At 47.1% G+C, this 44271-nt stretch carries 29 protein-coding genes, 8 tRNA genes and 1 pseudogene; 10 read left to right on the top strand and 28 right to left on the bottom strand.

Annotated features, from left to right (window positions below):
- The coding region (locus ACQ5BJ_RS26045) for an amino acid adenylation domain-containing protein (RefSeq protein WP_430113425.1) at positions 1-9568 on the bottom strand (9568 nt) is incomplete at its 3' end.
- Between the two features lie 104 nt (positions 9569-9672).
- Here ACQ5BJ_RS26045 and ACQ5BJ_RS26040 point away from each other — a divergent pair.
- The gene (locus tag ACQ5BJ_RS26040) at positions 9673-9840 is read left to right on the top strand and encodes a hypothetical protein (protein ID WP_157266587.1); all 168 of its coding nucleotides are present in this window, start codon (positions 9673-9675) and stop codon (positions 9838-9840) included.
- Between the two features lie 416 nt (positions 9841-10256).
- Here the strand turns inward: ACQ5BJ_RS26040 and ectB are convergent, their stop codons facing one another.
- Positions 10257-11540: a diaminobutyrate--2-oxoglutarate transaminase gene (gene ectB, locus ACQ5BJ_RS26035; RefSeq protein ID WP_268593748.1), complete on the bottom strand. Its 1284-nt coding sequence runs from the start codon at positions 11538-11540 to the stop codon at positions 10257-10259.
- 773 nt (positions 11541-12313) lie between these two features.
- On the opposite strand from ectB, the gene ACQ5BJ_RS26030 reads away from it, so the two are divergent.
- Positions 12314-13660: a DJ-1/PfpI family protein gene (locus tag ACQ5BJ_RS26030; protein ID WP_430110990.1), complete on the top strand. Its 1347-nt coding sequence runs from the start codon at positions 12314-12316 to the stop codon at positions 13658-13660.
- 708 nt (positions 13661-14368) lie between these two features.
- On the opposite strand, the gene ACQ5BJ_RS26025 is transcribed toward ACQ5BJ_RS26030, so the two are convergent.
- The 17 genes from ACQ5BJ_RS26025 to ACQ5BJ_RS25945 form a co-directional block, all read right to left on the bottom strand.
- Positions 14369-14719: a helix-turn-helix domain-containing protein gene (locus ACQ5BJ_RS26025; RefSeq protein ID WP_430110992.1), complete on the bottom strand. Its 351-nt coding sequence runs from the start codon at positions 14717-14719 to the stop codon at positions 14369-14371.
- Between the two features lie 161 nt (positions 14720-14880).
- A complete protein-coding gene (gene glmS, locus ACQ5BJ_RS26020) occupies positions 14881-16716 on the bottom strand; it encodes a glutamine--fructose-6-phosphate transaminase (isomerizing) (protein WP_430110994.1) in 1836 nt (611 codons plus the stop codon).
- Positions 16717-17542: 826 nt separating this feature from the next.
- Positions 17543-18886: a phosphoglucosamine mutase gene (gene glmM, locus ACQ5BJ_RS26015; protein ID WP_430111064.1), complete on the bottom strand. Its 1344-nt coding sequence runs from the start codon at positions 18884-18886 to the stop codon at positions 17543-17545.
- Positions 18887-19026: 140 nt separating this feature from the next.
- Positions 19027-20469 carry a CdaR family protein gene (locus ACQ5BJ_RS26010; RefSeq protein WP_268622683.1) on the bottom strand — a complete coding sequence of 481 codons (1443 nt, stop codon included), beginning with the start codon at positions 20467-20469 and terminating at the stop codon, positions 19027-19029.
- Positions 20462-21286, bottom strand: a complete 825-nt coding sequence (cdaA, locus tag ACQ5BJ_RS26005; RefSeq protein ID WP_005544429.1) for a diadenylate cyclase CdaA — start codon at positions 21284-21286, stop codon at positions 20462-20464. The genes ACQ5BJ_RS26010 and cdaA overlap by 8 nt, the downstream gene beginning before the upstream one ends.
- Positions 21287-21475: 189 nt before the next feature.
- Positions 21476-22093 carry a zf-HC2 domain-containing protein gene (locus tag ACQ5BJ_RS26000; RefSeq protein WP_040735545.1) on the bottom strand — a complete coding sequence of 206 codons (618 nt, stop codon included), beginning with the start codon at positions 22091-22093 and terminating at the stop codon, positions 21476-21478.
- A 197-nt stretch (positions 22094-22290) separates the two neighbouring features.
- Positions 22291-22857 (bottom strand): RNA polymerase sigma factor SigW, encoded by a 567-nt coding sequence (gene sigW / locus ACQ5BJ_RS25995; protein WP_005544433.1) that lies wholly within the window; start codon positions 22855-22857, stop codon positions 22291-22293.
- Positions 22858-23229: 372 nt separating this feature from the next.
- Positions 23230-26019, bottom strand: coding sequence for a phosphoenolpyruvate carboxylase (ppc, locus tag ACQ5BJ_RS25990; RefSeq protein ID WP_005544434.1), 2790 nt, complete (start codon positions 26017-26019; stop codon positions 23230-23232).
- A gap of 613 nt (positions 26020-26632) precedes the next feature.
- Positions 26633-26706 (bottom strand) — tRNA-Gly (locus ACQ5BJ_RS25985).
- A gap of 9 nt (positions 26707-26715) precedes the next feature.
- Positions 26716-26792: transfer RNA gene (locus tag ACQ5BJ_RS25980), tRNA-Pro, on the bottom strand.
- A 15-nt stretch (positions 26793-26807) separates the two neighbouring features.
- Positions 26808-26884: transfer RNA gene (locus ACQ5BJ_RS25975), tRNA-Arg, on the bottom strand.
- A gap of 7 nt (positions 26885-26891) precedes the next feature.
- Positions 26892-26966: transfer RNA gene (locus ACQ5BJ_RS25970), tRNA-Gly, on the bottom strand.
- A 3-nt stretch (positions 26967-26969) separates the two neighbouring features.
- Positions 26970-27043, bottom strand: a tRNA-Gly gene (locus ACQ5BJ_RS25965).
- 9 nt (positions 27044-27052) lie between these two features.
- Positions 27053-27129: transfer RNA gene (locus ACQ5BJ_RS25960), tRNA-Pro, on the bottom strand.
- A gap of 15 nt (positions 27130-27144) precedes the next feature.
- Positions 27145-27221, bottom strand: a tRNA-Arg gene (locus ACQ5BJ_RS25955).
- 8 nt (positions 27222-27229) lie between these two features.
- Positions 27230-27304: transfer RNA gene (locus tag ACQ5BJ_RS25950), tRNA-Gly, on the bottom strand.
- Between the two features lie 341 nt (positions 27305-27645).
- Positions 27646-27843 (bottom strand): hypothetical protein, encoded by a 198-nt coding sequence (locus tag ACQ5BJ_RS25945; RefSeq protein ID WP_040735020.1) that lies wholly within the window; start codon positions 27841-27843, stop codon positions 27646-27648.
- Between the two features lie 67 nt (positions 27844-27910).
- Here ACQ5BJ_RS25945 and ACQ5BJ_RS25940 point away from each other — a divergent pair, with 67 nt between their 5' ends.
- The 3 genes from ACQ5BJ_RS25940 (at position 27911) to ACQ5BJ_RS25930 (ending at position 31479) form a co-directional block, all read left to right on the top strand.
- Positions 27911-29572 (top strand): thiamine pyrophosphate-binding protein, encoded by a 1662-nt coding sequence (locus ACQ5BJ_RS25940; protein ID WP_430110999.1) that lies wholly within the window; start codon positions 27911-27913, stop codon positions 29570-29572.
- Positions 29573-29586: 14 nt separating this feature from the next.
- Entirely contained in the window at positions 29587-30480 is an 894-nt protein-coding gene (locus tag ACQ5BJ_RS25935; RefSeq protein ID WP_430111002.1) for an SDR family oxidoreductase, read from the top strand.
- 561 nt (positions 30481-31041) lie between these two features.
- Positions 31042-31479: a hypothetical protein gene (locus tag ACQ5BJ_RS25930; RefSeq protein WP_262866459.1), complete on the top strand. Its 438-nt coding sequence runs from the start codon at positions 31042-31044 to the stop codon at positions 31477-31479.
- A 1603-nt stretch (positions 31480-33082) separates the two neighbouring features.
- On the opposite strand, the gene ACQ5BJ_RS25925 is transcribed toward ACQ5BJ_RS25930, so the two are convergent.
- Positions 33083-33304, bottom strand: coding sequence for a hypothetical protein (locus ACQ5BJ_RS25925; protein ID WP_430111004.1), 222 nt, complete (start codon positions 33302-33304; stop codon positions 33083-33085).
- 235 nt (positions 33305-33539) lie between these two features.
- On the opposite strand from ACQ5BJ_RS25925, the gene ACQ5BJ_RS25920 reads away from it, so the two are divergent.
- The gene (locus tag ACQ5BJ_RS25920) at positions 33540-35882 is read left to right on the top strand and encodes a hypothetical protein (protein ID WP_430111007.1); all 2343 of its coding nucleotides are present in this window, start codon (positions 33540-33542) and stop codon (positions 35880-35882) included.
- 456 nt (positions 35883-36338) lie between these two features.
- Here ACQ5BJ_RS25920 and ACQ5BJ_RS25915 read toward each other — a convergent pair whose 3' ends face one another.
- Positions 36339-36725 (bottom strand): hypothetical protein, encoded by a 387-nt coding sequence (locus tag ACQ5BJ_RS25915; RefSeq protein ID WP_430111009.1) that lies wholly within the window; start codon positions 36723-36725, stop codon positions 36339-36341.
- A 408-nt stretch (positions 36726-37133) separates the two neighbouring features.
- Here ACQ5BJ_RS25915 and ACQ5BJ_RS25910 point away from each other — a divergent pair, with 408 nt between their 5' ends.
- Both ACQ5BJ_RS25910 and ACQ5BJ_RS25905 read left to right on the top strand, forming a co-directional pair.
- The gene (locus ACQ5BJ_RS25910; protein WP_254912210.1) at positions 37134-37223 is read left to right on the top strand and encodes a putative holin-like toxin; all 90 of its coding nucleotides are present in this window, start codon (positions 37134-37136) and stop codon (positions 37221-37223) included.
- Positions 37224-37562: 339 nt separating this feature from the next.
- Complete coding sequence (locus tag ACQ5BJ_RS25905; protein WP_430111012.1) at positions 37563-38045, top strand: hypothetical protein; 483 nt, start codon at positions 37563-37565, stop codon at positions 38043-38045.
- 58 nt (positions 38046-38103) lie between these two features.
- On the opposite strand, the gene ACQ5BJ_RS25900 is transcribed toward ACQ5BJ_RS25905, so the two are convergent.
- From ACQ5BJ_RS25900 to ACQ5BJ_RS25885, 4 genes are all read right to left on the bottom strand, one after another.
- A complete protein-coding gene (locus tag ACQ5BJ_RS25900) occupies positions 38104-38643 on the bottom strand; it encodes a pyruvate kinase (protein ID WP_430111015.1) in 540 nt (179 codons plus the stop codon).
- Positions 38644-38721: 78 nt separating this feature from the next.
- Positions 38722-39408, bottom strand: a complete 687-nt coding sequence (locus ACQ5BJ_RS25895) for a hypothetical protein (RefSeq protein WP_430111017.1) — start codon at positions 39406-39408, stop codon at positions 38722-38724.
- Positions 39409-39657: 249 nt separating this feature from the next.
- Complete coding sequence (locus ACQ5BJ_RS25890; RefSeq protein ID WP_430111020.1) at positions 39658-39900, bottom strand: stalk domain-containing protein; 243 nt, start codon at positions 39898-39900, stop codon at positions 39658-39660.
- Positions 39878-40027, bottom strand: coding sequence for a hypothetical protein (locus tag ACQ5BJ_RS25885; RefSeq protein WP_430111023.1), 150 nt, complete (start codon positions 40025-40027; stop codon positions 39878-39880). Before ACQ5BJ_RS25885 ends, ACQ5BJ_RS25890 begins: the two co-directional genes overlap by 23 nt.
- A gap of 916 nt (positions 40028-40943) precedes the next feature.
- Between ACQ5BJ_RS25885 and ACQ5BJ_RS25880 the strand changes: the two genes are divergently transcribed.
- Positions 40944-41708 carry a hypothetical protein gene (locus ACQ5BJ_RS25880; RefSeq protein ID WP_430111025.1) on the top strand — a complete coding sequence of 255 codons (765 nt, stop codon included), beginning with the start codon at positions 40944-40946 and terminating at the stop codon, positions 41706-41708.
- Between the two features lie 252 nt (positions 41709-41960).
- On the opposite strand, the gene ACQ5BJ_RS25875 is transcribed toward ACQ5BJ_RS25880, so the two are convergent.
- The 3 genes from ACQ5BJ_RS25875 to ACQ5BJ_RS25865 form a co-directional block, all read right to left on the bottom strand.
- Positions 41961-42170 carry a hypothetical protein gene (locus ACQ5BJ_RS25875; RefSeq protein ID WP_430113424.1) on the bottom strand — a complete coding sequence of 70 codons (210 nt, stop codon included), beginning with the start codon at positions 42168-42170 and terminating at the stop codon, positions 41961-41963.
- A 158-nt stretch (positions 42171-42328) separates the two neighbouring features.
- Positions 42329-42718, bottom strand: a complete 390-nt coding sequence (locus ACQ5BJ_RS25870) for a hypothetical protein (RefSeq protein ID WP_005544446.1) — start codon at positions 42716-42718, stop codon at positions 42329-42331.
- A gap of 576 nt (positions 42719-43294) precedes the next feature.
- Complete coding sequence (locus tag ACQ5BJ_RS25865; protein ID WP_430111031.1) at positions 43295-43720, bottom strand: hypothetical protein; 426 nt, start codon at positions 43718-43720, stop codon at positions 43295-43297.
- Between the two features lie 330 nt (positions 43721-44050).
- Between ACQ5BJ_RS25865 and ACQ5BJ_RS25860 the strand changes: the two are divergent.
- Positions 44051-44271, top strand: a pseudogene (locus tag ACQ5BJ_RS25860) (IS4 family transposase); the annotation flags it as partial.

Genomic DNA, 44271 nt, shown 5'->3' with positions numbered 1-44271 from the left:
TCAGCGGCTCGTCGTAGAAACTGGAGTCGATCGCTGCTTCCGTCACGCCGTAGGCGTTGATGATCCGGAACAATGAGCCGAAGCGTTCCTGCAAGGTCCGGTAATCCGCCACGCTGCAGCTGTCCGAGCTCGTGATCAACATCTCCATCCCGCTCATATCCAGCCGCTGCTCGTGCACGTACTCCATGAACGGCACGATCAACGCCGGCGTCGATTCGAAGATGGTGACCCGCTCCCGCTCCATCCAGTAGTGCAGACGAGACGGATCGATCCGGTCGTCCTTCGGCACAATCACCATCGTGCCTCCGTTATACAGCGTCCGCGCGATATCGCCCACGAACACGTCAAACGAGAAGCTTGCGAGTTGCAGCAGCCGCACCGGGAACTGATCCAACCGGTATTCCCGCCGGTAGCCCGCCGCCGTGTTCACCAGGCTGCGGTGCTCGATCATCACGCCCTTCGGCTTGCCCGTCGTTCCCGACGTGTAGATCACGTACGCCAGATCCTCCGGACGAGCTTCATGGAAGCTGCCCATGTCAACATTCGGATGGCTCTCATCGCCGTCATCCACAGCATCCGTCAGCTTGCCGGAGCCAATGACGGAGCCAATCGCCGCATTCGCCCGCTCCTCGCTGTACGACGCTTCGTCGTCGAGGTACAGCACCGCCGCCAGCGCCCGCTCCTCTCCGCCAAGCCAGGCTTCGGCGCGCTCTCGCAGCGGCATTTGCGTCAACAGTACCTTCGCTCCGCTGTCTTCAAGCATGAACCGCAGGCGGTCCGCCGGATAATCCGGGTCGAGCGGCACATACGCCCCGCCCGCTTTCCAGACGGCCAGCACGGCCACCAGCAAGTCCACCGAACGCTCGGCGAGAATGCCGACGATCGTCTCCCGGCCGATGCCGCTTGCGCGCAGCGTGCCCGCCAAGCGGTTCGCCCGTTCGTTCAGCTCCGCATACGTCAGCCGGTCGTTCTCGTACACGACGGCCTCCGCTTCCGGCGTACGTTCCGCCTGTTCCTCGAACAGCCGGTGGAACGCGGCCGCAGGAGCCGCTCCCGGTTGCGCCGGGTTAAACGCGCCGAGAATTTGCTCTTTTTCCTCTGCCGTCAACAAGTTCAGCTCGGCGATCTTCGCATCCGGACGGCTTACGATCGCTGCAAGCAAATGTCCGAAATGAGTCGACAGCCGCCGGATCGTACTTTCTTTATAAAGAGCCGTTGCGAATTCAAAGCTGCACTCCAGGCCGCCGTTTTCTTCCGTAACATCTACACTCAGGTCGAACTTGGCCGTGCCGTATTCGCTAGGGTACGGGGACAATTTCAGCCCTTCCAGCTCAAACTCTTTATCCTCCAAGTTTTGCAGGGAGAACATCGTGTCAAACAGCGGGTTGCGGCTCAAATCCCGGCTGACCTGCACTTTATCGACGAGCTCTTCGAACGGATAATTCTGATGCTCGTAAGCGCCTAAGGTCGTTTCTTTCACTTCTTCCAGATACGACAGGAAGGTCTTCTCCGAAGCCGGATAATTGCGGAGCGCCAGCGTATTGACGAACATTCCGATCAAAGGCTGCGTGTCTCCGTGCGTTCTGCCCGCAATCGACGTTCCGACGATCAAATCGTCCTGACCTGTGTATTTATGCAAAAGCACGGTATATGCCGCAAGCAGCACCATATACAGCGTCGTTCCTCTTTGAGCGGCCAGTTGCTTTAAGCCTTCGTTCGTTGCCTCGTCCACGAAGGATGTCAGCGTTTGTCCCTCAAAGCTCTGCACGGCAGGACGCGGATAGTCCGTCGGCATTTCCAGAACCGGCAGCTCGCCCCGGTAACGATCCAGCCAGTAATCTTCCTCGCGTTTCAACTGCACTTTTTGCTCATCCGACTGCTGCCATACCGCATAGTCCTTGTATTGAATGCGCAAAGGCTCTAATGACTCGCCGCCGTACAGACGAACGAGTTCCTCGACTAACACGTCCAGCGAAACCCCGTCGGAGACGATATGGTGCATGTCGAACATCAGCAAATAACGTTCGGCTGCCAGCTCTACGAGCTCCGCCCGCAGCAGCGGAGGCTTCGCCAAGTCGAAAGGCCGGATGAAGGCCTGCACGACTTCAGGCGCTTCTTCCTCGCTCGCATGACGGTACTCGACGGCAAAGTCGACGCTCTCGTAAATGCGCTGTACTGCTTCGCCTTGTACGATCTCAAAGCCGGTTCGCAGCGTTTCGTGCCGTGCGATCAGTCCGCGGAAAGCCTTCTCCAGCAGGCTCCGGTCAATCGATCCTTCCAGCAGCAGCACGCCCGGCATGTTGTAGCTCTGATCGGCCCCTTCCAGCTGATTCAGGATAAACAGCCGCTTCTGAGCTGAGGAAAGCGGATAGTATGCTCTTGCGCCTGCCAGCGGAATCGACGAGAACGACTGCTCTCCGATCCGGGAGATGGCGAGAGCCATCTCTTCGATCGTCGAGTAGCGGAATACGTCGCGCAGCGGAAGTTCGACGTTCATTTCCTTCTGAATCTTGCTGACAAGGTTCGTCGCCCGCAAGGAGTGGCCTCCGAGCTCGAAGAAATTGTCCAGGACTCCAATGCCGGAGTAGCCCAGCACTTCCTCCCAGATCTTCACAAGCTGGGACTCCGTCCGGTTACGCGGCGCTACGTATTCGACGCCCGTTTGTATGCCGCCTTGCGGCTCCGGCAGCGCTTTGCGGTCCACTTTGCCGTTGGACGTCAGCGGCATGCGCTCCAGTTGCACGAAGTACGACGGGATCATGTACCCCGGAATTCCCTGGGCCAGCGAGGTTCTCATTTCACTGACCGTCAGCATTCGGTTCGCCACAAAGTAGGCGACAAGCGCCTTCTCGCCCCCGCCGTCCTGACGGGCGAGCACCACCGCTTCTTCCACGCCCTCGACGTTCAGAAGCTGCGTCTCGATTTCGTCCAGCTCGATCCGGTACCCGCGGATTTTGACCTGGTGGTCGATCCGGCCCAGGTATTCGATGTTGCCGTCCGGCAGCCAAGCCGCCAAGTCGCCCGAGCGGTACAGTTTCTCCCCCTCCGCAAACGGGGAATCAACGAACTTCTCCGCCGTCAGATCCGGACGGTTCAGGTATCCTCTCGCAAGGCCTTCCCCGGCCACGTACATTTCACCCGTTACGCCGATCGGCACAGGGCGGCGGTTTTCATCAAGGACGTACACCTTCAGCGTCGGGATCGGCTTGCCGATATTGCTCTTCGCCGCCTCAATCTCGACCCACGTTATTTCCTTATACGTCACGTGAACTGTCGTCTCGGTAATGCCGTACATATTGATCAGCTTCGTCTCCGGGTACTTCGTCTTGAAGCCCTTGAGCAGCAGCGGACTCAGCGCTTCGCCCCCGAAGATGACGTTGCGAATCCGCAGATCGTACGGATGGTCCGCCAAGACCTCACGCAGCAGCTGGTAGAAGTACGTTGGCGTCTGGTTCAAAATCGTGACCTGTTCGCGGCCCAGCAGTGCTAGGAACTCGGCCGGATTTTTCGCCGTGAGCGGCGGTACGATGACCAGCTTGCCTCCGTACAACAGCGCTCCGTACATTTCCCAGACGGAGAAATCGAAGCAGAACGAGTGGAACAGCGTCCACGTGTCGGACGGCCCGAAGTTGAACAGGTTCTTGTCGTTGAACAAAAGGCGCACGACGTTCTTATGCTCGATCAGCGTTCCTTTCGGTCTGCCGGTCGTTCCCGACGTGTAGATGACATAAGCCAGGTTGCTAGGCCCGGAAATCGGCTCCAGGTTCGAAGCGTCCAGCGCACCTTCGGAGTCCGGACCTCTGTCGCCCCAAACGAAATCGTCCAATTCGAGGCGCGTTCCTGCGAAGTCGGTCTTCTCGTGCAGATGCTTTTGAATCAGCAATAACGGCGAGCCCGAATCCTCGATCATGAAGCGGATGCGCTCCTCCGGGTAGTCGGGATCGACAGGCACGTAGGCTCCGCCCGCTTTAAGAATCGCCAGAATGCCGACGACCATATCGAGCGAGCGTTCGGCCAGAATCGCTACCAGTTGGTCCGCTTCTACTCCCGTCTCCCGCAGCTTCCGCGCAAGGCGGTTGGATCGCTCGTTCAGCTCGCGGTAGGTCAGCTGCCGTTCGTTCATGACGGCGGCCACGTTGTCCGGGTAAAGCTCCGCCTGCTCTTCGAACAATTGATTGAGCGTCTTCCGGCGCGGAAATTCCGTAGTGGTGTCGTTAAAACGTCCGAGAAGGTCGGCCTTTTCCGCCTCCGTCACAAGTTCCAGCTCACCCACGGTAATTTCCGGGTTATCCGTCACCTGCTCCAGCAGATGGACGAGATGCCCCTTGAGCCGTTCGATGGTGACTTTATCGAACACTTCGGCGTTAAAGTCGAACCGAATTTCGATCTCGGCTCCCGGCACCACGGTCACGTTGAAGTTATAGTTCGTCTGCTCCTCCATCTGAACGTCAGTGATCGTCAGGTCGCCATGCTGCTGGTCGCCCGCCTGCTCCATCTGCTCGTCCACCGGATAGTTCTCAAAAGCGATGATATGGTTGATCAGGTTTTGCTTTTGCATGCTGCGGGCTTGAATTTCATACAGCGGATAGTAATCATAACGCCCGGACTCCAGCGCCCGCTCTTGGAGCTTCGCCATCAGGTCGGCGAACACGGTGTCCCCTTCGCTCGTGACGCGGACCGGCACCGTATTGATGAACAGCCCGATCATGGACTCAATGCCCGGGATTTCCGCCGGTCTTCCGGCCACGACGCTGCCGAATACGGCATCGTTTGTTCCGTTATATTTTTGCAGCATCACGCCCCAAGCGGCTTGCAGCAGCGTATTGACCGTAACCAGACGCTCTTTCGCCACCCGGTCCATCCGCTCGCTCAAGTCCTTGCCCAGCTCGGCGGTGACGTGATCAGCCGTAAATCTGCCGTTCGGCTGCGCTTCCTTTTGCCCCGGGAGTACGGTTTGCCCTTCGTAACCTGCCAGGAACGCCGTCCAATAGCCGGATGCCGCCTGATCGTCCTGTTTCTCCAACCATTCGATATAAGCGCCATAATCCGATCCCTTATCTCCCACTGGCTGCTTGCCGGATGCCAAGGCCGAATACGTCTCAAACAGCTCCTGCGTCAGTTGCGGCAGGCACCAGCCGTCCATCAAAATATGCTGGAAACTCCACAGCACATGATAGCTCTGCTCTTCGGTGCGCAGGATCGTAACCCGAACGAGTGCGTCATGTTCCATGTCGAAGCCGCGAAGCTTGTCATCCTCGGCCTTTTTATCCAAATACGCTTGTTTCTCGTCCGACTGCAAGTGAAGCAGCTCTTCATATTCAAAACCGACCGGCTTGTCGCGGTATATGATTTGCAGCGGCTCGCCCGCTGGTCCTTTCACAAAATTCGCCCGCAGTACCAGATGACGTTTCGCAAGCTCCATCCAGCTCCTCTCGAAAAGCTGGACGTCAAGCGCTCCCCGCATCGTAAACCGCGTCTGCTCGAAGTAAGCGGCCGTTTGCCGGTCAAGCGCGCTGTGGAACCACATGCCCTTCTGCATCGGCGTAAGCGAGTAAATATTTTCGATTTCCCCGACATGGCCCGAGCGCTGGCCGATTTGCTCCAATTCCGCGATGGTCAAGCCTTTAAATTGCACATCGCTCGGCGTCAATTCGGTGTGTTCTTTGCCTGCGCAGTGGGTAATGAGCTCTCGGAGACTTTGCTCAAGCCGCTGAGCGAAGGCTTCCATCGTTTCCTTGCGATACTGCTTCCGGCTGTAGCTAAGATCGAGCGATAGAGCGCCGTCCAGCACCATGCCGTTGATATCCAGCACAAAGCTGCGGGCCTGCCGGTCGCTGGCCGGGCTGCCGCTGGAATAAGAAGATATGCCGATCTCGTCCTGATTGACATCATCGTCGAACTGGCCGAGGTAGTTAAAATTAATTTCCGGCTCTGCGCCCCAAACAAAGCCATCCTCCGATTTGGAGAGATAGCGGCATACACCGTACCCAAGCCCCTTGTTCGGAATGCGGCGCAAGCTTTCCTTGACCTGTTTAATCTGATAGGCCAAATCCCGGTTGGTTTCCGGCTCTAGGACGACCGGAAACTTGGTCGTAAACCAGCCGACTGTGCGCGTGATGTCGATATCCGTTCCGATCGATTCGCGTCCGTGTCCTTCGAGATTGATCCGCACCCGTTCGTGTCCCGTCCACTTGCGAACGGCTATGCCGAGCGCCGTTACCAAAATATCGTTCATTTCGGTGTTGTAGGCCCGGTGAACCCGCTTCAGCAGCAGCTCCGTTTCTTCGGGAGTCAAACGGACGAACAGCGATTCGCTGTCCTGCTGCGTCGTAACGTCCGCCTCCAGATCCTTCGGCAAGGCCGGAACCGCAATTTGTTCCACGGCCTGCCAATAAGCCCGTTCCTTTGCCATCTCCGGGCTTTGCGCGTAAGCGGCCAGCTGCTCGGACCAAGTGCGGTACGCATCCGTTTTCGCCGGGAAACGAATTTCCTCGCTTTTGCCGGCCTGCTCGTAACCCAGAGCGAAATCCTCCATCAAAATGCGCCAAGACACGCCGTCCACCACGGCATGATGAACCGCGAGCAGCAAATGATCGCCGTCCGCGCACCGGAACAGTCCCGCCTTCACGAGGGGCCCTTTCTCCAGATCGATGCCCGCTTGAATATCCGTTGCCTTCGCTTCCACAGCCTGTGCAGTATTCTCCGTACCCTTGAAGTCGAACACGTCCAGCGTGAACAGCCCGCCTTCCTGAATCGCGCGGTTCCGCTGGCTAAACCCTTGTTCCGTTTTGCGGAACACCATCCGCAAGGCGTCATGATGCTCGGCCAGCTTTTGCAGCACCTGACGCACCGTCTCTTCTTCGAAGCGTTCCTTCCGGGACAGCATCACCGACTGGTTGAAATGATGCGGGTTCGCAAAGGAGCTCTCGAAAAACCAATGCTGGATCGGCGTCAGCGCCGTTTCACCCGTTACTTCGCCTTGATCGATGGTATGTCCGATCGGTTTCACATGCAGGCTGAGCTGTGAAATAGTCGGATATTTGAACAAATCCCGAATTTCCAGCTTGTACCCGGCTTGATGAAGCCGCGAAGATACTTGAATGGACTTGATCGAGTCTCCGCCCAGCTCGAAGAAATGATCCGTTACCCCAACGCGATCGGCGTTCAATACCGCCTGCCACACATCGGCAAGCGTCCGCTCGGCTTCATTGCGGGGAGCTACGTACGCGCCGCCGGTCAGCGCATTTCCTTCTGGAGCGGGCAAAGCCTTGCGGTCGATTTTGTCGTTCGGCGTGAGCGGCATCCGCGGAAGCTGAACAAAATGCGCCGGAATCATGTAATTCGGCAATTTTTGCGCCAGCGCGCTTCTCAGCTCGCCGAGCGTAAGTGGGCGGCCCGCGACCAGGTAAGCGCACAGTTCTTGCCCGCTTTTGCCTTCCCGCGCGATTACCATCGTCTCCTGCACGGAGTCGATCTTCAGAAGCTGCTCTTCAATCTCGCCGATCTCGATCCGGAATCCACGGATTTTCACCTGATGGTCGATCCGGCCCAAGTACTCAATATTTCCGTCCGGCAGCCAGCGGGCGAGATCTCCCGTCCGGTAAAGGCGTTCTCCCGGCGCGAACGGATGTTTCACGAACTTCTCTGCCGTCAGCTCCGGATGGTTCAGGTAACCTCTCGCAAGCCCCACGCCTGCCACGCACAGCTCGCCGTCCACTCCCGGAGGCACAAGCTGCAGGTGGGCATCCAAAATAAAAATCCGGTGATTGGCCAGCGGGCGCCCGATCGGAATGACTCTGCGCTCCTGCTGATCCTCATCCGCATCCCAAAGCGTCGTAACAATCGAAGCTTCGGTAGGGCCGTAAGCATTGAAATAGTGGACCTTCGGTTTCCACTGCTGCACGAATTCGGCTGATACCGCCGAGCCTCCCGTTACGAGCTTCGTTAAGCTGGGAAGGCGGTCCGGGTTCAAATAAGCGCTGTACGTCGGAGGCAAAATCGCCGCCGTAATCGCATGCTCGTTCATATAACTCTCGAACAGGCGGTTGTCGAGAATCGTCTCGGCCGTCGGGATATACAAAGCCGCGCCAAAATAGAGCGCTTTGAACACTTCCCAGCAGGACGCGTCGAACGACAGGCTGGCGAATTGAACGATCCGGTCATGCTCCGTGATGCCCAGCCTGTCCGCGAACATCAGCTTCAAGCTAACCAAACCTCGATGCTCCAGCATGACCCCTTTGGGTTTGCCCGTCGTACCTGACGTATAGATGACATAAGCCAGATCATTCGGACCGCTGACCGGCTCCAGGTTCGTTCCATCGTCGCTGTAGGCCTGCTCGTCATCCAGCGCCAACACGATCCCTTCGAATGGCACCTGCTGCTGCAGCTCCCTTTGAGTCAGCAGCAGCTGCGCGTCCGAATTCTCCAGAATGTAGCGGATACGTTCTTCCGGGTATTCCGGGTCGATCGGCACGTAGGCACCGCCAGCTTTCAGAACCGCCAGAATGCCAACGACCATCTCCAGCGATCTCCTGGCCATCAAGCCTACCAGCTGATTGGGCAGCACGCCGACCGATCGCAGCGTCCGCGCCAGCCGGTTCGCCCGTTCGTTCAGCTCCGCGTACGAAAGCCGACGACCCTCAAAGACAACCGCCGTTGCTTCGGGCACCCGCTTCACCTGCTCCTCCACGAGCTGATGAATCGTCCGATCACGGGGATAGTCCTTCTCGGTATCGTTAAAGCTTTGCAGCAATTGAAATTTCTCGTCCTCCGACAGCATGTCCACCCGCACGATGTCCAGCTCCAACTCGTGAAGCCCCACGGCCAGCAGGCGATTCAGATGGCCGACGACCCGAGTCATGAACTTGGAGTCATATAAGTGCTCGTTATATGACAGCGCTAGCTGTATCGTCCCGCCGGTTAAGCTGAATTCAAAGGAACAATCCGTGACCACGTTTTGCCCAATTTCGTCCAGATGCAGCTCCTTAAGGGATACTAGCGTATGGATGACGGGTATCCCGTCTGCATATTGCATGTCCAGCTTCTCCGTCATTTTCAAGAACGGAATATGTTGATGCTGAATCGTTTCCGGCAAGGAAGTCCTCAGCTCGCTCAGAAGCGTTTTAAAAGTCGCACCCGCCGAAAGCAAGTTTTTCAAAATGACCGTATGATTAACGGATCGACGCGTCTCCGTCGGTTTCCGTACAACCGGCATGCCAACCAGAATGTCAGAAGCACCTGTATATTTATGCAAGAGTGACTGAACACCGGCGAGCAAAATCATAAAAGCGGCCAGCGGAGCGCCCTTGCTCATTTGAAGGACGCGCTGCGCCGCTTTCTCCGAAAGCGAACCGCCGACGGTTGTCATAATGGGCGCCTGAGAGCTTGGAGCTTTGCTGTAAGGCAGCCGCGTCAAGGTATAATCGTCGCTACCGAATTTTTCGTTCCAAAACAACGTTTCTTTTTCAAAAGCCACCGGGATCGTCCCCCTCTCTACATCGGTAAAAGCAATCCGGCGGAGCATATGCCGCAGCAACGCTACAGCCTTGCTCCCCGCCTTTTCAAACATGTGACAACAATATCAATGGCTTTCGCCAGGTCACCGCTTCGCTTATCCAGTTGATCGCATGCGGCAATCCTCTGCCTAGCAGATGTCCTACTCGGCTCCCATGCGTGAAAGACAACAAAGAGCATCGTTCTACGCAAGGGATGCGGCTACTTCCGACTCCTCTGCTTCATATGCTTGCTGCAGACGAGCCGCCCGAAGACGGGCTTTGGTTTAATATTGGGTTCGGAATTGGATTTGTGGATGGACAAGGGATGTTCCTCCCGTCGATGTAAGGCTTGCTGTAGGGTTCCGGCCAGCCAGCAGGAAGTCGGCCGTACCTCCGGATTCGGCACCGGAACTGCCTTTGTCGAAGCCTATGTTTAAGAGGTATTGATACAATCTATGTACGATTTATGTATTCCCCCGCAGCCCTGGTGTGGATAAGTAAAGATCCGGCTGCGGGGTAGTGAGCTTTTCCTAACGATTAGATGTGACGATGCGCTGCATGAGGCTCAAAGAATGCTCCGTATGGCATGAACGGGACAGCCCTTGGATTAGCGGTGAATTCCATGCTGACTGACGGTACCGCAGGCAGCATGGGGAGAAAATCTTCCAATGGGGTAAAAACGTTATCTTAACATCAGGGCCACACGGCCCCCGGAAGGCACTTCCGTGCCTCTTGCCGGGGCGGTCATCGGCTTGGCCGAGCTTAGGTCGTTACCAGCAAATCCTGAGTCTCCTGAGAGATCACCTGCTGTATACTGGACTTGATAATATCGCAGCCGGCGGCAAGATGCTCCATCGAGACGGTCAGCGGAGGCATGATCTTCAGCACGTGGTCTCCTCTGCCGGCTCTTTCAATGATGAGCCCGTTCTTGAAGCTGATCTCCGTCATCCGCTTCGCCCCGGCTTCATCCGTGAAGCCCGAGACGTCAATGCCCCAGATCAGGCCGAGTCCGCGGATCGCGATCGACGGATGCAGAGGCTTGATTTCTTTGTCAAGGAACGAGCGCACAAACTCTTCCTTCTTCTTCACCTCGGCATCGAGGGCGGCTCTGTCCCGGAACTCGAGAGCGGCCTTGGCGGCTACAAAAGCGAGCTGGTTGCCGCGGAAGGTGCCGTTGTGCTCGCCCGGCGTCCAGAGATCCAGTTCAGGCTTCAGCAGCAGGAGGGACATTGGCAGGCCGTACCCGCTGATCGACTTCGACAGGGTAATGAGATCCGGCTCAATCCCTGCACGTTCGAAGGAGAAGAATTCGCCTGTCCGGCCGCAGCCGACTTGAATCTCGTCGGTAATGAGCAGGATATCGTGCCTGCGGCAAAGCTGCTGCAGCCCTCGCAGCCACTGCGCGTCGGCGACGTGAATTCCGCCTTCGGCTTGTACCGTTTCAAGCAGGATGGCGGCCGGCTTGTCGATTCCGGAGTGCGAATCAGTCAGGATATTCTCGATATAGCCGAGCGTATCCATTTTTGCGAAAGCCCCACTCGGGTGCGGCATGAACGTAACTCCGCCCAGAGGAAGCCCCGCCCCTTCCCTCATAGACTTGGAGCTTGTCGCCGACAGGCTGCCGAGCGACATGCCGTGGAAGCCGCCCATGAATGCGAATATCCCGGTTCTCTTCTTCGCCTTGCGTGCGAGCTTCAGGGCCGCTTCCACCGCGTTCGTCCCCGTCGGACCGCAGAATTGAAGCTTGTAATTCAGCTTCTTCGGCTCAAGGATCCGCTCCGAGAAGCTCTGGATGAATTCGCGCTTGGCCATTGTATACATATCCAGACCGTGCATAATCCGGTCGGAGGTCAAGTAATCGAGAACCCGGCCCTTGATATAATCGTTGTTATGACCGTAATTCAGTGCCCCAGCACCTGCAAAAAAATCAATATATGCTCTTCCGTCCTCAGAATACAACAGGTCCCCCTTGGCCCGGTCGAATACCACCGGAAAGCTTCTGCAGTAAGATCTTACGTTGGATTCCAGCTTTTCAAAAATGCTCACGCGCTTCATCCTCCATCGGAATTGGGATAAGGTTGGCTACATCCTTACTGAACCTTCTGACGTCATGGAGCAACATATTCTCGGCTGTCATTTTCCACAATTGTAAGTCCCCGCATGCCGGCTTTCTGGGTAGCCAGTGGACTGGTCTCTCGCGCACAGCTTGAATAGGTATAAAAACCCTATAATTCTATGCTCTATCATAATAGGAAAGATGATCCATGTAGAATTATATCAAAGTTTCGTAGAATGTATAGTAAACCTTTAGTTAAATTTGAATATTTTGCCTAAAAAGATCGAATAAAGAAGAAACGCTGGGAATGGTTTTCCATCAATCGAGGGACGCGTGTTGACATTCAGGGGGCGGGGGATTTGGGATATATTACCTACTATCTGTATACATTCTCTGCCGGCGCTCCGAATCCTTGCGTTTTGCAATAACTTAACATGATACCAAACTACATATTCAGCCCCCATGCCAAAGGGATAAAAAAACGAAGACATCTGCTCGAAATTTCAATGACAGATGTTTTTTTAAAGGTTCCGCTAGGATGAGAAGCGTTAGTTCATCAGTGGCCCCATTACCGAACAGCGCATTGTCACCGTTTTGTTAAAATTATAGCCCATTTGAGTCATGCTAAAAAAGAATACAGACTAGGGTCCAGTGGCAGTTCCAACGTTAGGCTGGCCTCTCTACCGAACCACAGACAGATGCCTTGTTCATCTTGATTTGTTAAATTTTATGGGAAAGAATCTAACTTGAAGGAGCGAAGCAAGTGAAAATTGTATTACGCATTATTATCTATCTCATCGTTTTTGTCGTCGTCGTAGGGGGGATAGGCGCGGTCGGGTCCATCAATACGATGAATGCCGGAATGTCGGTTTACGATAAAGCCCCCACTGCATTGACGGATTTGCAGGTACCGAAATATGACTCTAACAAACCGACGGTGGCCGTGCTTCTGGCGAACGAGGTGACGGAAGTGTTCGATTTTCTCGTCCCGTACAAGATGTTTGCGATGACTGAAGCTTACAATGTATATGGCGTTGCCCCCGATCGCGAAATAAAATCGCTAACCGGTGGACTCGATGTCGTCCCACACTATTCGTATGACGAAATGGATGCGATGCTCGGCAAAAGCCCGGACATTATCGTCATTCCGTTTATGCCGATTTTGGACGAGAATAAATATGCGCCTGTCCGTGAATGGATTCGGAAGCACTCGGGTGCCAAGACGACATTGATTTCCATTTGCAACGGGGCTGAAAACCTGGCGGATACCGGCTTGCTGAACGGCAAATCGGCCGCGACGCACTGGGGAGACATTAACAGGCTCATTAAAAAATATCCGAAAGTCCAGTGGGTGAATGACCGGCGCTACGTCCCACAAGGCAATATCGTATCTTCTGCCGGCCTGACATCGGGGATCGACGCTTCACTATACGTTATCTCCAAGCAACTGGGCGAGGCGGCGGCGAAGAAAGTGGCGAAAGAGATGAACTATCCCTCTTACGAGTACGTGACAAACCCACAAATGAAACCGTTTGTTGCCGGGTTGAGCGATATAACGTACGTACTGAACAACGCTTATCAATGGAACAAAGTAAAGGCGGGCGTGCTGCTATATAACGGCGCCGATGAACTGGATTTGTCCGCCGCATTCGATACGTACGCCGCTTCCGGTACGACGACGACGTTGACAGTTTCTAGCGCGAACCAACCAATCGTAACGAAGCACGGCCTACACCTAGTCGCGCGTTATCAGATAAAAAACGTGCCGAAGTTAGAGAAAATGATTGTCGTCGGTGCCGATGCCGAATCTGCAGCCGCCGAAGACATCAACCAATGGAAGAACAGCGGCTACAGCGCGAAACTGCTGTTCCTACACCGCGACGCGGCGGATCGGTTTGCAATGGATCCCGCATTCGAGGATTTGGCTGAGCAAGAGGATATCCAGACGGCGAAATTTGCCGCCAAGCGGCTTGAATATCGCGCCACCGACCACCTGAAGCTGAAAGGTAGCTCCTTCTCTTTTGAAGCGTTTGGCGTACCGGTTTTACTCGGCGTCTTGTCCTTGATCATCGCTTTTTTCATCAATCGTCGCTTCATCCACAGGAAATAGAAATCGTCTGCAGGTGATGAGCGCATCGAGGTATGATTGAGTATGCGAGGCTCAGCTATATCGGGAAAATCGACAATAATTCATTTAATAAACGAGACACGATAGAACAACGACATCAGGCTACCGGCTGAACGGTAGCCTGTTCCGCACTATCCTGCCCGTCAGCTTAATGAAGCAACGTCAGTCTAATACTTTATTTTCACAGTCTACAACTTTACTTGCCTAGTCTAACACTTAATTTTTCAGTCTAGAACTCTATTTTCTTTTAACAAAAGAGGATGCATCCACTAGGATTGCACCCTCTGTTCGATTTGATTAGATGATGGGTCTAAGGCTTTGAAAATCGTAAATTTTAGAAAACTAAGCCTTATAAATAGCCACTAGAATTCTCTTAATTAGATAAAAAGCAGTAAACTGGCAGACCAATTGCACCATCGCCGCCCATCTGGCAGTTGTAGGTATACAACTCGCGCTGAACCCGCCATTATCGAATGAACGACTAAGAATGAACTAAAGTTTCTCTGCGCAAAATCCACTATTGTACCAGTCTGCACCCCCTAGAATACGGTCAACCAGTCTACAACTTTATTTCTCAGTCTAATACATTATTTTCTCTGAACAACTTTCTGTTTCCAAAATTTATTTTTCTCCAACATTAAGTACATAAGCAGTTAGCATGTAATTCTCTAATAAGAGTCTTTTCTTAATCTAGGAAAAAGTCATGTATCTCCATTGAACTACTGTATTGATCTTAAATATTTTCACTCGTATAAATTCAATTATTTCGTTCTTATTATACTCATCAATATTTCCAAAAATTTCAATCAGCCTTTTCTCGAATTCATCTTCATATGCCGTCCCATCTTCTGTAGCGATTCCAGTTAATAACCAATTTAAATTCACATTATAATGTGTTCGAATAGATATTGATGTTCCCGCTGACGGATTACTATATCCCAATTCAATTTCAATAAGGTTCCATTGAGAAATCCCTATACTTTTTGCAAATTGAATTTGGTTTAAATTATTCTCTTTGCGGATACATTTTGCCAATGTCACTCACAAATTATCCAGCTATCATGAATTGTCATGTACATAAAAAAAGGGAGCCACGATCATTCCGTGGGCTCCCTTCTAGATGTTCAATCATCTTACATATCGGTTCACAACATTTTTTACTGGTTCACTTCTTAACAAGTGCCCTTATCAAAACAGCTTGCTTATTCCACCGTCACACTCTTCGCCAAGTTTCTTGGCTTATCTACATCATTGCCTCGTGCCAAGCTTGCATAGTAAGCAACAAGCTGCAATGGCACTACAGACAAGGCAGGAGACAAGCGAGACAGCGTAGCCGGCAATACGAACATGCCGTCAACCGCCTTCTCTACAGCGGCAGCATTCGCTTCGTCGGTAATCCCGTAAACGACACCGCCGCGCGCCTTCACTTCCTTGATGTTGCTTACCGTCTTCTCAACAAGAGCAGACTGTGTTGCCAACGCCATGACAGGTATGCCTTCTTCAATCAAGGCAAGTGTGCCGTGCTTCAACTCACCCGCTGCATACGCTTCGGAATGAATGTACGAAATTTCCTTCAGCTTCAGCGATCCTTCCAATGCTACCGCAAAGTCCAGACCGCGGCCGATAAAGAACATATTGTCATGCTTCGCAATGTCTTCTGCCACCCGCTTCAGCTCGTCAGATTGCTCCAAAATACGCTCCACCTGCTCCGGCAGTGCCTGCATCGCAGCAATCTGTTCGTTAATCCATGCTTGATCATGCAAGCCAAGAGTCTCAGCCCAGTACAAGCTGAATATCATGAACGCGATTAACTGCGATGTATATGCCTTTGTGGAAGCAACAGCAATCTCAGGCCCTGCCCATGTCACGATAGTATCGTCTGCCTCACGGGCAACCGAGCTGCCTACAACGTTCGTAATTGCCAGAACAGTTGCACCACAGCGTTTCGCTTCACGCAGAGCCGCAAGTGTATCCGCCGTTTCGCCAGATTGGCTGACCACGATAACAAGCGTCTGTGGCGTAATAATTGGCGAACGGTAACGATACTCTGAGGCGACATCTGTCTCTACAGGAACACCTGCACATTGCTCGATCAGCGTCCGTCCGACAAGACCTGCATGGTAGGCAGTACCGCAAGCGACAATATGCACATTGCGAATCTCTTTTAATTTCTCCGCAGTCAAATGTTTCAGTTCAGGAAGCTTGATTCCACTGCGATCTTCCTTCATTCTACCGCGCATTGTGTCGCGATATGCCTTAGGCTGCTCATGGATTTCTTTGAGCATGAAATGGTCGTAACCGCCTTTTTCCGCAGTAAGCACGTCCCAATCGACAACAATCATTTCCCGAGAAATAAAATTCCCCTCTAGTGTCATCAATTCGACAGCATCCTTAGTCAGTACCGCCATTTCGTTGTCGTTCAAAATATACACTCGACGCGTATATTGCAAAATTGCCGGAATATCCGAACCAATAAAGTTCTCGCCTTCCCCAATACCGATAACGAGTGGGCTTGCGAAGCGAACAGCAACCAGCTTATCCGGCTCATATTCTGTCAGGACAGCCAGTGCATAAGCACCGCGCATACGCGCTGTAGCCTTTTGCACGGCCTTAACGATATCCCCGTCATATTCTCGAGCAATCAGATGAGAGATGACCTCTGTATCCGTCTCAGAAAGGAATGTGACACCGGAAGCGATTAGCTCTTCCTTCAGCTCCATATAGTTCTCGATAATGCCGTTATGCACAACAGAGAACTTCATCGATGCATCTGTATGTGGATGTGAATTCTCATTCGACGGCTTGCCATGCGTCGCCCAGCGAGTATGACCAATACCTACAGTACCTCGCAGCGGCTCCTCCTCCAAATGAGAAGCGAGCACAGCAAGTCTGCCCTCCGACTTGCGCACTTGCAAGCCTTCCGGTGTGAATACAGCAATACCAGCAGAGTCATAACCGCGATACTCCAGCTTGCTGAGTCCTTCCAACAACACCGTTTGAGAATTTCTAGCTCCAATATATCCGACAATACCACACATAATATAGACCTCCGATTATTCGCGGCCTCTCCAGTAGGCGACGTCGCACACAGAAGTCCATGCCCCATAAGCGTGAGTGCATAGCATTATTGGATTATTTTATAAATTCAATATACTCATGGATCACAAAGCAGGTCTATAGAATAGCCCCGCTAATCACTGATCGCCAAGCAGCCAACAAGCTCGCATAGCTGGCTTGGACTCTGTGCGCTCTGTCCATCCATGAGACAGCCCGATTCATAGTTATTATTAATTACTTTAATCCTTGATTGCGATAATAATTCGCTTCATGACAAATTGAATACAGGACTCTCATAGAAACCTTGCCTCTGCAAGTGTATCTATACCCTATATCACATACCTTCGTAAGCACTCGTTGTCAGGAAAGTCGCCTCTCCTGCATTCCGAACATGCTATTACGGTGCCGGTAACACACCGGGAGGTCCCCGCCGAACATTTCGAACACCTCCACCTCGTCCACTCGCTGCAATGGCCGATTCAGCAGCAAGCGCTGGCGCTTATTGAACGGTTGCCCGTTACATTGCCAACCTCACAATCCTCACTTTCTATATATGAATGAACTTCCTAACTCTTAGCTTCAAAACTAAGGAAGATACCGTCATCTCCCAGCATACACTGTTCCTGCATCATACACCGGCTTCTTGGTTGAGCAACAAGGCATCGGCTTAGCCTCGTCCACTCTGCATTAGCAGAACCGTGTTCTTTATTATATTCACTTTAGACAGTTTTCGCAACAATTGTACATAAAATAGGAAAAAAGCCATCTACCTGACATCGTCAAGTAAACGGCTTTCAGCAAGTCCTATTAAGCTAGTTCTATCTGTACAACCTCTACGATACGATTCACATAGCCCTCTATAATATCCGCCTCAGGACCTTCAGCCATAACACGAATCAAGGATTCTGTCCCGGATGGACGAACAAGCACACGACCATTATCGCCAAGCTCCTGCTCAACTTCCGCAATCACCTTTTCAATGGCTGCATTCCCCTGGTACTTCGACTTATCGCCAACACGCACATTCACAAGCACTTGTGGATACTTGCGCATTAAGGATTTAGCTTCACTCAACGATAGGCCATTCGCTTTCAAAGTAGCAACGAGTTGGATACCAGACAGCATTCCATCTCCTGTCGTATTGTAATCCAAGAAAATAACGTGTCCGGATTGCTCGCCACCCAAGTTATATCCGCTGCGACGCATTTCCTCCATTACGTAGCGGTCACCGACTGCAGTTTTCGCTGTGTTCAAGCCATGCTTCTCAGCACCCTTGAAAAATCCAATGTTGCTCATTACAGTCGTTACGATAGTATCGCCATTCAAACGTCCAGCCCGCTTCATTGCATCTCCGCAAATGAGCAGGATGAAATCACCGTCTACTTCCTCACCATGTTCATCGATCGCTATCAAGCGATCTGCATCGCCGTCGAAGGCCAAGCCCAAATGCGCCTTATGACGCAGCACTTCTTCCTTCAGCTTTTCTGGGTGCGTCGAACCGCAATGGTCATTAATGTTCAGGCCTGTAGGCTCCGCTCCAATTGCAATTACTTCTGCACCTAGTTCACGGAACAAGCGCGGCGCCAGCTCGTAAGCGGCACCATGCGCACAATCAAGCACAATGCGCATTCCATCGAAGCGTTGGTCAATTGTCGATTCAAGGTACTCGATATAGCGCCATTTCGCTTCTGTATCAACCGCTACCGTACCGAGACCTTCGCCGATCGGACGAGGAAGCTCATCTTCGGCGGCATCCATCAATTGTTCAATCTCAAGTTCTGTCTCATCCAGCAGCTTATAGCCGTCGCTGCCAAAGAACTTAATCCCGTTATCCTGAACAGGGTTATGGGATGCAGAAATCATGACCCCTGCATCTGCCCCCATTACACGAGTCAAATACGCTACAGCAGGCGTAGACAATACGCCAAGCTGGATGACATCCGCACCAATGGACAGCAAGCCAGCTGTCAAGGAAGCCTCAAGCATACGGCCAGATATTCGCGTATCCATGCCGATAACCACCTTCGGCTTGCCCGATGCTTGCTTAGTCAGTACATATCCTCCGCAGCGTCCAATTTTATAAGCAAGCTCCGCAGTCAATTCCTGATTTGCTACACCGCGTACACCATCTGTACCAAAATATTTCCCCATCGTTCGCTTCTCCTTCATGCTGCTATTCACCAAAATGATCTTGGCGGTTATCGCCTGAAACGATAATTTCATGTTTGCAGCATCTTTATCACGTAAATTTAAACTTTCATTATGCTATTCATTCTTAGATGTTACGCTCGCTAGCCGGCGTGATCTACGGAGCCAGTAACCGCATCAACTGGTGACCCTTCCGACTCATTTGAGGAAGGTGGATTTGTATCATGTGTTCCAGTCGAAGGATTACCTGAATGCCCTGTCTCATTCTGGGTTCCTGATGACGAGCCGTTGCCTACATCCTCTGGGATCGATGTAGGTGGCTTTGGATCAGGCAATGTCGTTACAGGAGCTTCCGTGTCCTTAATCACAACCTTGATTGTCAGTGGAGCTGGATCCACTCGTCGAACGAACCGAGGCAAATTCACCTGCAAGTTCACTGTATGCTCACCAGGCGGTAAATCATTCACGTTGGCAATCAACTGAATATCGCTTACCTTGAGCGCGTCAATCAAATTTGGAGCACCGACAACAACAACGTCCATCTTGCGGGAAGCCGGTTCCGCAATCGTCGTCTCCAGACGATCATTGTCGCCCGTAAGGGTAATCGGCACATTCAAAATCGTCCGCTGCTTTACACCTGAGATTTGCAGCTCGACAGTAATCTCACTCGGTTCTATTTTCTCAATGTTCGGTGGCGGCGTCAATTGTACCTTTAATTTATACGTTCCTGGCGCTTCAAATTGGCGTAAATCGACATGTACATTGTCAATGTATTCGATTTTATCTAGCGCTTCCTGAGGGCCATATAGGGTCACCTGATTTACATCTGGCGACAAGACTGACACAGCTAGTCCTTCTGCCAATTGGCCTGTCAAATTCACCTGCAGCGGCACTGTCTTGAACGGCTTCGTGATTGGCACTTCGACCTCCACGAATGACGGTGTCAGAACAGCTCCTTCAACTTCCTCGCCTCTTGCATTATAAGCAGTCAATTTCACCCGCTTCGAGATGACAGACTCATTCGCCTTATCCACATTTACCGTACCTACTATCGATTTTACTTCAGCCATACGGGATGCAGGAAGTGTCACATGGACCCGGTTCGAAGGGCGCACGATTGGAGTTCCAGCCTTATATCCATTGGCAGGGGTTCCTTCTGTACGTACTTGTACCTCAAATTCCTTCGTCTGCACATCTTCTAGCTCAATCGTAGCACTGCTCGGCTGCATCGACAGCAAATCGATCCCCTGCGGCAGATCATGACGGAGCTGTATCACATGCTTTCCTTTCCCATAACCGGTTAAGTCCAGTGTTACTTTATAATCCTCCGGCAATGCAGATGCAATCGCTGTTCGCTTCCCACGAACCTGGATCCGCACCTTATCCGGCCGTATGGACTTAATCACCTGCTGCTTCGTATCCAATCCTACAATTCGGACTTGGACATCATCTATCCAGCGTGATTCCATGAGCGGCTGTGGAGCAGTTGGTGTCGTATCATCCTTATGTACTACAGCGAATAACAGTACTCCCAATACTAAAGCAATAATCTTCGCTGTATTATTGTTCATTAACCACTTATCCATGATGCTCACCTTTTCGTTTCCAGAACAATCGCAGTTCTTTCTTCGCCTTCGGCTTTAATTCATCGAACAGCTTGGATATGAGTGACTCTTCCTTAATATCACGCACAACTTGTCCATTTATCGCGAGCGATACTTGGCCTGTTTCCTCTGAAACGACAACGGAGATTGCATCGCATACTTCACTGATCCCAATTGCGGCCCGATGTCTTGTTCCTAATTCCTTACTGATAAATGGATTCTCGGACAACGGTAAATAACAAGCTGCCGCTGCAATTTGGCTGCCTTGTATAATAACTGCCCCATCGTGCAGTGGTGTATTCGGTATGAATAGGTTAATGAGCAGCTCGGAACTGATACGCGAGTCCATGGCAATCCCTGACTCGGTATATTCATTCAGCCCAGTTACACGCTCAAATACGATGAGCGCACCAATCTTCCGGCGCGACATATAATTAACCGCCTTAATTAGCTCACTAATTACACGAGCTGTTTCATCTTCTTGTACTACTGCACGTCCGCCGAACATTTTCCCCCGGCCTAGCTGCTCTAAGGCGCGCCGCAGCTCTGGCTGGAAAATGATCACGATCGCTAACACCCCAAACGTAAACATCTGATTCATTAGCCACTTCAGCGTATACAAATCAAACCACGTACTAATCGCCCAAGTAACAACGAGGATAAATATCCCCTTCAGAAGTTGGACAGCACGCGTCCCGCGGATGAGCACGAGCAGCTTATAAATTACATAACTAACGATTAAAATATCAATGATATTCTTGATCGTGTCCTTCCACGACATGTCCGCAAAATAATTCATGCAGGTACCCCCGGCGTTCGTTTCCCCTGATAAGATCCTGATGAGAAGATGAAGCATCTCTCTACGTATAACTATAACCTTTTCGTCATCATGAAGCAAAATTTATATTCCAGCCTTATCCATGCTTACAAAAAAGCCCTCCTGCAATAGCTGCAGGAGAGCCTCGGTACAACAGATACGGATGCTGACTTATGGCAGCGACGGCCCTGTGCCGAACAAGTTCGTAAGCTGGTACCACATCCAGCTTAGAGCTTCGTCGATTTGGTGAACCGATCCCGAAATATTTGCCGTAGATGCTTGATACAACTTACCGTCAATGACAGTAACATCGCCCTTCACCTTGCCGTACACTTCCGCGACTCCGTTATGGATCGTTAAGTTACCTGATATTACTTTATCCGAAGGTACGATGACCTTATTGTTCTCTACGACAACCCCATTCAGGTCAGCGCCCTTGACCATAAGCTGCTTATCCGCATTCCACATACTTAGCGCGCTTGTCATCATGACCAACACAAAGACGGCTGCTACTGTAATGGCCGGGTGACGTTTGACCCACAGCATAAACGCACTTTGCTGCTTCGGCTTCGGAATAACGCTCATGACCCGTGCCGTCAAATCATCCGATACAGGCTGCACACGGTGATTGAAGCTGTACAGCAGACGATCCATCTCTTCTAACTGACGAAATCGTTCGCGGCAATCCGGGCATGCAAGCATATGCTGTTTCAATTCGAGTGCATATTCCGGTGTCAAATCGTCATCTAGTAAATCATGCATTAATGAGACGGCTTGTTTGCAATCCATTTGAGCCAACCCTTTCATGGAGTCTCCAATCAGATACGGCAGCTCATCCTATAAAGAATGAACTTGTCTGTGACATATCGTCATGCGCCGATGAGTCCTTTCCAGCAATGTACACATTTTGGCCAAGGCTCATTCGGCTTGTTATACGATACGACCTGAATGCAAAATAGTTTCACTCTTTAGCCTGCTATTTTTTATCAGATTTTACGTTCCAGCTTCTTGCGGAGAAATTCCCTTCCCCGGTGCACCCTTGTCTTGATTGTGGTTACGGGCATATCCAGCACATCGCTAATTTCCTGCAGCGACATATCCTTTAAATAACGAAGCACCATCACGGTCTTATACTTGGCAGGGAGACTTTCTATTGCCTCATGAACCAATTTCTGCGTCTCACTTACCAGCAAGTACGTCTCCGGCGTGCGATCATCGCTAGGGATCATTGCATACCCATCGATACCCTCCTGATCATTCATCTCTGCATCAAGGGAATAATTTGGCTTCCGTTTGCGCAAGCGATCAATGCACAGATTCGTTCCGATCCGATAAATCCAAGTTGAAAATTTCTGATTTTCATCGTATCGATCCAAGTTGCGATATACGCGCAGAAATGTATCTTGAACAACATCTTCTGCTTCGTGCCGATTGCTCAGCATGCGATAGGCAAGATGGAATATTTTATCCTTATATAAATCGACAATCTCGGCAAACGCTCGCGTATCCCCTTTTCGAGCCAATCTCGCGAGCCGTTGTTCTAGCGTATCCAAGCGGTCTCCCTCCATCCTCACTGCTCGTTATGCCGATGTCTTTCTCCATCATTGGGCTCAATGACAATGCCGGACATCGTAAGCAGGAATGCGAACCTTGGGAGCAACGTAACTCACTGTGCTCACGAACATCACCAATATTTTAGCAATGCTCAATGGCTCATCCGGGAAGTTCTGTTCCCTGCTTGCCGCTGCCCTAGGGTATGGGTGTGTCGTGAAGGAGCAATGCTGCTCTTTCTCGCCAGCGCACCCTTTCCGATGCTTAAACACAGGAAAAGTCGAGCCTTGATCGCTCAAGACTCGACTGCATCGTCGCTACTTCGTGCTGTTTACGTATCGACGTAGCCTGCGGAATCGATCATTCCGACATTATCAACCTGTATTCCGAAGTCCAGCTGCAATACCGTTAATGGTAAGCAATACTTCACGCAGCAATACCGTGTCATCCTCACCGTTCTCGCGAAGCGCACGCAGCTCTTCCAACAGTTCAACCTGCATATAGCTTAGCGGATCCACATATGGATTGCGCAAGCGAATCGATTCCTGGATGACAGGAACATTGTCGAGAATATCCTCTTGTCCGGTAATTTGCAGTATTAATGAAGAGGTTAATTTGAATTCTTCCTCTATTTGAGTAAAAATACGCTCGCGAATCGTCTCGTCCTTAATCATGCCCGCATATTCCTTGGCAATGACAAGATCCGCTTTCGCAAGTGCCATCTGCAAGCTGTCGATCATAGATTGGAAGAAAGAATAATGTTGATACATATGGCGCATCGTTTCCATATTCTCTTCCTTGCCTTGATAGAAGCTTTGCAGTCCTGTTCCAGCTGCATACCATGCAGGGAGCAGGTATCGGCTCTGTGTCCATGCGAATACCCACGGAATCGCACGCAAATCCTCAAAGCGGTCGCTATTTTTCCGTTTGGAAGGACGTGAACCGATGTTCAGCTCTCCAATTTCCGGAAGTGGTGTGGACTCCTTAAAGAATGTCATGAAATCCGGATCACGGAAGATCAAGTCCTGATACTTCTTCAAAGAAGCCTGGGAGATGCTCTCCATCAGATCCTTCCACTTGGATTCATACAGATCCGTATGCGGAGTACGAGCCAGCATTGCCGCTTGAATGAGCGCAGAAGTAGCCTGCTCCAAACTTCGATATGCAATGCCTTGTACAGAGTAACGGGAAGACAGCACTTCACCCTGCTCCGTAATCTTGATTCCGCCACCAATCGTATGAGGAGGCTGAGCCAAAATACTGCGGTTCAATGGCATACCGCCACGACCGAGTGCACCGCCGCGTCCATGGAAGAACTTCAATTTTACATCGTAATTCTTTGCAGTCGCAGTCAGTTCCTTCAGAGCCATGCGAAGTTCCCAATTCGCCGTAAATGCTCCGCCATCCTTGTTGCTGTCTGAGTAACCAAGCATGATCTCCTGCAAATCATTCATCGCCTCAACAGCACTGCGGTAAATCGGCAAATCGAACAGCGTCTTCATGATCGCTGGTGCAGCATGAAGGTCATCAACCGTTTCAAAGAGCGGAACAGCCTGCAAGGTGCATTGAACCTTGCCCTTCTCTTTGCGGAACAAACCGACTTCCTTCGCAAGCAGCATTACCTCAAGAACGTCGCTTGCTGCCTCAGCCATACTGATCAGATAGCTGGTAATACATTTTTCACCGAATTCCTTCTGTGCATCATAGACGATACGATACACATTCAGTACTTCAGTTGTGGACTCACTGTATTGAATATATTCCGATATCAATGGACGCGGGTCATTCAACAATTGATTAAGAAGCTCAATCTTCTCTTCTTCACTCAAACTGCTGTAGTTGTCCACGATATTCATATTAGCCAAAATTTCCGTCATCGCATTTTCATGCTCTTTGCTATGCTGACGAATATCGAGTGTCGCCATGTGGAAGCCGAACAGTTCTACTTGACGAATCAGTTTCTTCACATACGTGTCTGATACATAATCCGCGAAATGGTGTCGCAAGCTCCGGTCGATTATTTTCAGATCTTCCAAGAACTCAAGCGGCGTATTATAACGCTGCATTGTCCCCTTCGTCGACTCATCCAGTATATTATTCAACTTCTCGAACATGTAGATCAGCTTAATACGGTACGGTTCCTTCTCGTTGTTCCAGAACCCCGCATGCGTCAATGTTACATTGCGGCTGTCCTCAGCAATAGAGGAGAGCAATTCTTCGGACACCGATACAATTGATGTGCTGAAGCTTAGCGTACGGAACAGCGATTTCAAGCGTTCTTCGTATTTGCGAATTGCAAGTGTACGCTGCATTTTCAGCGTTTCCCATGTTACATCATGGGTAACAGAAGGGTTGCCGTCACGGTCGCCACCAATCCAGGAGCCAAAGCGAAGGTAAGTTGGCACATGCCATCCCCCTGATGGATAATACTTATCCAGGCAGCGCTCCAATTCATGATATACATCAGGCAATACATCGAACAGCGTTTCATTGAAATAGAACAAACCATTTCGCACTTCATCGAGTACAGTAGGCTTGCGATCACGCAGCTCGTCCGTTTGCCAGAGTGTAATGACTTCGTTCAACAGCTTATCTCGCAATTGTTCGCGCTCACGATGAGTCAACGTTGGATTGTCCAACATCGTAACATCATCTGCAATACGCTTGTGAATATCGAGAATGGCCCGACGCATCGCCTCAGTCGGGTGCGCCGTTATGACAAGTTCCAAAGAAATGCTTTCAATTATTTCTTGCAATTGTTCTTCGGACACTTTGCGCTCCTTCAACTCCATGATCACACTTTCAATGGATCCTGGTTGAATGCTTTCGCCGGCAGAGCGTTCATAATCGCGTTTACGACGGATCCGATGATTCTGTTCTGCAATATTCACTAACTGGAAGTAGATAGCGAATGCACGAATCACTTGATGTCGGATTTCGGGGTTCAACGTATTGATGAGTTGCTTAAACTCCTCATACAACTCGGGTAAAAATACGGCACGCAATGATTTACTGAGTTCGCGGATCTTCTCCACGATATTAAGCAATTCATTACCACCTTGATGGACGAGCACTTCGCCGAGTATATTACCCAGAAAACGAACGTCCCGCCGCAACATATTGTTAGAATTCACCTTGTTTGCGGTTAACGTTAGATCAGTCATTCGTCTCCCCCTATCTCTGCAATTCAGTTCATTCTGATAAAGACTTTCTTAACATCATACTACAAATTGAGACGAAAATCTTTACTTTTCATTGAAAAAATCGCACGTTTGAATTGTATCCCCTTACATTGGTTCGGGTTTACAATTTGTTGTTTTCGGATATCGTCCCCCTCTCTCCTCGTCTTACAATTTGGTTTATGTATAGCAATAATCCTACTCATTATATTTCGTGTACCGCCCACAATTGATACATGATCGTCTGCTGAGCAAAGCATTACCGAATTTCATCAAAATAAAAAAACGCCTCCCGGCGCGTTGATTTCATGATGAGTAATGATGGAAATACTCCGGTGCTATCGTGCCTCCCCATTGTCGGCACCTCACGCTATCTCCCGGACGCGCGACCTGAACCGGTATTTCAAGAAGCAGCAGCGCGGCATTCAACATGTCTGATCTGAAAAAATGGAGCCTCTCAGATCCATTCGGTTATTGTTCATGTTGACGCTCGTCCTACTTGAGTATTTCCTCGAAGTCTTTACGGACGGTCGAACCCTGGGCTTCTCATCCCATCTATACATACAAAAAAAACGCCCTTCGGCGTTACTTTTTTAAATGGAGCGGGTGATGGGAATCGAACCCACGCTACCAGCTTGGAAGGCTGGAGTTCTACCATTGAACTACACCCGCATATTTAGATGGTCGGGACGACACGATTTGAACATGCGACCCCCTGGTCCCAAACCAGGTGCTCTACCAAGCTGAGCTACGTCCCGATACTGTATTTAAAATGGCGCGCCCTGAGAGATTCGAACTCCCGACCTTTTGATTCGTAGTCAAACGCTCTATCCAGCTGAGCTAAGGGCGCATATATATGGAGCGGACAACGAGATTCGAACTCGCGACCCTCGCCTTGGCAAGGCGATACTCTACCACTGAGCTATGTCCGCATATGGAGCGGGTGATGGGAATCGAACCCACGCTACCAGCTTGGAAGGCTGGAGTTCTACCATTGAACTACACCCGCATATTTAGATGGTCGGGACGACACGATTTGAACATGCGACCCCCTGGTCCCAAACCAGGTGCTCTACCAAGCTGAGCTACGTCCCGATACTGTATTTAAAATGGCGCGCCCTGAGAGATTCGAACTCCCGACCTTTTGATTCGTAGTCAAACGCTCTATCCAGCTGAGCTAAGGGCGCATATATAATGGAGCGGACAACGAGATTCGAACTCGCGACCCTCGCCTTGGCAAGGCGATACTCTACCACTGAGCTATGTCCGCAAATTGTGGTGTAAAACGAAATGTCAGAAGCGACAAGTAATAATATATCATAAGGTATTTAGTTATGCAACCCCTATTTCAAAAAAAATTATAAAAACCTTAAAAAACACTGTTTCTAAGCCTTGGGGTGGGGTCTTTGGCGGAATTATTAATGAAAATTGGGAAGTATTCATTAATTCTAAAGACGGCCATTGCTTTTCTCCATCGAGTAGCAGCCTCACGCGTTTGCTTTGTATGTCGTGGGCGTCGTCCATAATCTTGTCGGTACTGTATGATTGTTTCCTTATGTTCAGGTAGCATCATTCGGCTGGCTTACCCAAATCCCCTTCCCCTGTAGTTTCTTACTCATTTGCAATGGCCTTCAATCTTCGCTGCTCTGTCTCTTGTCTGTCCGGGTCAGTAAATGTGCTTGCTCGAATGATTGATGCTTCTCCGAATTTGTCATTGATACTATCCATTACACTTTCGATTTTCCTCTTGTTCTCCCTATCCTCATCGAACAAAGATAATTGATAAACCGAAGCGTCCGTAAAATTCATCCAAACTTCTTCATAGTAAACAGGCTGCACATCCATACTAAGAAAAAGGCAAGGAGCTGTCGGCAAAATGAGTATATTTACGGAAGTTGCCCAAGAAAATCAATCACAGGAAGGAACCGAAATTCAAAAGGTTGCGGATGTGATCATCGAGCAACTGCAATTGTGGGGCGTCAAGCGGATTTACGGGGTGATCGGGGACGCCATTTTTGGCTTAATGGAGGGTCTCTCTCGCCAGAATGATTTGGAATGGATTGGCGTAAAACATGAGTCTGTCGCTGCCATGATGGCGTCTGCCGAAGCCAAATTAACCGGTCGAATCGGAGTTTGCGCCGCGCAAATGGGACCAGGCTTGACCAATTTAATGACTGGCCTAGGAGACGCATACTTAGATCGCGTTCCCGTATTGGCCATATCAGGTCAAGCGCCTACCCGCAAGATCGGAACGACGTATAAGCAGTATATCGATCAGCAGGGACTAGTTCAGGCGATTACCGGGTTCAGCCGGATTGTCATTCATCCCAATGCAGTCATTGATGCCTTAGCACAGGCCATGTTTACCGCAGTGGAACAGGCACTTCCCGTTCATCTTTCCATACCTTCCGATCTATGGGCACTTCCCTGCGGGGCAAAACCGCGCGAACCGATTCGAATCGCAAATCTACTAGCTGGACAGAGCCAAATCCGACAAGCGGCGAATCTTATGCTTAAGGCGAAACGCCCTGTAATCCTTGTTGGCAATCGAGCAAATCTTGCCTGTAATGCAATCCGAAAATTGGCTGATCGCTGGGGATGCGGAATTGTCATGAGTTATGGAGCAAAGGGAATTATAGCGGATTCTCACCCTTACCTGCTCGGCGGTTTGGGCGAAGGAGGAAATCCTTTTGCAAGCGACTTATGCAAACAATCGGATGTCGTCCTTGCCATCGGTACTTCCTGGTGGCCGGAATATCATGTCCCTGAACATGCGCAAGTGATCCATATCGAAGAACGGATATCAGCTATCGGAAAGGTCATTCCATCACAAGTCGGGATCATCGGCAATATCGCAGAGATACTTCAAGCACTTACAGAAGGCATGGCAGACTATCGTCCAACTCCCGATTGGCTGCAACTCGTGAACCAATGTAAACAAGCTTGGAATGAACAAAATAAACTCGAACGTGCCATCTCATCGTCACCCCTTCATCCCGCACTGATCGTCAGCATCGTTGAACAAAACATTGATAAGGACGCCATTATTGCGCTGGATGAAGGTGATGTCACCTTATGGTTTCTAAGAAACTTCAGGGGAACAGCCCATCAATTGGTGTTGTCGGAGCGTTGGAGAACGATGGGGTTTGGATTGCCGGCCGCAATGGCAGCAAAATGTTCATTCCCGAACAGGCAAGTCGTTTGTGTTACGGGGGACGGCGGATTAGGAATGGTACAGGCCGATTTGATTACAGCCGCACGTTACAGACTTCCCATAACGGTCATCATTTTCAATAATGGAACCCTGCAAATGGAACACGACAAAATGATGATGAAACATCTCCGTCCATTTGGGACGGACATCTCAAACCCGAATTTCGTCCAAATTGCGGAAGCAGCTGGATGGGTGGCCAAACGAGCAGAAACAAATGATGAGCTTCGCATCGCCTTAGATGAAGCGAAATCAACCTCCAAACCTTACCTGATCGATGTCCAGACAGCAAAAATAACGCATCCAGATTTTCAAATTCAAAAATAAAGGAGCATGTTTTTATGACAATGGTAGCCGAAAAACATCCTGCATCCGTATCCATGCCTAAACCTCCTTATCCACTTCAGCACCAAGATAAGCAGCCTGGTATTGAGTCTGTGATGAACCCGCGTCCCATTTATGACGACCCGAACTACAAACCGGGTGGCAAACTGAAGAATAAAGTGGCCATCATTACCGGAGGAGACAGCGGCCAAGGACGAGCCATAGCTGTGGCCTTCGCCAAAGAAGGCGCAGATGTCGTCATTGTCTATCTTAACGAACATTCAGATGCTGAAGAAACCAAACAGGTTGTTGAGCAAAAAGGACGCAAATGTCTGTGTATTGCCGGGGATCTTGGCCAAGAAGCTTTTTGCAAACAAATCGTGGAACAAACCGTTACACAATTCGGCAGGCTGGATATTCTCGTGAATAACGCGGCTGAGCAGCATATTCAGGACAATTTCGAAAGCATAACATCCGAACAGATGGAAAGAACGTTTCGAACCAACTTTTTCTCGGTATTTTATTTAACGAAGGCCGCTCTTCCCAACATGAAAAAGGGCAGCAGCATTATCAATGCCGCCTCCCTCACTGCCTATGAGGGGAATGAACAGCTCATCGATTATTCAGCCACCAAGGGCGCCATCGTTGCTTTTACCCGGTCGCTCTCGAAATCGTTGCACAGCAGAGGCATTCGAGTAAACGGCGTTGTCCCTGGAAGCATATGGACGCCTCTTATTCCCGCATCTTTTCCTGCCGCTCAAGTCGCGAAGTGGGGAGAGAAAAATCCGATGGGACGTGCAGGGCAACCTTGCGAGATCGCACCCGCGTATGTATTTCTGGCATCGGAAGACTCATCGTATATTTCCGGACAATTCATCCATGCCACAGGTGGCGTTATTGTGAACAGCTGAGAAGTTCCAGCTTCGTGCAACAAGGGACTATCATTTCTACAAGCGACGGTCAAACAACTAAATTTGGGACAGCAAAGTAAATGAAAAGAGCCATGGGATTCTTTAAACTGCACTTATGCTCCTTACTCCCTATAGACAGCAAAAACCCTTGTCCGACAAGGGTTTAATGATATGGTGCGCGTAGAGGGAATTGAACCCCCACGCCAAAGGCACTAGATCCTAAGAGTCTAGGGGATGCGTTTTACTCGTTTCGCCTAATTCTTGATACATAAGGGTTTGCCGGTTATCCACAGGGTTTTATTCTCCTCTGATTTACCCTGTTTGTTAATAAGTCCGTTAACAAATCCGTTACCATGGTTAGCAACTCATTACATCAGTTTAAATCATGTTTCTTCCTATTATAATGTATTTTCAAAATTGTACCTAATTAATGCCAACAAGTAAAACCTCGAATAGTTCGATTCTTTGTCACAGATAGGACTCTTCTACAACACAATTCAATGGTTATATATGGTATATTGGGAATGTATACCATTACCTTACATTTCCAAGGAGGTTACTATGAAAAAGTCATTAGTTGTCATTTCAACAGTACTGATGTTATCAACATTTACTGGTTTCGCTTCTGCTGCGCCTGATTCAACTAGAATCGTACCAACTCAATCAGAAACTCTTTCAATTGAAACCGACTACTTAGAAGGAGATGTTCATCACGTTGGGTACGAATCCTTCCAGAGATCATTTACTGCAAACATCCATGCTGGAAGATTTATGGATATTTATGTAAAAAATGATGGCCCAGGAACAGTGTACATGACGTTAATGAAAGATGGAAGAACTTATGCGACAGACATTCCGATACCTTCAGGCCAACAAAAAATAAAGACAGTTGGGGTTCATGGCGGCATTATTAATGAAAAGTGGGAAGTATCCATTAATTCTAAAGACGGCCATAACATGGACTTCCAGTTTAAGATAAGACAATATAAAAACAAATGATCAAAAAAAAAGCCTCGGAGTATTCCGGGGCTTTACTTTGGTTGGAAAAACAGATTAATAAGCCCCGCAAATAGCAGGGCTTTTTTTGATTTACTCTCCAAGAAACTTCTTTCACCATGCCTTGCCTTATGCATCTTTAAATCCCCCTTTTCCATTTGTATCTTACATGCCAGTTATTATGCATCTACTCCCCTCCCTTTTGAACTATACAGTTATGATTGAGTACACTGTCCTTCCATCACCGCGCAATTTCCTGTCTGCTTATTGTGTTGATCCCGAGCCATCAAGGAATGCCATCTCTGAGTTGTGCCGCTACCGATCTTCTGTTTTATGGCCGTCCTAAATTCAGAAGCAGTGCATGATGTATTCGTCACGACTAGCCACAGATTCAGTCTCGCCCATATACAAGGCCTACGATATACATTTAGCAAGTGAGCAGAGATGACGAGTCAAACCTTTCATATTATATTGACGAATGGTCGATTAATTAGCTCGAAGCGCAATGATATGCTTAATGTTTGTCTTGCTTCGCCTGCCTTTCTAGTGCCTTCAGCTTTTTTAGAAACTCATTTCCTATGTCCACAAGTTTGATCTTGGTTTCAACTCGTCTTACTGAAAGCTCCTTACTGTAGGGCCTTCCAGAGCTTCCTTTGCCTCGCCGTTCCTCAAGATTCGCCATAAGCGGCGTAAAAGATCTCCAACGCTTCAAACTCTCTTTTGGTTTACGTGAACTAAGAATATCTAAATCAAAACCATCCTCAAGGAATAACTCATTTGGCGTTTTTCCAGCTTATAGGCTTTAACTGCAGCAAGTTTAAAGGCTGGAGTGAATGATATATTCATCTCTGATACACGAATTACGTTTGGAGTTTCTTCAAGTTTTTTTAATCTGTAATTCGCTATACCGCATGCTCATACTCCGTTCTCTATAAATAAATTGAATTATAAACATAAAGAACCCGAGAGAGGCACTTTTTTTAAGTGTCCATCTCTCGGTTCATAGTTCAGAAAGTGAAAGTGGAGCAAATTTTTTATTCGGTGAAATCTTTCTTCTAGCAGTAGTGAGCGGACTGTTGTCATCATCGTGGTGGATGTTTGGAGGAGTTTTATTAGAAACAATATTTATGTTATTTAATAAAGCTCTCAGACGTCTCCTATTAATAGGCTTAACTATAGGTTGTGGAGCAACAGGCTTGTTTATTGGGTTAGCAAGCCCGTTAGCAAATACAAGGAGCCTTGTGCTCCTTACTATCTATAAACAGCAAAAAAAACTTGTCCGACAAGGGTTTAATGATATGGTGCGCATAGAGGGACTTGAACCCCCACGCCAAAGGCGCTAGATCCTAAGTCTAGGGGAAGTGCTTCACTCGTTTCGCCTAAGTCTTGATACATAAGGGTTTGTCGGTTATCCACAGGGTTTTGTTTTCCTCTGTTTTACCCTGTTCGTTAACAAGTCCGTTAACAAATCCGTTACAATGGTTAGCAACTCATTACATCAGCTAAATTGTGTTTCTTCCTAATTATAATGTATGTTACAAAATTGTACCCAATTAATGCCAACAAGTAAGCCTTGGACTGACTCCGGGGCTTTACTTGTTTAAACTTAGTTCAAAATTTTTCTCGTAACAGACGGGAATTCCTCCACAACTATTTCGTAAGCGGCGTATACATTCTTGATCAAATCAATTGTTTGAGATTCCGTTCCATCCTCATTTACCTCAACCACCCCATGTATTAACCCTAGAGTGTAAGCCATGACATTAAACAGATCGTTTTGGGATATTTCCCTCATTTTATTTGCAATCGATTCTACTGTTAATTCCATAGTATCACCTCATTATTGGAATAAGTTGGATAACAATATTATTACATATGAAGGTAGGTATGTATATAAAATATCGCTAATGACAATCCATTGCTTTTCCCCGTCCATAGGAAGTGATTCATCTGCCCATTCCATGATTTTACTCTCATAATTCAGGTAATCAGAGGAACATTAGGGACGTATATGAAAAACTCCCTTGATCGCCTATGTTTTGCAAAATAAGGAGGAAATGCAAATGACGCATTTGATAAATAATGTACTGGACCGTTCCCAGTATGCCCCATATTGGTATATTGATAATGACACCGAAAGTATCATGGAGATTAAGAACCATTTGGCCAAACCGCTAACAATTATACCATTACTCAATATCGAATACGGTAAAACCATACAGCTTCACGCTATTACAATTAATCCCTTTGCAACTACACGTCTTGATCTGAAGTCCGAGCTAAAATCTGAGATTTCACAAAAAACTGAAGAGGGCACCGAGAATGAGCACTGGGGTGACGGATCACGACCGAACAGCCTACTTGGGAGTGCAGTGCTTATTCCAGTAGATCCACCCGAAGCTAAAGTGAAATCCTATGGTGCTTGGATATTGACTCTAAATCCAAAAGAAAAATTAGGATTTAACACCATGTTTGAGAATCCAACTGAACCGCTTATTCCTACAAAATTAAAAACACTTTGGTGGCTTCCTCATCCCGGTACCAAAGCGTACTTTTCCCTACAGAATACTTCCCCAGCACCATGTGAAATACAAGTAGAAATGGTGAGCGGTGATACAAAGAAGGTTGTGAATCTAAAGCTTGAAGCCATGGCTTCACCAATGATTGAAGTCGAAAAATTATTCGGTTCGGAAAATCTTCCTAGAATGGGGGGAATAACGGTCTCGAGTAATGGCTGCCCACATCTTCAAAACTTAACGATCACGAGTGGACTAAAGAGCCCGATTATTGTGGGGCGAAGTAAACTTATCAATAAAGAACGTGGCTTTGCCACTTCTCTTATGTTTCACCAATCACTGAACAAAGCTGCTAATTCCTCAGAGTATCCAACTCCTTCAAGGGGGACGGAATTGCATGCTCCAGTAGCATACTTTGGGAAATTGGATGTATTATTAGAGCGTTCTACATTCTTTATGCATCCTCATCTCCTGATGTGGAATACCGCATCGTTTGATATCAACGTCACGGTCATAGTTTATGGAAAAGACATTCATGGCAAACAAACTTCTTTAGAGTTAAAACCAATGACACTTCGATCCAATTCTACTATAGATATCGACCTCCAAGAGCAACGCCAGTTATACCAAAGCCAATTGGCGGATGGGATTGCTGGTATACGTGTGCTTCACGATGGATTCACGACAGATATCGTGACTGAGTTGACCAATATTGATGAAAAAGGTCGCTTTGCTTGGCACGATGATATAAGATATTTACATTTACATCAAACCACTCAACAGATGCCTATATCATTTAACCTAAGTCCAGGCCATCGTAGTTTTCTCATTCTCAAAAATGTTACAGATCATCCTCAACTGCCTCGTATCTTGCTACATTACTATGGCGGAAAAAAGCAGTATGATATCGATGTGTCGGAGGTACAACCACAACAGAACATAGTCGTGGATATCAAACGACTGAGAGACGAAAAAATTCCCGACAGAAATAATGAGATACTTCCAGATGATGTTCAATACGGGGGGGCATCGATTTTTCACGAAGCCGGAGCCTTCGTTATAAGCGATCCAACCTTCTTTTTTTCACCGAGGAGAAACGTTGAAAAAATAGCAAATGAAGCCGGCCCACAGGTTGGCGATTATGATGATAATCCGTATACTATCACTTCCTGTGTCAAACCACCGGGAAGAGGGGATGAGCCTCCTATTCAACCTAAAATCCGATGGGTGAGGTTGTGGTTGAATGCGTTCATTCCGAGAGATATCCCTGGAATCACAGTACCTGTACCCAATCATCCTGGTAATTTAACAATGCTAGTTCCTAAGAATTACGGCGGAATAGATGCTCTTATTCCTGACTGTTACACTACCGATCAACGAAGCTTTAATGATAATCCACTTGCAAGCTCGGCGATGCACTCCGAAATCACCATTGATGTGAGCGGCGAAGTTCCTATCCCGAGGTTTGAGATTCATAATACACACTGCACTTACCGGCTTGAGTGTTCCTCCGGCTATGAAATTTGTAATGGCCAATCACCAACTTATGACATGCATTTTAAAAATTTGCGAACGATCATACCAAATATTTTCGAGATTGATCTGGAGGCATCCGCAAAAGACCCGTGCATACCGGAAGCACCTTTAGATATTGGTAGTGTTGATATCCGTGGTACGATAAGGATTGATGCCAGAGAAAAAAGGAGTGGCTCTGTGACAGTTTCATTCAATGGGTTAATTGAGCCGTTTCCTGCTTTTGAGATGTATGCCGTAGCAAACGCCACCGTAACACAAAACGTGTTCGTTAGACCTCCCATTGGACCAACGTCTAGCCTTATTGGCGGCCCAAACATTATCGTGCAGGAGAGTGTAACGTTAACCTCGTTTTAATTCAACGTAAATCTGTTTAACAAACAGAATAGAACGTTCAATCTTTCATCACTAAAAAAACAGGTAAGGATAACCTCTAACAAGTCATGTCAAGGGTGGTATCCTTGTCCATTCCAGTGCGCTCTCCGCGCGCAAGTTAAGATGTGGTACTGGACTAAGGTCCCAGTTTTTGTGGACTTCGCTGTATAAGCCGTGGGATTTATTCCCCGGCTTTTTTTATAAAAAATAACCTGCAACTATGGCAGGTTATTTTTCAATCAATACTAATACTTCGTTAATATCACAATGATTTTTCAGTTTGTAAACATGCTGCTTAGTGCCGTAACAAAGGAGCTAGACAAACATGCAAAATACTCATAAAAAATCAGCAATTTGTAGCGTAGATTTAGTTACGCCTTATTGCTGATTTTTGAATATCTATAGATCTATTCAAAATGAAAGCTCATAAAATAGACTTTATCTAATAGAAGCTGTTACAGATGCATTCGAAGCTGCTTTGACATCTACATCTGCTTGAAGGATATAAGTTGCATTTTTATCAAGCAAAACATCTGTTGAGTCAAATCTCTTATTTGGCCGGACATAAAGTGTAGCAATATGTTGCACATTGTTACTGTCAAGTTTCTTATACAAAACTGCGTCACCACCGTAGGAGCCTCCACTACCACTGTAGCTAGCAGTAAATGTCATTTTCTTCCCTGACCCTGTAATCTCAATCCATTTAGCAGAATTTTGTGCACGAGTCGATGTCACACTCCCAGTTGTAGCAGCACTTACAATTGGAGTTAGAAGAGTAAAGATGAACAAAAAAGAAAGAATGAGAGAAGATAAACCTTTTTTCATGTTTTTCCTCCTTTTATATATTATATCCAAAATATACTACTATCTTCCATAAAAGTAAAGTGGATTTATATTAAAAATAGGTTATCGCAGGTTAAAGCTAAATGTGGTGTTCTTTAAGGATTTAATTCATCAAAGAAGGACAAGAAAGAGTAAACAAGATATCCCCTGCTACGAAGGAACAATAACCGCCTGACGATGGCCTGATGGATACAGGCCGAAACCTAGCCCTTCGGGGCGATGGTCACGGATATCCGTTGTTATGGTAGACTTTTTATAAATCAAAGGAGTTTATTTCGAAGTAAAAAAGAGGAACGTTAAGTTCCCCTGTTTCCAATATATGAAACTATGATATTATGAGTAGGCAATAGGGCTTTATGGGCGGTCGGCTTATCTCCCGGAAGGGAGGTGATGCCAGTGAGCGTATTTGAAGCGTTAAGTTTGATGTTCCTTTTTGGGATGTTCATTCTTGCTTTACTCACCTACTTAAAGAAAAAGTAGACCGCCCCGACCAAGGAATGCAGTCTACCTCTGTGTAACCATATTGCCTTAAAAGCCTGCCGCCCTTAAAAGCGGCGATTGCATGGAGTCGTGTTCCCGCACGGCTCCTTTTCTATTTATATCTTATCATTCGTGATTTTATACGTCTACTTTAAATGGGGCATTCATAATTACTTACGACTCTATGTTTTTCATACTATTCAATCTATGAAAATGATCTGGATCTATTTCAAATCCGTGTATATTTTGCTAACCCATAAATTAGTTCATAAGGACTATACCCTAAATAGCACCTATAATGGTAGCATATGGTAATAACAGGTAGAGAGGGTGGTATAAATGAAGTTAAAGAACATGCTTTCGACATTCATTGTTTTTGTATTGGCTATGGGAGTGTTTTCGCAAAGCGCATTTGCAATGACAGGAGTAGGAGATACGAAGGAGAATGCAATTTCTCTGTTCCCAGAAATGATTTCTAGCGGATGGGGAGTAGGACAGCAAGATGTTAACATGTATATCGACTCTGCTAGTGACCAGGATTGGTTCAAATGGACGAATATAACCGGGAAGGACTTGGTTTTGCGTGCAGCTATACAGCCAAAAGATGAAAACAGTTATCTTAGAATTGGAATGATTATTCAATATCCTTCAGGCAAACAAACATCTATTTTTTATGCCGACCCATCCAATGGGCCAGAAAAAGCTAAAACTCTAGATGGATTTCAACTTCCTCCAGGAGCAACTGTGTATATTAGTATAGATGCTAGTACATTTGGCACTTCATCTCAGTATTGGTTCCTTTTTCGGTTATTTCAATTTTGAATGCAACCACAAACAAGAGCAGTGGGATTCTTTTCTCAACTGCTCTTTTTTATGTATCTTAAAATGTTGATTCTCCTTGTGTGTACCCGAAATACTTTAACACATTCCCCTTTCTGTACCGCTCATGAGCCTTTTCCAACAAGAAATCATCTTCAAGATCAATATATCCTGTTAAATATAGAGCTTTTAAATAGTCTTCAAATTCCTCATTCCCCAAGACCATGCTTTCCTTTTTTATTCCACCAAATATGTTTGTTTCAAGAGCCAGTAAAAACGATGTTCCTTGCGTAGTTCCCCCTGACATATAAATGTTGTCGTCAGAATTAATAAGCAGGTTGATTTCTTCTGAACTCAAATATTCTGAAGGATTAAGCTTTTCAAGCTGATTAAATCCTCTTTCATCACGAAATGTATAAGCTTTAACAATAGACTCATAATGAGCATATGGATCTTTCTTTAATCCTTCAAACTGATCTAAATCGACTTCTTCAGCAAAATATTTTGTCTTCAACCGTGTATCAATGTCACTCAGTGTAAATGGGTTAGGAATGCTTAATAACAAGAATTTTTCATATAAAGTTAAGATGTCTGGCCGCAATTGTCTGTCCCCTTTTAAATGAATTCACTTGAGTAGGTACTAGAGGTTTTTTTAGTATTAGCTATACCTTACCACAGATTACGGTTTAATACCCGGTCGACCGTATGGACCAAAGAAAATATGACCTGTTACTCGGTTAGAATCAGCTCCGCCATGATAATGATCATAGTACAACTGATCGCTTCTACCATTTGGTGAAAAGTGATTTTCCTTTTGAGAAATTTTCCCTTGTCCAAGTCTAAAGGCGAGTCCCTTTGCATCTTTTTCAGTTGCTGCCCATACATCATTACGTATACTTTGTCTTAAATAAGCTTCTGCTTCACCCTCTGTTAGCGGCTTTCCAAGTAACAATGGCGCTCTGTATCCATTCTGAAGACGCGCAACAAAAAATTTTGGTTTGTCATTATTTCGGCTATTAGTTAATTCTCGGTACATATCGTTAACTGAAGCCCATGATTCATTAGCCTCATAGATTAACATACCTGTAACAGCAAGAGCTCCTAACCATTTAAGTAATTCAGCCGCACCCATACCGACCCACGGTAGTGCAGGAACAAAGCCCTGAGGTTCGTAATGCTCTTTCACAAAAGGTTCTTCTACTACAGGTTCCTCTACTACAGTTTCTTCTATCTGGTATTGTTCAGCGGATTGGCTCATTTGCAAATGTGCTTCATTAGCTGCAAACACACTTGCTGACGAGGTAAAGAACAAAACAAATGCTAGTACAAAAGAAGTGGCTCTAATAAGTACTTTAAACTTTTTCATTGTTTTCCCCCATTCTCCCTCTAGTACCCACACAATAAATTCCTTGTAAACGTTTTTAACACCAAGTTTACATTGACCATATTATACAATTTAACCCTATTAATCAAGGAAGTAGATTCCATATTTTTCTTTGTATAAAATTCCATAATCAAGTATATCGCCAAAAGATAAAACGATTTATTGCTCCAATGGTCAATAAAAAACATATAGAGCTCTTTTATTTGGTTGGAGCTCTATATGTTCTCCACTTTATTTTGAAATGGTAACCTTCCTTTCTTTCCCTACCCATCCAATCACTCGTCCACCAGCAGTTTCAACCACTTCACGGACAGGTGCATAAGCTGTTCCCCCAACCGTCTGGCTACCTACCATGGTCATTCCGTTTACAGTGGCTTTTTTGCCGTCATATCCGACCTTTGCGCCGAGAGCTTCGGCGATAACGCGGACAGGTGCTGTGACAAGGCCATTCTTAAATTTCCCGGATGCAATCACTTTCCCGTTTTAGCTCTACCGTTGCCGTGTCTCCACTAGGAATATTTGCAACAGGCTTGTCCAGCGCTGTCACCCCGCGCAGCTTCGCAAGCTGGCCAACTAGGTTTGTGCCATATGGCGATGACATTGCCACTTCGCGTCCAATTTCTTCACAGTATTCGACGTAGGCGTTGGCTCCCTCCTGAGAGGGGGTGAATGAAAAAGTGACACTCTTTGTGGGCATTTGTGTTTTAGGCAAGGATAAGGATCTGAAATGAGCACGGAAAGGGAGGGTATTGTTTCCAAAAGACCAGATGAGTAAGTTCGATTAACCCCCAACGTACAGCATGTAACAGAAGAATGTTAGAAGTCAGTCCTAAAAAGGGAAAAAGCGCGATCTCCGATTGCTCGGAAACCGCGCCGTTATCGACATTACATGGTGCTGGAGAAGGGAATTGAACCCCCGACCCACGCATTACGAATGCGTTACCTAGTAGTTCTGCATGGTTCCGCAACGATCCTAAAGCATCAATATACCTAATTAGCCTGTGATTATAGTTCCGGTTGGTTCCCTTTGGTTCCGTGAGATGTTAGAAGATTTGTTAGAAGTTTTGTTAGAAGTTTTTCGTCAAACAAAAAGAAGATCCAGAACAATAACTGTATCTTCTTTACTGTGGTTTTGTCGTTGTTAAAGAAAAAAGCCTCGGAAGTAATCCGAGGCTTAATTTAATGGTTCATCCTTTTCAAACCAGAAACTAGGGATACTTCCTACATTCCAAAACATTCCACAATATGTTCAATTAAAAATGTTCAAAGAAAAAAAGTATTAGACTGGAGTTACTGCTGTCACGCGATTTTTGAGTTGGAAAATCGTCGGCTTTTGAGAAATAAGGTTCAATTTCATTCGCTTTAAGACCAATTGTGAGCCCTCAGGGAAGATGTAGAGAGAATGTATAAACTTGAGGTATCTTGAACCTACTGAAAATAATGTCACGAAATGAATGGTGTAAATTGTTATATAAGATGAGACGATCAAAAGATTAACTAGAGAGGGGCAATTTGAAATGAAAATGATGATGAAATTAGGACTCGCAACGATAAGCGGTATCTTATTATTTGGTTCCATGAACCTTCCGGTGGGGGCGGCGCCAGCCCATGCTGTAAGTGACATTGCCATGAAGACGGCAGCGGCTGAACCAAAGGCTATGAGTGAAGGCGATAAGTTGGAGGAAGCGGAGAAGACTAAACTCGATAAACTATTAGAGAAAAATCCGCATGATATGTATCTGATATATAGTAGTTCTCAGCAAAAGGGGTTTGAGGTTTTTGGTTATGGTAACTTTCGGCCGCGCTATGAGAAATACGAGGACTATGAGGAGTTGTTGGATGTTATGAAAGAGCCGGCTCCGCAGAAGCCTGCTGACTTGCCGGAGGGTTATGCCTTCAAGGAAGTGTTTATCGTGGGGCCGTACCCGAATGACTATGCAGCAGCCATGAAAGCCGAAGCTAAAAAGCTCGGCAAAAAGGTATATTCAAAGAAACTTGAGTGGAAGGATACAAATTTTATCCAGTTACATTTCGTGAACGGGAAAGATTATATTCAGTTCTCGAGTCGTCGTATTGAAGAGAAGGATAAGAAACAAAAAGGATTTGTCTATAAAACTGCTGCAGATATGAAAAAGGAAAATCCAAAACTTGATCCAAAATTTATTGGTAACTTACTAAGTTGGCATGAACAAAGTAAAGGGTTCTCGATTTCAACCAATCCAGGAAATCCGTTGACGGAGGAAGACCTGATCAAGCTGGCCAAAACGATGGTAAAAAAATAAAAAGGTTTCATTTTACGGTAAAGAACAAAGATACTTTGAAATGACGAACCCTCAGGGAAGACGGTCTAACCTGAGGGTTTTCTGTGTTTCTTGGCTGAAAAAATGCACGATAGGCAGCAGCCGAGCTCCTATTTGCTTCATCCAGCACAGGTTGCTCACGTCGATGCTGCTCCTTTTGCAAATCCCAATATACTTTTCTATGCTCCAGAATCACAAATCCCTGCCAGAGGCCTGATCCTAATCTAGAGGCCATTACGCTGTTCTCCCCTTCACCGGCTGCCATGAAACTATTCGTTCTAGGCGAAATGGCCGCCACGCCTTCGCCTTCATGCAGGTGGCATTGATTAGGGCATCACGAATGTTCCGCACTACGATATGTCGCTGCGTAATTTCACCATGCCTATCTTCATAAATGATTTCAATTTCCCGACCAATGTAATGTTCCAGATGCAATGTTATCACCTCATGCAGAACGTTTGTTCTTGTTATATGCGTTGTACGTTCTGTATACAATAGAAGAACTTATTACAACATCACGGGCTCATACATAAAAATTTACCCCTGTAAAAAACTACGGGGGTAAATTTTCTGAATAGTATTCTATCTAAAGTCTAATCCATTTAATTAATGAAATTTTGAGGAACACATTCACGAACACCGGCATTTTTTAATGAATTAAATAAAGCTGCATCGATGATTAGTATAACATTTTCATCAGTTCCATTTTCTAAATCATAGATTACCCAGTATGAATTATCTACTGTAAAAATACATTTTCGTTCTAATTTAAAACCAGGTGGTACAGTTGGAAGTGTAACAACTGGTACACAAACGTTAGTATCTCCTTCGCCTTTGATAAAATTGAAAGTTTGCTGGTCAATTTCATAGATATTAACCGGATCAATCTCCACACCTTTATCAGGCACTGTAATTTCATCTTCAACTAATAGAAAAAAGCGTTCATTTCGAAAATTGAAAAGACATCTTGCCCCAACTTCAAATGACGCCATTTATATCCATCTCCTTCGCAATATTTGTATAGATTTCATATTGCTCTACATAATATGTTATATTAAAAGATTTGATAACGGCATGTACCAATTAGAAGAAAAATCAAGGTTTTAAACTAACTTCCTGATGGATACAGGCCCCTAGCCCTTCGGGGCGATGGTATGGTCGCGAATGTCCGCTAATGAAGGATATTAAAACAGAGTGTAGAACAAAGAAGGAGCAAACGTACCGTAGTTATAAAGGAGGTTTCTATGGATCGGGAATATAATAAGCAAGTAAATGATTCAATTTACAATTGTCTAAATGAAGAATTGCCAAAGTAATTGTGCTCAAACTGCAAAAGATATGCACATGAAAGATACAAGCAAGTCGAGGATGTTCATATTACTGATCAGCCTTTCGAGGTTGATTACATAATTCGTTGTAAATGGTGTGGGTATAAAAAACATTTGACGTTTGCGTTTGATCCAACTACTATCAGTTTTTCGTTGAATAAAGTAGAAGACATAGGTTTTTAAAAATTATAAACAACAAAGTGCCGTGAGAATCTTTCCTCAACGGCACTTGTTTATTAATTAGTATGCTCTCGCTGCTGATTCAAATGGATATTCAAATCCGCCTTCACCATCATTAGAGATGATTTTAATTTCGTAATCCCCGTCATCACCAGTAGCCTCTTTTTCAATTAAAACGCGGTAGTCATTACTCTTCGAGGTTGTTGCCTCAGCAAAAAACTTACCATTAGAATCATAGATAACCATACGCATTCCTTTTTCGTTATCGTCTTGCAAATAAAATCTAACGAATTTAAATTTTTTCTTGTAAGGCAAGTTGTAAGAATCGAAACCTGTTTTAGGCAACGGGCCATGCTTGGAAGCATAGCTTTCTCTGTCTTCGTTGTCTCCAAAACTGCTCACAACATGGCTGTCTTGTGCAAACACACTTACTGGGGAAACTGACAATGCCATTGCTGTTAAAAGGACAATAATTCCTTTCTTCATAGAACACACTCCCAATTATTGTTGATGCTTTTGGACTGCGAAATTCTAGGAATATATTGTCATTTACTGGTATATATATATCAATTTTTATTTTATTAATCATGACTACTAAGCAATACAAGAGCCGTGGGATTCTTTGATATGCTCCCCTTAAAGTCAATGTCATTAAGTTAACTACTTTAGAATCCCGATTGCCACAAGATTTATGGTAATTGGGATTTTTCATTGATTAGGTAGACATAATAACACTTCACAAAAAGAAAAAACACTTGACAAAGCTGGGGAATCGGCGTCCAATCCTTAAAGACACTTTTCAAGGAGGAACGCTGAATGAAAACGACGCTTAGACCTTCAAAAATCAAGGGAATTTTATCAAAAAATATCAAATCAATGGCAGCTACACTGGATGACTATGTTAGGAGACCTGGTCACGACTTTTCAAGAAACCGAAAACTAACTTTTGAGACTATGCTTCAAATGCTAATCGGTATGGGAGGGAATAGCCTTTGTAAGGAACTCTACGAATGGTTTTCTTTTTCTAAAGATACAGC

The sequence above is a fragment of the Paenibacillus sp. B1-35 genome (genome assembly GCF_050474385.1).
Lineage (GTDB): Bacteria > Bacillota > Bacilli > Paenibacillales > Paenibacillaceae > Paenibacillus_B > Paenibacillus_B alvei.
The sequence above is the reverse complement of the archived record's forward strand: the minus strand, read 5'-3'. Positions and strand labels throughout refer to the sequence as shown.

Excerpts from the sequence above, each read along its gene's own strand:
- glmS (WP_430110994.1), bottom strand. The coding sequence starts at position 16,716 with ATGTGTGGTATTGTCGGATATATTGGAGCTAGAAATTCTCAAACGGTG.
- glmM (WP_430111064.1), bottom strand. The coding sequence starts at position 18,886 with ATGGGGAAATATTTTGGTACAGATGGTGTACGCGGTGTAGCAAATCAG.
- ACQ5BJ_RS26010 (WP_268622683.1), bottom strand. The coding sequence starts at position 20,469 with ATGGATAAGTGGTTAATGAACAATAATACAGCGAAGATTATTGCTTTA.
- cdaA (WP_005544429.1), bottom strand. The coding sequence starts at position 21,286 with ATGAATTATTTTGCGGACATGTCGTGGAAGGACACGATCAAGAATATC.
- ACQ5BJ_RS26000 (WP_040735545.1), bottom strand. The coding sequence starts at position 22,093 with ATGGATTGCAAACAAGCCGTCTCATTAATGCATGATTTACTAGATGAC.
- ppc (WP_005544434.1), bottom strand. The coding sequence starts at position 26,019 with ATGACTGATCTAACGTTAACCGCAAACAAGGTGAATTCTAACAATATG.
- ACQ5BJ_RS25945 (WP_040735020.1), bottom strand. The coding sequence starts at position 27,843 with ATGAATTTTACGGACGCTTCGGTTTATCAATTATCTTTGTTCGATGAG.
- ACQ5BJ_RS25940 (WP_430110999.1), top strand. The coding sequence starts at position 27,911 with ATGAGTATATTTACGGAAGTTGCCCAAGAAAATCAATCACAGGAAGGA.
- ACQ5BJ_RS25935 (WP_430111002.1), top strand. The coding sequence starts at position 29,587 with ATGACAATGGTAGCCGAAAAACATCCTGCATCCGTATCCATGCCTAAA.
- ACQ5BJ_RS25930 (WP_262866459.1), top strand. The coding sequence starts at position 31,042 with ATGAAAAAGTCATTAGTTGTCATTTCAACAGTACTGATGTTATCAACA.
- ACQ5BJ_RS25925 (WP_430111004.1), bottom strand. The coding sequence starts at position 33,304 with ATGGAATTAACAGTAGAATCGATTGCAAATAAAATGAGGGAAATATCC.
- ACQ5BJ_RS25920 (WP_430111007.1), top strand. The coding sequence starts at position 33,540 with ATGACGCATTTGATAAATAATGTACTGGACCGTTCCCAGTATGCCCCA.
- ACQ5BJ_RS25915 (WP_430111009.1), bottom strand. The coding sequence starts at position 36,725 with ATGAAAAAAGGTTTATCTTCTCTCATTCTTTCTTTTTTGTTCATCTTT.
- ACQ5BJ_RS25910 (WP_254912210.1), top strand. The coding sequence starts at position 37,134 with ATGCCAGTGAGCGTATTTGAAGCGTTAAGTTTGATGTTCCTTTTTGGG.
- ACQ5BJ_RS25905 (WP_430111012.1), top strand. The coding sequence starts at position 37,563 with ATGAAGTTAAAGAACATGCTTTCGACATTCATTGTTTTTGTATTGGCT.
- ACQ5BJ_RS25895 (WP_430111017.1), bottom strand. The coding sequence starts at position 39,408 with ATGAAAAAGTTTAAAGTACTTATTAGAGCCACTTCTTTTGTACTAGCA.
- ACQ5BJ_RS25885 (WP_430111023.1), bottom strand. The coding sequence starts at position 40,027 with ATGTCATCGCCATATGGCACAAACCTAGTTGGCCAGCTTGCGAAGCTG.
- ACQ5BJ_RS25880 (WP_430111025.1), top strand. The coding sequence starts at position 40,944 with ATGAAAATGATGATGAAATTAGGACTCGCAACGATAAGCGGTATCTTA.
- ACQ5BJ_RS25870 (WP_005544446.1), bottom strand. The coding sequence starts at position 42,718 with ATGGCGTCATTTGAAGTTGGGGCAAGATGTCTTTTCAATTTTCGAAAT.
- ACQ5BJ_RS25865 (WP_430111031.1), bottom strand. The coding sequence starts at position 43,720 with ATGAAGAAAGGAATTATTGTCCTTTTAACAGCAATGGCATTGTCAGTT.